Genomic DNA, 57,671 nt, shown 5'->3' with positions numbered 1-57,671 from the left:
GAAACCGGTGATCAGATCTGCCTTGGTGAACATCACATACACCGGTGCAAACACCTCCAGCCGCTCGGTCAGCTCCTGCACCCGGGCCCGCAAGCTCTTGGCCAGGTTGATGGCGATATCGGGTCGGCTGCCGGTCAGCTCGGCAATGCTGACCGCAATGATGATGCCGTTGATCGGCGCCTGTTTGCGATTTTTCTTCAGCAAACTCAAAAAGCTAAACCATTCGGCACGGTCTTCGTCGTACACCGAATAGCGCCCGGCGGTGTCCAGCAAAATGCCGTCGGTGGTAAAGAACCAGTCACAGTTGCGCGTACCGCCCACCCCTTGGATGATCTTGCCATGCTTGTCGGCCAAGGGAAACTGCAGGCCCGAGTTGGCGATGGCGGTACTTTTACCCGCTGCCGGGTTGCCAATCACCATGTACCAGGGCAATTCGTACAAGGCGGCAGCACCCGAGCTCAAACCCAGCTTGGAGGTTTTGATGGTGGCAATCGCATCCAGCATGCGTTTGCGAATGGCCTCCACCTCATCCCGCTGAAAGTTGCTGGCTTTGCCCGGAGCTTTATCGGCTTGGCGCTCCAGCATGTCACCCAACTCAGCCGATGCCTGCTTGGCGCGCCAGAACTTCCACCCACGGTAGACCAACCACAGCACGACCGCCAGCGCCAGCAGGCCCACTGCCCAGATGGCCGCCACCTGTATGGCGCTGGCACCTAGAAAAAGGAACCCCGCCAGGGCGGCAAAGCCGATCACCACCAAGGTATTTGTGTTGGTCAAAAATTGCCAAATTCGTTGCATGTTCAAACCGAAAAATCTTCGTTGTAAATGGATTGTTAAGCGCTGCCTGCCTCGGCAGCCCAGGGGCGGACCACGACGGCGGCGCGGTCAAAAGCGTCCTGGCTGCCCACGCACACCACACACGCTGCGTTGGCGGTAGCCTCGAAATGGGCAACGGCCAGCGCCGTCAGTGCCGACACGGCACCTGCACTGCCGCAATCTGCGGCAATCTTGAGGCATTGCTTTTTCATGTCCAGATCAGGAAATACCGTCTGGTCCAGAACCATCAGCTCGGGCAGACGGCGGTGGTCGCTATCGGCCACCAACCAGTTGACCTGCGCGTGCTCAACCCCGGCCGCCTGCAAGGCGTGTTGCACCAACTGCTCCAGCAGTGCACCGCCGATGCGCCCTGTGGCATCGGCAGATTTGTCGCGCCGCCCCAACGCGGCGCGGTGCAAGCTCGCCGGTGCCAAATCTGCCATGTGCTGGGCCTGCTGGGTATCACCCAAAAGCAAACAAACCGCACCCTCGCCAGGGGTTTGTCCACCATCGACTTTGTCGCGGCGCAGTTGGCCCGCCTGCTCCCACGCGTCCACACTCTCTTCACCCACAAACGACTCGCTGGCCAGGACCAGGCATAGGCAGGGAATGTCTTGGCGGTGGCTGTGCACCGACACACTGTCGATCAAGGCCAAAGGCTCCACCGTCCCACTGCTGCCCAAGGGACTGGGCAGCACTTTTTCTGCAGGCCAGCCCTGCTCTTCCAACAGGTGGGTTAACCACAGGGAAGCCACCTGGCGTTCGGCCAAGGTCCAACGGCTGGGCCATACCGCCAACAGCTGCAGCATGGGCAAGGCGATCGTGCTGCGCTGGTCTTGCGAAACGCTGGCATAAGCCGCCAGAAGCGGATGCTGCGTCAGCAAGGGGGCAACTTCCAGCAACACATCGTGTGCCATGGCCAAAGCGCGCAACTGCTCCTCCGACCACATCCCCACCGGTTTACCGGCGGCGGCTTGCCATGCATCGAGTCGCTCGGCGCAGGCCGCCCCGTCCACACCAGGCACGCGGCCGACTTTGACGGGAAAGCCGTTGGCTTTCAGCTCGCGATCCAATCCCAAACGGGCTTCCCCGGATTGCAATGCAGCAGCAAGCGCATCGGCGGAATCCCCGTGCGGCGCGCGCAGTGCGGTGGCCAGGACGGCCAGAGTCCAAGCCCGCTCGTGGGATACATCGGGCACGAGCGCAGGCGCTTCGGCCGCCAAGGGTGCCTGGGCGCGGGCCGCTTGGGCCGCCCAACTGGCAGCCAGCAACGCGCCCGCTTTACGAACCAGCCAGATGCCGAGCAAAAAGCCCGCTGGCAACAACAACATGTACAGCAAGATTTCCGACGTGGTTGGTAGACGGTGCATGCTGGTCCAGTACACCAGCATCAGCACCCACACAGCCACGAACACCAATAGCACCAGGGCGCTACGTTTCAGCCAGGCAATCATCAGCATGTGGCTTTCACAGGAGGCATGGGCATAAAAAAAGACAAAACCTCAAGAGGTGGTCGAAGCCTGGCTGGCGATCAGCGTCGCACCACAAGCCGTTTTGTCGCCGTCACGCGCCACGGCTGCGCCATCCACGACCACCGTGGCATCGCCCGTGACGATGGTGTTGGTTCCATGGCCCTTGATTGGACACGTCACTTTGTCGCCCACCCGTGCCACCCCAATGCCGCCCGTGGTGGACATGCCGGAAGCCGACACTACGCTGCCCCCGTGCGAAGTCTTGTCACCCAAAACAATAAACCCTTTACCCATTTTTTTCCCCTGTGTTGTGCCTTGTTGACGGCAAAAGTCCGCCTGCGGCATTGCAGGCCTCCAGCGCCTGGCTTGCTTTTTCATAACCCTTCAAGGTCTTTTCAGAACGCCTGGTAAACGCAGTTCGGTATGGCCGAAATCCATCATCTTCCAACGCCCACCCCAGGTCAGCCCCACCGATTCGGCCACCTCGCCATACAAACGGTAGCCTTCCATGGCCCAAGGATCCTTTTCACTGATAACCAACTTGCCGTCGCGCATGAAAGCGCAATCGGCCGCCAACCCATACTGGTGGTAGCTCTGGAAAGCCGCAGCATTCGTCACATGGGTTCCCATTGCCGCCAGCATGTTCTGCCGCTCCGGGCTGCGGTAGCCTTCCAGAATTGCCATGTCGTAACCGTGCTTTTCCTTCATGATCTTGAACACCAACAGCAGCCGCTGGCTGTAATCGCTATTGAGCAATTGCCAGTTGCGGCTAGCGGTCACCAGCATCGGCCGCACCAACTCCACCTCTTTGGACGTAAAAAACTCGGGCGGCAGCGGCGGCGGAGGCACCAATAGTTCGCCCTTAAGCAACTCTGATACCTGCAAATTGGCATCCCTCCCAGTGTCCTCAAACCCTTCCAGCATCAATTGGTTACTAAAAAGCCAAGCAGCCAAGGGTGGCAGTGCCAGCAAGGCAATTCCGCCCACCCACAACAGGTAGTGGCGTCGCATACCTTGGAACACTTCCGAGCGTCTGGCCTTTACCGACACCCTGGCCTGGGCCATATTTTGACTGTTTAATCTGCCAATGCGTTGTATGCTGGTATACATTTTTTCATTTATAAACCTAGACCAGCGCACAAACTTCTCGCGCTCGGACCTGAATAGAATCATCCAAGCTACAAAGCAAGCGAATACAAAGCAAAAGCCAAACGCGATAAAAAACACTAAAAGTCCTGCTTTTGCCATAATTTAGGAATATACATTTTGCAGCAGCCCGCCGCCCCCAAACCCAGCTCAACAAGACCCAGTCTGCTGTCGCCTACCAGCACGGGGGGTACAGACCACACCCGAATTCTGGGCAGCGTGGGAGGCAGTTCAGCGGGGGTCACGCAGCCGAAAAAAAAGCGACTGGCTTTGCTAGTGCTGGGCCTCGGTGTGATGGCTGTCGCCTGGGGACTGCTCGGCCGCCCGAACCAGACAGGCGCTGACACGGTTCAGGTCGCCACCAGCGCACCCGCCGTAGCGCCCTTGCCTTCTGCTGCCGATGCGAAACACGAGGCCCCCACGCCAACCGAAACTGCGCCAGCACCCCAGTTGGCCGCCACCATTACCGATACCAGTGCCGCGCCCATCACCCCCCAAAGCGATGCAAGCCCGTTGTCGACGGTATTGGAAGCGGGCGTTGAAGTCCCCCCGGACACCCTTAAATCCGCCCCGGTTGCGAAGCCCGCGCCCCGTCCACCCGCCAAGCCCAAGCCGGTCGTGGCGCGTGCCGAACCTGGTAAAACAGCGCTAGAACGCAGCAAGTCCAGCACACCTGCGGCGACCGCCAAAGCGTCTGCTGGCGACCACGATGTGGACTTGATCTCGGCACTGGTGGCCCACAGCGGTAGCCGGTCCGAGCCCAAAGCAACGCCCAGGTCCGCAAAGCCCGTAGCCGCGTCCGACAAAACAGACATCGTGGAACGCCGTCGCGGCGACAGTACCGCCGCCTTGCTCAAACGCTGCAAGCGCCTGGGGGGGGCCGAAGCCAAACTGTGCACTCGGCGCATCTGCACAAACCACGAAGGCGAGGCGGCTTGCAAGGCGAAATGATGCCTATCCGTACAGAAGCGGTTTACATGGCAGGCACCTGCCGTACGTAGTTCTGATGGGATCCAACGCCCAGCTGAATGCGTTCGGAAATGAAAAAAGCCTTCCAAACGCATAGGTTTGGAAGGCTTCAATTGGTGGGCGATGCAAGTTTCGAACTTGCGACCCCTGCAGTGTGAATGCAGTGCTCTACCCCTGAGCTAATCGCCCTGATATTCGTTTGACTACGACTTTGTTAATCGCTATCAGGTAAGCCTCAAATTATACAACATCTTTTTCGAGGATTCGCCAGACTGTCTTGCCGCCGCTCGATTTATCGAGTTGTTTCAACAAATCCTGGTGGGCGGTGGCCTCTTCTGCATCGGCTTGCAGCACGGGCAGCACAAAGCCGCTCAGGTCCATCTGCGGCACGGCGGCCACGGTGGTGTCTTCATCGCCCACGTCGATCAGCAGAGCATCTTGCCCGCGGGTGAGGTTGATGTAGACCTGCGACAGCAGCTCGGCATCCAGCAAGGCACCGTGCACGTCGCGGCCCGAACGGTCCACTTCCAGGCGGTCGCACAGGGCATCGAGCGAATTGCGCTTGCCGGGGTACAGCTCCTTGGCCAGGGCCAGGGTGTCAATCACGCCGCTGACAAAGTGGCTCAGCGGCGGCTTGCCCAGGCGCTCCAGCTCCTTGTTCAGAAAGCCGACGTCGAACGCGGCGTTGTGGATGACCAGCTCGGCATCCTGGCAGTAGGCCAAGAACGCGTCCACGATCTCGGCGAACTTGGGCTTGTCACGCAGAAATTCGGTGGTGATGCCGTGCACCCGCAGCGCGTCTTCGTGGCTGTCGCGCTCGGGGTTGATGTAGTGGTGGAAATGGTGGCCGGTGAGCTTGCGGTTCAGCAACTCGACACAACCGATTTCCAGCACGCGGTCGCCACCCGCCGCCGACAGGCCGGTGGTTTCGGTATCCAGAATGATTTGGCGCATAAACTATTCTTTTGATAGCTACTAACGCTTATGGGATAAGCACGGGCAGCCTTTTTTATCAGTGAAGTTCTTTGGCGTGGTTGATGGTGTACTTGGGGATTTCCACCGTCACATTTTGCTGCGCCAGGAAAGCCTGGCAGCCCAGGCGCGACTGCGGCTCCAGGCCCCAGGCGCGGTCCAGCAGGTCTTCTTCGTTCTCGTCCAGCTCGCCCAGCGACTGGAAGCCCTCGCGCACGATGACGTGGCAGGTGGTGCAGGCGCAACTCATGTCGCAGGCGTGCTCGATGTTGATGTGGTTGTCCAGCATGGCTTCGCAGATCGAGGTGCCCGCGGGCGCGCTGATCTCGGCACCTTGTGGGCAGTATTCGGGATGGGGCAGGATTTTGATGATAGGCATGTCAGATCGCTTCAATATTTTTACCGGACAGGGCGTGCTGGATGCCCCGGTTCATGCGGGCAGCGGCGAAACCTTCGGTGCCGTCGGCCAGTTGCTTGGTGGCGGCCTCGACCAGTTTGGCATCGGTGAGCAGCTTGGCCTGGACCAGTTCGGCACGCAAAGCTTCGATGGTGGATAGCTCATTTTCCGAGAGCAAATCGCCATCCGCCGCCAGCGCGCTCTGGGTGGCCAGCAGCATGCGGTCGGCATCCACGCGGGCTTCGACCAGGGCGCGGGCCTGCATGTCCTGGGCGGCGGTGTGGAAGCTGTCTTGCAGCATCTGGGCGATCTGCTCGTCGCTCAGGCCGTAGCTGGGCTTGACGGTGATTTGCGCTTCCACGCCACTACCTTGCTCTTTGGCGGCCACGCTGAGCAGGCCATCGGCATCCACCGTGAAGGTGACGCGGATGCGCGCAGCACCGGCGGCCATGGGCGGGATGCCGCGCAGCTCGAAGCGGGCCAGGCTGCGGCAGTCGGCCACCAGGTCACGCTCGCCCTGCACCACGTGCAAGGCCAGGGCCGTCTGGCCGTCCTGGTAGGTGGTGAAATCCTGCGCCATCGCGGTGGGGATGGTCTGGTTGCGCGGCACGATGCGCTCGACCAGGCCGCCCATGGTCTCGATGCCCAGCGACAGCGGAATCACGTCCAGCAGCAGCAAGTCCCCTGCCCCGCTATTCCCCGCCAACTGGTTGGCCTGGATGGCGGCACCCAGGGCGACGACTTCGTCCGGGTTCAGGTTGGTGAGCGGCGCACGGCCAAAGAAGTCGGCTACGGCGCGCTGGATTTGCGGCATGCGGGTGGAGCCGCCGACCATCACCGTGCCCTGCACCTCGTCGACGGTCAGCTTGGCATCGCGCAGGGCCTTGCGCACAGCGGCCATGGTGCGGGCTGTGAGGTGGGCGGTGGCGGCTTCAAAGTCGGATTTCTTCACATCCAATTGGATGCTTGTGCTTGCCAGATCGGCACGGATAGCTACCAAATCCGTAGCAGACAGCGCTTCCTTGCATGCGCGGGCTGCGGCGTTCAGGGCCACCTTGTCGGAGGCCGTGACGGCCTGCTGGCCGGTTTGGGCCAGCACCCAGTCGGCCAGTGCGCGGTCGTAGTCGTCGCCACCCAGGGCCGCATCGCCGCCGGTGGCAATCACCTCGAACACGCCCTGGCTCAGGCGCAGGATGCTGATGTCAAAGGTGCCGCCGCCCAGGTCGTACACCGCGTAGATGCCTTCGCTGCCGTTGTCCAGGCCGTAGGCGATGGCCGCAGCCGTGGGCTCGTTGATCAGGCGCAGCACGTTCAGCCCGGCGAGTTGCGCCGCGTCCTTGGTGGCCTGGCGCTGGGCATCGTCGAAGTAGGCGGGCACGGTGATGACCACGCCATATACGTCGTCCAGAAAGCTGTCTTCGGCGCGGAAACGCAGGGTGGCCAGTATCTCGGCGCTCACCTCTACCGGCGACTTCTCGCCATGCGCGGTCTGCAGGCCGACCATGCCGGGCTTGTCGATGAACACGTAGGGCAGTTTTTCGCGCTGGGCGATGTCGGCCAGGCCACGGCCCATGAAGCGCTTCACGGACGCAATGGTGTTTTCGGGGTCGCTGGCCTGCGCGGCGAGTGCGTCATGGCCGATCTGGCGTTTGTCGCCCGCCAGGTAGCGCACCACGCTGGGCAGGATGACGCGGCCGTGTTCGTCGGGCAGGCACACGGCTTCGCCGCTGCGCACGGTCGCTACCAGCGAGTGGGTGGTGCCGAGGTCGATGCCGACGGCATGGCGGCGCTGGTGCGGGTCGGGCGACTGGCCGGGTTCGGAGATTTGGAGAAGCGCCATGGAATTTTTCAGTTAATCAATGATTGTCACAGGCGATCAATAGCATCGTCCACATCGCGGGCAAAGCGCTCGATGAACATCATCGCCCGCACCTGCTGGGCGGCAGCGGCGTAGTCACGGGTCTCGTCCAGCAACTGGGCGCACCGGGCCAGGCCGTCACGGCGGGCTTGCAGCACTTCGGTGTTCAGCGTCTCCAGGGCGGCGGCGCCGTTGGCATCGTCCAGGGCCTCGCGCCATTCCATCTGCTGCACCAAAAAAGCACCGGGCATGGCGGTGTTGTTCTCGGCCTGGATGGGCGCGCCATGGAGTTCGCACAGGTAGGCCGCACGCTTGAGCGGGTCTTTAAGCCGCGCCCAGGCTTCGTTGATGCGCACCGACCACTGCATGGCCACGCGCTGCGCGGCACCTGCCTGGGCGGCAAAGCGGTCCGGGTGCGCCTCGCGCTGCAAGGCCTGCCAGCGGGCCTGCATGGCGGCGAGGTCTTGCGTGAACTGCGCGGGGATGTCAAACAGCTCGAAGTCGTTGGATTGGAGGTTCATACATGCCAAGAAAAAACCGCCAGCACACAAGGCACGGGCGGTTGGTGTTCGGAGCGCTGCCGTTAGATTCGGAAGCTCTCTCCGCAGCCACATTTGTCGCGCTCGTTCGGGTTTTCGAACTTGAAGCCTTCGTTCAGGCCTTCGCGCACAAAGTCGAGCTGCGTGCCATCGATGTAGGCCAGGCTCTTCGGATCGACCAGCACCTTGACGCCGTGGCCTTCGAAAATCACGTCTTCGGGGGCGAATTCGTCCACGTACTCCAGCTTGTAGGCCAGGCCCGAGCAACCCGTGGTTTTGACACCCAGGCGCACGCCCACGCCCTTGCCGCGTTTGGCCAGGTAGCGGGTGACATGCCGGGCAGCGGCCTCAGTCAGCGTGACAGCCATGTTCAGTGGACCTGGGCCGCCGCCGCAGCGTGTTTTTGCTTGTAGTCGCTGACAGCTGCCTTGATGGCATCTTCGGCCAGGATGGAGCAGTGGATCTTGACCGGGGGCAGCGCCAGTTCTTCGGCGATCTGGCTGTTTTTCAGCGCCGCCGCTTCGTCCAGGGTTTTGCCCTTGACCCATTCGGTGACCAGCGAGCTGGACGCGATGGCCGAGCCGCAGCCGTAGGTCTTGAAACGTGCGTCTTCGATCACGCCGGTCACGGGGTTGACCTTGATTTGCAGCTTCATCACGTCGCCGCAGGCGGGTGCGCCGACCATGCCGGTGCCTACGCTGTCGTCGCCTTTTTCAAACGAACCGACGTTGCGGGGGTTCTCATAGTGGTCTACCACTTTTTCGCTGTATGCCATGGTGTTTACCTCTTCAATTCAAATCAGTGGGCAGACCATTGGATGGTGCTGATGTCGATGCCATCTTGGTACATTTCCCACAAAGGGCTCAGGTCGCGCAGCTTGGCCACGTTGACCTTGATGGTATCGACCGCGTAGTCGATGTCGGCCTCGGTGGTCCAGCGGCCAATGGTCATGCGCAGGCTGCTGTGGGCCAGCTCGTCGCTGCGGCCCAGGGCGCGGAGCACGTAGCTGGGTTCCAGGCTGGCCGACGTGCAAGCCGAACCACTGGACACTGCCAAACCCTTGATGCCCATGATCAGCGACTCGCCTTCGACGTAGTTGAAGCTCATGTTCAGGTTGTGCGGCACGCGTTGCGTTTCGTGGCCGTTGATGAAGACCTGCTCCACGTCTTTCAAACCGACCAGCATGCGGTCGTGCAAGGCCTGGATGCGTACGTTTTCAACCGCCATTTCTTCCTTGGCGATACGGTAGGCCTCGCCCATGCCGACGATCTGGTGCGTGGGCAAGGTGCCGGAGCGCATACCGCGCTCGTGGCCGCCGCCGTGCATTTGCGCTTCCAGGCGGATGCGCGGCTTGCGGCGTACGAACAATGCGCCTATGCCTTTGGGGCCATAGGTTTTGTGCGATGTCAGGCTCATCAGATCGACGGGCATCTTCGACAAATCGAACTCGACACGGCCGGTGGCTTGTGCAGCGTCGGAGTGGAAAATCACACCCTTTTCGCGGCAGATGGCACCGATGGCGGCGATGTCCTGGACCACGCCGATTTCGTTGTTCACGAACATCACGCTGGCCAGAATGGTGTCGGGGCGGATGGCCGCCTTGAAGGCCTCCAGATCGACCAGGCCGTCGGCCTGCACGTCCAGGTAGGTCACTTCAAAGCCTTGGCGCTCCAGCTCGCGGCAGGTATCGAGCACGGCTTTATGCTCGGTCTTGACCGTGATGATATGTTTGCCCTTGGTCTTGTAGAAATGCGCCGCACCCTTGAGCGCCAGGTTGTTGGATTCGGTGGCACCCGAGGTCCAGACGATTTCGCGCGGGTCGGCACCGATCAGCGCGGCCACCTGTTCGCGGGCTTTCTCCACCGCTGCTTCCGCCTCCCAGCCCCATGCATGGCTGCGCGACGCGGGGTTGCCGAAGTGTTCGCGCAACCAGGGAATCATGGCATCCACCACCCGCTCGTCGCAGGGGTTGGTGGCGCTGTAGTCCATGTAGATGGGGAAGTGTGGGGTATCCATTGGCTAGCTCTCAGAAACTATGGGTGAAGGCTGGCTTTAAAAAAGCACTATGAAAAAATCAGGACTTGGCGAACACATTCCCGAGGGCAAACACCGAATTCGGTCCGGTGATGCGCATGGGCTTGACCACTGGCATGCTGGAGATGGCGCGCTTGACCATGGGCTTGCTTTCGATTTGCACGCCCTTGGCGAGCTGCTCGTCCACCAGCTTTTGCAAACTCACCGAGTCCAGGAACTCGACCATGCGGGTGTTCAGCGAGGCCCACAGGTCGTGCGTCATGCAACGACCGGCTTCGCCCAGGCAGTTTTCCTTGCCGCCGCACTGGGTTGCGTCCATCGGCTCGTCCACCGAGACGATGATGTCGGCCACGGTGATGTCGGTGGCTTTGCGGCCCAGGGTGTAGCCGCCGCCGGGGCCACGGGTGGACTCGACCAGCTCGTGGCGGCGCAGTTTGCCGAACAGTTGCTCAAGGTACGAGAGGGAGATTTGTTGCCGCTGGCTAATCGCCGCGAGCGTGACGGGGCCGTTGTTCTGGCGCAGGGCCAGATCAATCATGGCGGTGACCGCAAAACGGCCTTTAGTGGTGAGTCGCATCGCAAGCTCCTGTTTTAGTGGGCCTTGGGGCGCACGGTGGCCGCGCGCCTCTTATAGGCAGTACTGGGGTTACACATGGAACTAAAACCGGCCTGGGCCAGTCTTACCTCCGCTTCCTCCAGCGTGCTTCCGTGTTTATGTCACGGTAGCCACCCTCAACTTCTGGTTTTTATTTATTGACAGAAACGATTATAGCAGAGAAGCCTATCGAATTCGTCGGGTAAGCATACTGACCGGTCTTATTTTAGAACGATTAGTTTCCCACGGCAATGTTGTCGTGCCCCGATGCCCCAAATGCCTGGGTTTTGAGCACCGCCAACTGGTCGCGCACCCGGGCAGCTTTTTCGAATTCAAGGTTGCGGGCGTGCTCCAGCATCAGCTTTTCCAGCCGCTTGATTTCGCGGGCAATGTCTTTTTCGCCCATGTCTTCCACCTTGGCGCGCTGGATCGCGTCTTGGGCCAGCTTCTCGGCTTCGCGGCCTGACTTTTCGCTGTACACGCCGTCGATCAGGTCTTTCACCTGTTTGATGATGCTGCGCGGCGTAATGCCCTGCGCGAGGTTGTGGGCGATCTGCTTGGTGCGGCGGCGCTCGGTCTCGTCGATGGCTTTGCGCATCGAGTCGGTGACCTTGTCGGCGTACAGAATGGCCCGGCCATTCAGGTTGCGGGCGGCCCGGCCTATGGTCTGGATCAGCGAGCGCTCGGAGCGCAAAAAACCCTCCTTGTCGGCATCCAGAATCGCCACCAGCGACACCTCGGGCACGTCCAGGCCCTCGCGCAGCAGGTTGATGCCGACGAGCACGTCGAAGGTGCCCAGGCGCAGGTCGCGCAGGATTTCCACCCGCTCCACCGTGTCCACATCGCTGTGCAGGTAGCGCACTTTCACGCCGTTTTCTGTCAGGTAGTCGGTGAGTTGCTCGGCCATGCGCTTGGTCAGCGTGGTGATGAAGACGCGCTCGCTCTTGTCCACGCGGATGCGGATCTCCTGCAGCACATCGTCCACCTGGTGGGTAGCGGGGCGCACTTCCACCTGCGGATCGACCAGGCCGGTGGGGCGCACCAGTTGCTCCACCACTTGGCCGGTGTGTTCTTTTTCCCAGTTGCCGGGCGTGGCGGATACGAACACCGCCTGGCGCATCTTGGTCTCGAACTCTTCGAACTTCAGCGGGCGGTTGTCCAGCGCGCTGGGCAGGCGAAAGCCGTATTCCACCAGCGTGGTCTTGCGCGCCCGGTCGCCGTTGTACATGCCGCCAAACTGGCCGATGAGGATGTGGCTTTCGTCCAGGAACATCAGCGCGTCTTTGGGCAGGTAGTCGGTGAGCGTGGACGGCGGCATGCCGGGCAGCGCGGCGCTCAAGTGCCGGGTGTAGTTCTCGATGCCCTTGCAGTGGCCGATCTCGGTGAGCATTTCCAGGTCGAACCGGGTGCGCTGCTCCAGCCGCTGCGCCTCCACCAGTTTGCCCATGCCCACCAGCTCTTTGAGCCGGTCGCTCAGCTCCGTCTTGATGGTTTCCACGGCGGCCAGCACTTTGTCGCGCGGGGTCACGTAGTGGCTGCTGGGGTAGACGGTGAAGCGCGGAATCTTCTGGCGGATGCGGCCGGTGAGCGGGTCAAACAGCTGCAGGCTGTCGATCTCGTCGTCAAACAGCTCAATGCGGATGGCCAACTCGGAATGCTCGGCCGGAAACACATCGATGGTGTCGCCGCGCACCCGGAACATGCCGCGTGAAAACTCCATGTCGTTGCGCTGGTACTGCATGCGGATGAGCTGGGCGATCACGTCACGCTGGCCCATCTTGTCGCCATGGCGCAGCGTCATCACCATCTGGTGGTAGGCCTCGGGCTGGCCGATACCGTAGATGGCCGACACCGTGGCCACGATGACCACGTCGCGCCGCTCCAGCACGCTCTTGGTGCAGCTCAGGCGCATCTGCTCGATGTGCTCGTTGATGGCGCTGTCTTTTTCGATGAACAGGTCGCGCTGCGGCACATAGGCCTCGGGCTGGTAGTAGTCGTAGTAGCTGACGAAATACTCCACCGCGTTCTTCGGAAAGAACTCGCGGAACTCGCTGTACAGCTGCGCGGCCAGCGTCTTGTTGGGCGCAAAAATGATGGCCGGGCGGCCCAGCCGGGCGATCACATTGGCCATGGTGAAGGTCTTGCCCGAGCCGGTCACGCCCAGCAGGGTCTGGAATACCTCGCCGTCGCCTACGCCTTCCACCAGTTGGCGGATCGCCTCGGGTTGGTCGCCTGCGGGCGGGTACGGCATGAACAGCTCGAACGGCGAGCCGGGGAAGCTGACAAACTCGCCTTCGGGCTGCTCGGGCGAGGTCGACGGGTACAAAGAGACGATTTCGGTCATGGGCGCGGGCTCCGGGGCAGCACAACCACCGGCAGGATGGTTACGGCAAACCCGACACTGTATAGGACTGGGGGCGCCCCCTGGGCACCCACGGGCCTGCGTCCACAACCTCCGTGGGGTGGCTTGGCCGGGTATACACAATAAAAAATCTATAGCGATTGCAGCCAGGCATTTGACATGGATCAAATCCATGCAAGCGGCTAGCCAGCAAACTGGTGTGGTCCGGGGATTGCGTGGTGCATGTGCCCCGGGGTAACGCGTGGAGATATACCCATGGCTGGAGTGAGCCCGACATCTGGACAACCAAAATCAAAGCCTGCAACGGCTGCGCCAAAACGTGCAGCCGCTGCGCGGGGTGCCCGCTCGGTCCAGCGCAAGGTGGCGCAGGGCGACACGGTCGACTCCACCGCGCTGCTGCCGCTGGCCGACGAGGTGGCCAGCGAAGCAGTACTGGCGGCGCAGGGCAAGCAATTGGCGGCGGTGTTGTCGGTGATTGAAGGTACTGGCGGCGCAGGCGATAAAGCCGCCGCCCTGCGCGCCTTGCTGGAAGGCGCATCGGACGATGACCGCCTGGCATTGAGAAAAGCCCTCGAGAACGGCATGCCCACGTCCAGCGGGCGCCAGCACCCCGACGACATCCTGTCCGACGACTGGCGCGAAGGCGGCTACCCCTACCGCCACCTGATGCGGCGCAGCACGTACGAGAAGGAAAAGTTCCGCCTGCAGGTCGAACTGCTCAAACTGCAGGCCTGGGTGAAAGAGTCCAAGCAGCGCGTGGTGATCTTGTTTGAGGGGCGCGATGCTGCGGGCAAGGGTGGCGCGATCAAGCGTTTTATGGAGCACCTCAACCCCCGGGGTGCGCGGGTGGTGGCCCTGGAAAAGCCCACCGAACTGGAACGGGGGCAGTGGTACTTCCAGCGCTATGTGCAACACCTGCCCTCGGTGGGCGAGATCGTGATGTTCGACCGCTCCTGGTACAACCGGGCGGGGGTGGAGCGCGTGATGGGCTTTTGCTCAGACGAGGAATATGCCGAATTCATGCGCCAGGCCCCCGAGTTCGAGCGGCATCTGGTGCGCAGCGGCGTGCATCTGATCAAGTTCTGGTTTTCGGTCAGCCGCAAGGAACAGCGCCGCCGGTTCAAGGAGCGCGAATCCCATCCGCTCAAGCAGTGGAAGCTCAGCCCCATCGACCTGGCATCCCTCGACATGTGGGACGACTATACCCGGGCCAAGGAAGGCATGTTCTTTGAGACCGATACCGCCGAAGCACCCTGGACCGTCATCAAGAGCGACTGCAAGAAGCGGGCACGGCTCAACGCGATGCGTTATGTGCTCCACAAGCTGCCCTCCACCAGCAAAGACCTGGGGCGGGTGGGTAAATTGGACACCTTGATTGTGGGGCGGGCCCATGTGGTCTACGAACGGGGTGAGAAGCCCGCCGCCGTGCTGTAAAGCTGGGATCGCAAGCTTCAATCCTGAATAGGCGACAAATCAGGCTCTCGTGCTTATCCGATAAGCGCAAGCAGCTATCAAAAAAATAGTTAAAGGAAGTAAGCAAGAGTACGGGTTGCAAGGCCTCGCGCCACGGCAGCTAAAATTCGCGGCTGCCCGTAGACGCGGGCAAGCCGCTATTGACAACCCCCAAAGGATTTTTCCATGTCACTGTTTACCGCCGTCGAAATGGCACCGCGCGACCCGATTCTGGGCCTGAACGAGCAATTCAATGCCGACACCAACCCCAACAAGGTCAACCTGGGCGTGGGCGTGTACTTCGACGACAACGGCAAACTGCCCCTGCTGGCCTGCGTGCAAACCGTGGAAAAGCAAATGACCGACGCGCCCAAGCCGCGCGGCTACCTGCCCATCGACGGCGTGGCGGCCTACGACTCTGCGGTCAAGGGCCTGGTGTTTGGTGCCGAGTCCGAGCCCGTCACCTCGGGCCGTGCGGTCACCGTGCAAGGCATTGGCGGCACCGGCGGCCTGAAGATTGGCGCCGACTTCTTGAAGAAGCTCAGCCCCAACGCCAAGGTCATGATCAGCGACCCCAGCTGGGAAAACCACCGCGCCCTGTTCCAGAACGCCGGTTTTGAGGTCGAAAGTTACACCTACTACGACGCGGCCGCCCGGGGTGTGAACTTCGACGGCATGCTGGCCTCGCTGAACGCCGCCGTGGCGGGCACCATCGTGGTCCTGCACGCCTGCTGCCACAACCCCACGGGTTACGACATCACCGCCGCCCAGTGGGACCAGGTGGTCGAAGTGGTCAAGGCGCGCAAGCTGACCCCTTTCCTGGACATGGCATACCAGGGCTTTGGCTACGGTATCGAGCAAGACGGTGCGGTCATCGGCAAGTTTGTGGCCGCGGGCCTGAGCTTTTTTGTGTCCACCTCGTTCAGCAAGAGCTTCAGCCTGTACGGCGAACGCGTGGGCGCTTTGACCGTACTGTGCGAGTCCAAGGAAGAAGCCAGCCGCGTGCTGAGCCAGCTCAAGATCTGCATCCGCACCAACTACAGCAACCCGCAAATCCACGGTGCGACGGTCGTGGCCACGGTGCTCAACACCCCTGCGCTGCGTGCCCAGTGGGAAGGCGAGCTGGGCGAAATGCGCGTGCGCATCAAGGCCATGCGCCAAAAGCTGGTCGATGGCCTGAAGGCTGCCGGTGTGAAGCAAGACATGTCTTTCATCACCCAGCAGATCGGCATGTTCAGCTACTCCGGCCTGAGCAAGGACCAGATGGTGCGCCTGCGCGAAGAATTCGGCGTGTACGGCACCGACACCGGCCGCATGTGCGTGGCCGCGCTGAACAGCAAGAACATCGACTACGTCTGCGCGTCGATCGCCAAGGTGGTCTAAACCGACTTAGCCATCCGGGAGCAGAAATGCTCCCAAATCAATAGCTGCCTGTGCTTACCCGATAAGCGCAGGCAGCTTTTTTTTATGCATAAAACTAGGCCTTGGACGTGCTGCGCGCCACGGCTTGCAAGATCTCTTCCGACAGCGCCGCATCGTCCACCGCCCGCGCCAGCACCAGCGCGCCCACCATGGCGGCATAGGTGGCCAGGACCTTCTCGCGCTGGGCGGCTTTGGAGCGGCCCGGCATCCACTGGGCCAGCATCTCGGCCATGGCCTGGATGCCCTCGGTCACCGCCCGGCGCACCGGGGCCGACTGGCGCGCCACCTCGGAGCCCAAAGCCGCCACCCAGCAGCCCTGGCCGGGCTGGTCGCGGTGGGCCGTGGACAAATAGGCTGCGCTGATCGCCTGCAGCGGCTGGTCGGGCGCATCCGCCGCCATCTGGTTCCACCAGGCTGTACCGCCCTCGAACGCCCGGGTGCTGGCCTGGGCGAGTAAATCGTCTTTGGAGCTGAACTGGCCGTAAAAGCCGCCGTGGGTCAGCCCGGCGGTTTTCATGATGTCGGCCAGGCCCACACCGGCAAAACCCCGCTCGCGGAACAGCTGCGCCGCCACGCCCAGCACGCGTTCACGGTTCTCGGTGGCTTGTTCGCGGCTGACTTTCATGGTCGTCTCCTCAGAAAAATAAGAATGCTTGACATTTTATATGACGGTCAACATATAATTCAATCATGACGACCGTCATATAAAAACCAACTTCTGAAAGCACACCATGGCCTCCTCTTCTCTCGGCACCGCCCTCATCACTGGCGCATCCACCGGCATCGGCGCGGTCTATGCCGACCGCCTGGCCCAGCGCGGCTACCACCTGCTGCTGGTCGCCCGCGACCTGACACGGCTCGAAGCCCTGGCCGCCCGGCTGCGCAGCGCCCACGGCGTGCAGGTCGAGGTGTTGCCCGCCGACCTGACCGCCAAGGCCGACGTGGCCCGCATCGAGCAGCGCCTGCGCAGCGATGCCGCCATTACCCTGCTGGTGAACAACGCGGGTGTCGCCAGCAACGGCACGCTGGCCGAGTCGGACATCGACAGCGTGGACACCATGGTGCAGCTCAACGTGGTCACCCTCACCCGGCTGGCGGCAGCGGCGCTGGCCAGCTTTGTGCCGCGCGGCCAGGGCACCCTGGTGAACATTGCCTCGGTGGTGGCCCTGGCCCCCGAGACCTTCAACGCCAGCTACAGCGCCAGCAAGGCCTATGTGCTCAGCCTCACGCAAAGCCTGCACGCCGAAGCCAGCCCCCACGGCATCCAGGTGCAGGCCGTGCTGCCGGGTGCCACGCGTACCGAAATCTGGGAGCGCGCCGGTATGGACCTGGCGCACTTCCCCGCCGGGATGGTGATGGATGCCGGTGCCATGGTGGATGCCGCCCTGGTGGGCCTGGACCGGCACGAGCTGATCACCATCCCCTCCCTGCCCGATGCCGCCGACTGGGCCGCCCTGGGTGCGGCCCGCGCCAAGCTGGGGCCCAACCTGTCGCTGAGCCAACCGGCAGCGCGCTATCTAGCGTAACCTGCTGGCAGAGCTCCCGCTTTGCGACCAATGCACGCCGTGCACCAATCGATTAAAAAACTGCAATTTACTGCACGGCGTGCAGCAACAACAATCGTGCCAGTGGCCCCAGCCACACCCCTTAACACCAGGAGACACGCTTGTTCAAAACCCTCACCACCGCCGTACTGCTGGCCAGCAGCAGCCTTGCCTTCGCCGCCAACGACAAACCGCTGACCATCGTGGTGCCCACCGCCGCCGGTGGCGGCAACGATGCCATGGCCCGCACCATCGGCCAAAAGCTGGCCCTGGTGCTGAACCAGACCGTCATCATCGAGAACAAAGCCGGGGCCAACGGGGCCATTGCCGCCGAGATGGTGGCCCGCGCTGCGCCCGATGGCAACACGCTGATGTTTGGCTACGTGGCCACCCACGCCATGAACCCGGCGCTGCAAAAACTGCGCTACGACCCCATCACCAGCTTCGAGCCGGTGGGCCGCGTGGGCTACTCCCCCACACTGATGGTGATGAACACCAGCGTCAAAGCCAAGGACGTGAAGGAACTGGTGGCCCTGATGAAGGCCACGCCCGAGAAGTTCAGCATCGCCTCGGCAGGCAATGGCACGGCTCCGCACTTTGCGGCTGAGCTGTTCAAGCTGGCCACCCAGACCAACCCGCTGCACGTGCCCTACAAGGGCGCGGCCCCCGGCATCACCGACACCATTGGCGGGCAAACCCAGGTCATGTTCCCCAGCCTGTTCACCGCCCTGCCCTACGTCAAGTCCGACAAGCTCAAGGCCCTGGCGATTGCCGGCCCCAAGCGCTCGCCCCTGCTGCCCAACGTGCCCACGCTCAAAGAGCTGGGCATCGAAGGCGTGGAAGTCGACCAGTGGTATGCCTTCTTCGCCCCCGCCAAAACGCCCAAGGACGTGATCGCCAAACTCAACGCCGCCCTGAACCAGGTGCTGGCCGACAAGGAAACCATCGCCCGCATCGAAGGCCACGGGGCCGATGTCGAATCCAGCACGCCCGAGCAACTGGCCGAACTGGTGAAGTCCGACCTGGCCCGCTGGAAACGCGTGGTCCAGCAAGCCAAACTGCAAGCCGACTGATCCCCATGGTCAACCGCAACATCCCCTGCGTGCTGATGCGCTCCGGCACCTCGCGCGGCCCGTTCTTTCTGCGCGAATGGTTGCCCGAGGGCACCGAAGCGCGCGACCAGGCGCTGATCGGGGCCATAGGCGCGTCCGACCCGCTGCAGCTCGACGGCCTGGGCGGCGGCAGCACGCTCAACAGCAAGGTCGCCATCGTCTCGCGCTCGCAGCAGCCGGGCTGCGATGTGGACTATCTGTTCGCCCAGGTGGGCGTGGGCCACCAGTCGGTGGACACCCGGCCCAACTGCGGCAACATGCTGGCCGGCGTGGTGCCCTTTGCCATCGAGCAGGGCCTGATCGCCGCGCAAGACGGCCACACCACCGCCCGCGTCTACAACGTCAACACCGGTGCCTGCATCGACGTGACGGTGTGCACCCCGGGCGGCGTGGTCACCTACGAGGGCGATGCCCGCATCGACGGTGTGGCGGGTACGGCAGCGCCCATCCTGCTGAACTTTCTGGATGCCTGGGGCGCGGTCACCGGCCACTTGTTCCCCACCGGCCAGCGCATCGATACCATCGACGGCATCGAGGTCACCTGCATCGATGCCGCCATGCCGCTGATGGTCATGCGCGCTGCCGACCTGGGCCTCACGGGCCGCGAACGCCCGGCGCAGCTAGATGCCAACACCGCCTTGCTGGAGCGCATCGAGGCCATGCGCCGGGTGGCAGGCACGCGCATGGGCCTGGGCGATGTGTCCGACAGCGTGGTGCCCAAGCCGGTGCTGGTCAGCGCCGGGGACGATGCCAACAGCATCACCTCGCGCTACTTCACGCCGCGCCGCTGCCACGCCTCGCACGCCGTCACCGGCGCGATCGGCGTGGCCACCGCCTTCGCCTTGCCCGGCACCGTAGCCAGTGGTGCCAGTACACCGTCGGGCAAGCGCCCACTGGTGGTGCTGCATCCGGCGGGGCAGATCGACATCGAGGTGGAAGTGGTGGGCGTGGGCGAAGCCGCCCAGGTGGAGCGCGCCGCCCTGGTACGCACCGCCCGCAAGATTTTGCAGGGCCAGTTGCAACTTCCCAGCTATGTGTTTCCGCAGGACACCACGGCCCTGGCACCCCAGGCCGCACCCGACACCAGCATCCGCATCATCGTGCCCACCAGCGCAGGCGGCGGCAACGACACCATTGCCCGCGCCCTGGCCCGCAAGCTATCGCCCCTGCTGGGCCAGAGCGTGCACATCGACAACCGCGCCGGAGCCCACGGCAGCGTGGCCTGTGAATACGTGGCATCCGCCGCGCCCAACGGTCAGACCCTGCTGTTTGGCTACATCGCCACCCACGGCATCCACCCGGCGCTGGAAGGTTTGCGCTACGACCCGCTGGGCGGCTTTTGCCCGGTGGGCCTGATCGGCTACTCGCCCACCCTGCTGGTGGTCAACGCCGAGCTGCCGGTGCGCGACGTACCCGATCTGATCGCCCAGGCCCGCAGCCAGCCGTTTGGCTACGCCAGCGCCGGTACCGGCACCGCACCCCACTTTGCCGCCGAGCTGTTCAACCTGAATGCAGGCACCACCCTGCGCGGCCACACCTACCCCGGAGCCGCCCCGGCCATTGCCGACACGGTGCGCGGCAGCACGCAACTGATGTTCCCCAGCCTGTTCACTGCCCAGCCCTACCTGCACAGCGGCAAGTTGCGCGCCCTGGCGGTCGCCGGACCCGAGCGCCTGCCCGGCCTGCCCGACGTGCCCACCCTGGCCGAGCAAGGCGTGCCGGGCGTGGAGCTGACGCAGTGGTACGCCCTGTTTGCCCCGGCAGGCACGCCACCCGACGTAGTAGCCGCGCTGAACACCGCCCTGAACACCGTGTTGCAAGACCCCGACCTGGTCGCCCGCATGGCCGCCGACGGGGCCCGCGTGCAAACCAGCACCCCGGAGCAGCTACAGCAGCTGGTGAGCGATGAAATCGCCAAGTGGAGCCAGGTGGCCCAGCGGGCGCAGATGCGGGTGGGACTGGGGGTGGAAGAGGCTTAATTCAGCACCCAATCGGCCTCTGGCGCTTATTCTATAAGCGTGACGCGCTACTTTCTTCATAGCATACCCAACGGATTCGGGCTTTTCAGCGCGTGTCCCCACGGGCGTAAAAAAGCCCCCACGCCGCAGGTTGGGCTGTGGGGGCTGGCGCGCCGGGCGCGGAACGCCTACCTAAGGTGCGTACGTGGTCGTTACCGATTGGGGGCCATTTCCGGCCAGCACCGAGGCCGGGGTGAGCGCAGTGAGCAGGCCGCCCGTGCCTAAGCTGTACTGCGACACCGTGTTGTCACCGCTGTTCACCACATAGACATACAGCCCTTTGGGGTCGAAGGTGATGGAGGTGGGGCCAGGCCCCGCCGCCACCGTAGCCGATGTCAGCGCCGTGAGTGCGCCGCCGGTGCCGATGCTGTACTGCGACACCGTGTCGCCAAGGTTGTTCGTCACGTAGGCATAGCGCCCTGTGGGGTCCACGGTGACCGAGTGGGGGCCAACACCCGCCGCCACCAAAGCCGGGCTGAGCGGGCTGAGCGTGCCGCCCGTGCCTATGCTGTACTGCGACACCGTGTTGCTAACGTTGTTCGCCACATAGGCATAGCGCCCTGTAGGGTCGACGGTGACCACATAGGGGCTGCTGCCCGTTGCCACCGTGGCCGGGGTCAACGCCGTGAGCGTGCCGCCACTGCCTATGCTGTACTGCGACACCGTGTTACTGCCGTTGTTCGCCACGTAGGCATAGCGCCCGGTGGGGTCGATGCTGATCGCAAACGGGAAAGCTCCCGCAGGCACGGTCGCCGGGCTGAGTGGCGTGAGCCCACCGCCAGGGCCAATGCTGAACTGGGACACGGTCCCGGCAAAGTTGTTCAGCACGTAGGCATAGCGCCCAGAGGGGTCGACGGTGACCGCAGCCGGGCCGGAGCCCGTTGGCACCAACGCCGGGCTCAGCGCCGTGAGCGTGCCGTTAGCGGCTACGCTGTACTGCGACACGTTGTCGCTGTTGAGGTTGGCCACGTAGGCATAGCGCCCAGAGGGCCCCACGGTCACAGAAAAAGGATATGTGCCCGTGGCCACCGTAGCGGGGCTCAACGCCGCAAGCCCGCCGCCCGCACCCATGCTGTACTGCGACACCGTGTTGCCACTGGTGTTGGTCACATAGGCCACGCGGGCCCGGTCGACGCAGACCACGGCCACATGGGTCACATTGGCGGCCAACCCAGAGCCTGTGCCGTTGCTGACGGTGCAGGTCTGGCCCACAGGCTGGGTGCTGACGGTAACGGCATAGCTACCGTTGGCCACCACCGGGGTGGTAAAGCTGAAGCTGCCATCCGCGCTGCGCGTGGTGGGGTTGGCGGCGTTGTTCTGCAAGGTCACCGAGACACCAGATGCCAGGCCGCTGACCGTGCCGCCGATGGTGTAGCTGGCCGCCGAGCAGGTGATTTGCACGTTGACCACATTGGCCGCCAGCCCCGAGCCCGTGCCGTTGCTGACGGTGCAAACCTGCCCCGCTGGCTGGGTGCCCACGGTCACGGCGTAGCTGCCGCCGGTGGCCACCGGCGTGGCAAAGCCGAAGCTGCCGTTGGCAGTGCGCGTGGTGGGGTCGGCTGCGTTGTTCTGCAAGGTGATCGAGGTGCTCGCTGCCAGGCCGCTGACCGTGCCGCCAATGGTGTAGGTGGTGGCCGAGCAGGTGATTTGCACCGTGAGCACATTCGCCGATACCCCCGAGCCCGTGCCGTTGGACACCGTGCAGGTCTGGCCCGCAGGCTGGCTGCCGACGGTCACGGCATAGCTGCCCCCGGCGGCCACCGGCGTAGCAAAGCTGAAGCTGCCGTCGGCCGTGCGGGCAAGCGCGTCGGCACCGTTGTTCTGCAAAGTCAGCGTGGTGCCTGCCGCCAGGCCGGAGACCGTGCCGCCGATGTTGTAAGTAGTGGCCGAGCAGGTGATTTGCACATTGGCCACGTTGGCCGACACCCCAGAGCCGGTGCCGTTGGAGACCGTGCAGGTCTGGCCACTGGGCTGGGCGCTGACCGTGACTGCATAGCTGCCGTTGGCGGCCACCGGGGTGGCAAAGCTGAAGCTACCGTCCAAGGTGCGCGTAGCCGTGTCGGCACCGTTGTTCTGCACGCTGACGGAAGCCCCCGCCACCAGGCCGGAGACCGTGGCACTGATGCTGTAGCTGGCAGGGGCTGGGGCTGGGGCCACCACGGCACCATCCCCACCGCCATCGCCCCAGCACGCGCTCAAAAGCAGGGTCATGCACAGCCCCAACACACCCGTAAGACCCCGCAGCCACTGCTGCACACACCGGAATTGCATGAAGTACTCCCATGGAATGGAACAAAAGCCAACGCAAAACCCCTGCAGGGCCGCACTGGATTGCCAAGCGACAACTCCACAAATGTAACTAAATTTAACCAAAAGCAATCCAATCTGCGGAGGCCTGCGATGAATAGGCATTGAATCAGCCTCTACCGCTTATTCCATAAGCACGAGTAGCTACTTATTTCATAGCATATCCAACGGCTTAGGGCTCTTCAACGCTTCCCGCAGATGCTGGTGAAACGCCTCAGCCGCAGGCCGCAGGCTGGCCCCGTGGCGGGTCAACAGGCCCAGCTTGCGCACGATGGGCGGATCGCGCAGGGCCACGCCGACCAAGGTGGCGTGCTGGCGCGGCAGGGCCATGCGGGGCACGGCGGCCAGGCCCAGGCCGGCCTCGACCATGCCCAGCAAGGTGGCCACGTGGCTCACTTCAAACGCGAAACTGGGGTTGACCCCCGCCTTGGCCAGCGCGTCGTCCTGCAGCTGGCGGTTGCCGCTGCTGCGGGCCACCGAAATCAAGCGCTCGGCCCCCAGCTCGGCCCAGCGGATGGTCTTGCGCTCGGCCAGCGCGTGGCGGCGCGGCATGGCCAGCACAAACGGGTCGTCGTGGATGGGCTCGAACGCCACCTCGGGCACCTGGGTGCTCATGAAGCCGATGCCAAAGTCGGCCTCGCCCGAAATCACGCTCGACAGCATCTGGTTCACGCTTTCGTCCACCACGCGGATACGGATGGCCGGGTACTGCTCCAGAAAGCTGCGCAGCGCCACCGGCAAAAAATACAGCGCCGCCGACGGCACACAGGCCACCGTGACCCGCCCGCCCCGGCTGGGGGCCAGGTCGGTGATGCCCAGCAGGGCCGATTCCAGGTCGTCCAGCGCGGAGCGGGCGCGCTCCAGGAACACGCGGCCCAGGCTGGTCAGCTCCACCTCGCGGGTGGTGCGGTTGAACAGGCGGTGGCCCAGGATGGTTTCCAGCTTGTCGATGCGGCGGCTCAGCGCCGGGGGCGATAGGTGGATCTGGTCGGCGGCCGCGCGAAAGCTGCCGCGCTCGGCCACGGCCACAAAGGCCTGGAGTTGCTGTAAGTCGAAATTAATGCGTGCCATGCAGCAATGGTATTAAAAGTTGCACTTGGCGGATAGTCCCCCGGTGCGGATCATTGCGACATTCACACACAAGGATGCGCAATGGAGACACACAATCTGGCCGACTGGGTAGGCCGCAGCGAAACGGTGACCGACACCGCCACCCCCACACCGTACGCCGCTTTGTCGGCGACGCTGGACTGGCCCGCAGACCGGCCCGCACCCGGCACGCCGCTGCCCAAGCTGTGGCACTGGCTGTACTTTTTGCCGCTGCACCGCCAGTCGAACATCGGCGCCGACGGCCATGCCCAACGCGGCGGTTTCATGCCCCCGGTGCCGCTGCCCCGGCGCATGTGGGCGGGCAGCGACTTTGTGTTCCACCAGCCGCTGCTGGTGGGCGACGCGCTGGAGCGCACCTCCACCATTGCCGACGTGCAAGAGAAAACCGGCCGCACCGGCAGCCTGGTCTTCGTCAAGGTGCGCCACGAAGTACGCCGCAACGGCAGCCGCGAGGTGGCCTTGACCGAGCACCACAACATCGTCTACCGCGCCGCCGCCTCACCCGATGACGTGGCCCCGCCCCCCGTGCTGGCCCCTACGTATGCCGCCTGGAGCCGCGCCATCGTGCCCGACGACGTACTGCTGTTCCGCTACTCGGCCCTGACCTTCAACGGCCACCGCATCCACTACGACCGCCAGTACGTCACCACGGTGGAGGGCTACCCCGGCCTGGTCGTGCACGGCCCGCTGATCGCCACCCTGCTGATGGACCTGCTGCGCCGCCAGCTGCCGGATGCACGGGTGCGGCAGTTCGCCTTCAAGGCCGTGCGGCCCACCTTCGACATCCACCCGTTCTCGGTCCACGGCGAACCGTCGGCCGACGGCAAAACCATCCATCTGTGGGGGCGTGACCACGAAGGTTTTCTCACCATGGATGCCACCGCCATCCTGGAATAAATGGAGTAAGCCCACCATGCAACCCCTCAAAGGCATCACCGTCGTCACCCTGGAGCACGCCATCGCCGCGCCCTTTGCCACCCGGCAACTGGCCGACCTGGGGGCCCGTGTCATCAAGATCGAACGCCCCGGCGTGGGCGACTTCGCCCGTGGCTACGACGAGCGGGTGCGCGGCCTGGCCTCGCACTTCGTCTGGACCAACCGCTCCAAGGAGAGCCTCACCCTCGATGTGAAAGACCCCGAAGCGCAAAAAATCCTGCTGCGCCTGATCACCGAAGAAGCCGACGTGGTGGTGCAGAACCTGGCCCCTGGCGCGGCGGCCCGGCTGGGCCTGTCGTATGAAGCCCTATGCAAAGTGCGCCCCAACATCATCGTCTGCGACATCTCCGGCTACGGCGCAGACGGCCCCTACCGCGACAAAAAAGCCTACGACCTGCTGATCCAGAGCGAAGCCGGGTTTGTATCGGTCACCGGCACGCCCGACACGCCCTCCAAGGCCGGTCCGTCGATTGCCGATATCTCGGCGGGCATGTACGCCTACACCAACATCCTGGCCGCGCTGATGCAGCGCCAGCAGACCGGCCAGGGCCAGCACATCGACGTGTCCATGCTGGAATCGCTGACCGAGTGGATGGGCTACCCGCTGTACTACGCGTTTGACGGTGCCGCGCCGCCACCGCGCTCAGGGGCCAGCCACGCCACCATCTACCCCTACGGCCCATTCCCGGCGGGCGACGGTAAAACCGTGATGCTGGGCCTGCAGAACGAGCGCGAATGGAAGGGCTTTTGCGAGCAGGTACTGCTGCAGCCCAGCCTGGCGCAAGACCCACGCTTCACCAGCAATTCCAAACGCAGTGCCGCCCGCGCCGAGCTGTCAGCCCTCATCCTGCAGGCATTTTCCACCCTGACCGCCGCCCAGGTGGTGGAGCGGCTGGAGCAGGCCAGCATCGCCAACGCCCAGGTCAACAGCATGGCCGAGGTCTGGGCGCATCCGCAGCTGAAAGCCCGCCAACGCTGGACCGAGGTGGACACGTCCCAGGGCCGCGTGCCTGCGCTGCTGCCCCCCGGCTCCTGGCACACCGCCGCGCCGCGCATGGATGCAGTGCCCGCGCTAGGCCAGCACACGGCGGCGATTTTGGCAGGCCAAGGCTACAGCGCCGAGCAGGTCGCCGCGCTGCGCAGCGCAGGCACGGTGTAAGCCATGGAACAAACCTATTTGTTCGTACCCGGCAACCGCCCCGAGCGCTTTGCCAAAGCCCTGGCCAGCGGGGCCGACCGCATCATCGTGGACCTGGAAGATGCCGTGCTACCAGCAGACAGGCCCCAGGCCCGCCGCGCCTTTGCCGAATGGCATGCCACGGTGGATACGGCGCGGGTACTGCTGCGCATCAACGATGCCCTCAGCCCGTTTTACGCCGACGACATCGCCCTGCTGTATGCCTGCGCCCTGCCCTGCGTCATGCTGGCCAAGGCCGAATCACCTGCGCAGATAGCGGATGTCAAAACCGTCCACAGCGGCACGGTGCTGGCGCTGATAGAAACCGCACGCGGCCTGCTGGCAGCCCAGGCGATTGCAGCCGCACCTGGCGTGGCCCGGCTGGCCTTCGGCAGCATCGACTACGCACTCGACCTGGACCTGCCCAGCGACAGCCCGGCATTGGACATGGCCGCCGTGCACCTCGCCCTGGCCAGCCGCGCCGCCGACCTGCCCGCCCCGGTGGCCGGGGTCACGGTGGCGCTGGATGCGGCCCAGGTAACGGCGGACATGGCCCACGCCCAGCGTCTAGGTTTCAAAGCCAAGCTGTGCATCCACCCCAGCCAGGTGGCCGCCGTGCGCGCCGCCCTGGCCCCCAGCGCCGCCGACCTGGCCTGGGCCGCCCGCGTGCAAGCCGCCTACAGCGCCAACCCCACGGGCGCACTGCAGCTGGACGGAAAAATGATCGACCGCCCCGTGCTGCTCAAAGCCCAGCGCCTGCTGGCAACCACTTCCCCCACTTATTAATCAAGGAGACAACCCCATGGCATCCATCATCGACTCACGCATTTTTGGCGACATCTTCAGCGACGCAAAAATGCGCGCCGTCTGGTCCGACGAGAACCGCACCGCCAAGTACCTGGACATTGAGCGCGCCCTGGCCAAGGTGCAGGGCCAGCTCGGCATCATTCCGCAAGAGGCGGCCGACGAGATCGTCAAAAACTGCCGCCTCGACATGATCGACTGGGCGCAGCTCAAGGCCAAGACCGAGCAGATCGGCTACCCCATCATCGCCGTGGTCAACCAGATCAACGCCAACTGCCGCGACAAGCTGGGCGAGTACTGCCACTGGGGGGCCACCACCCAGGACATCACCGACACGGCCACCGTGCTGCAAATGCGCGAAGGCCTGGCACTGGTGGAGGCAGACCTGAAAGCCATTTCCGACTCGCTGGCCGACCTGTCCCGCACCTACCGCGACACGCCCATCATTGGCCGCAGCAACCTGCAGCAGGCGATTCCCATCACCTTCGGCTTCAAGACCGCCAGCATCCTGGCCGGTATCGAGCGCCACCGCGAGCGGCTGGAACAGCTCAAACCACGGGTCTTTATGGGCGAATTTGGCGGCGCGGCGGGCACGCTGGCCTCGCTGGAAAAAGGCGCGATGGAAACCCAGGCCGGGCTGATGGCCGAGCTGGGCCTGGCCTGCCCGCCCATCGCCTGGCACACGGTGCGCGACACCATCGCCGAAGTGGGGGCCTTTCTGGCCCTGGTCGGCGGCTCGCTGGGCAAGATCGCCATGGATGTGAAGCTGATGATGCAAACCGAAGTGGCCGAGGTGTTCGAGCCCTACGCGCCGGGCCGCGGCTCGTCCAGCACCATGCCGCAAAAGCGCAACCCCATCTCCTGCCTGTACATCCACGCCAACATCTCGGTGGCACGCCAGCACGCCGCCGCGCTGATGGATGCGATGGTGGCCGACCACGAGCGCTCCACCGGCCCCTGGGAGATCGAATGGGTGTCGCTGCCCGAAATCTTCTGCCTGATGTCGGGTGCGCTCAAACAAACCAAGTTTGTACTGGCCGGGCTGGAGGTAGACACCGTGCAGATGCGCCGCAACATCGACATGACCCACGGCCTGGTGATGTCCGAGGCCGTGATGATGGGCCTGGGCCCCTTCATTGGCCGCGAATACGCCCACGACCTGGTCTACGAGCTGTGCCGCGAAGCCCTGAAACAACAACGCCCGCTGGTCGAGATCCTGGCCGCCCACCCCGAGATCAACGCCCACGTGAGCCGCGCGCAGCTCGATGCCTTCTGCGACCCGGCCAACTACCTGGGCCAGGCCGGGGTGATGGTGGACCAGGTGCTGGCCCTGCGGCGCTAAGGGGCACGGGGTGGCCCCTAAAATCACCGGGTGAACGCCCCCATCCCTACCCCTCCCCAGCCCGAACGTCGCGCCATCCGCGAACTCCCCGACGAACTCATCAGCCAGATTGCCGCGGGCGAAGTGGTGGAGCGCCCCGCCTCTGTCGTGCGCGAGCTAGTGGACAACGCGCTGGATGCGGGGGCCACGCAGGTCACCCTGCGGCTGCTGGCGGGCGGCGTGCGCCTGATTGCGGTGGAAGACGACGGCGGCGGCATCCCCATGGAAGAGCTGCCCATCGCCCTGAAGCGCCACGCCACCAGCAAAATCCGCGACCTGCGCGAGCTGGAATCGGTGGGCACCATGGGTTTCCGGGGCGAAGCCCTGGCCGCTATCAACTCCATAGCTGACATGGCAATCCTGTCACGCGCCAGCGGCCAACCGAATGCATTTTTACTGGACGGCCGCAGCGGCGAACTCAAGCCCGTGGCCCGCAGTACCGGCACCACGGTGGAGGTGAAAGAGCTGTTCTTCAGCACCCCGGCGCGGCGCAAGTTTTTAAAGACCGATGCCACCGAGCTGGCCCACTGCGTGGAAGCCGTGCGCCGCCACGCCCTGGCCCGGCCCGATGTGGGCTTTGCCATCTGGCACGAGGGCAAGCTGGTCGAGCAATGGCGCGCCTGCCCGGCCCCGAGCAACATCGATGCCATCAGCGAGCGCCTGCGCGACGTGCTGGGCGACGACTTCAAGGACAAATCGGTGGCGGTGGACTACCTGAGCAGCATGCGTGACGACGGCGGGCAGCCCGTGCGCGTCTGGGGCCGCGTCGGCATTCCCGATGCCGCCCGCGCCCGGCCCGACCAGCAGTTTGCCTACGTGAATGGCCGCTTCGTGCGCGACAAGGTCATCACCCACGCCGCCCGCAGCGCCTATGAAGACGTGCTGCACGGCCAGCGCCAGCCCATCTACGCGCTGTATGTCGAGATCGACCCGACCCGGGTGGACGTGAACGTGCACCCCACCAAGATCGAGGTGCGTTTTCGCGACAGCCGCGAGGTGCACCAGGCGGTGCGCCGGGCGGTGGATGCGGCCCTGGCGGCCCCGCGTGCGGCGGCAGCGCTGGCAGCTCCGCCCACACCGGAAGTTTTTAAAGAAAATAGGCCTCCAGCGCCCATTCCACCAGCGCAAGCAGCTATGCAATTCGTAGCACCTGCCGTGCGCCATGTGTCGGACATGGAGGCGCTGTGGCCTGTGGCCCAGCTGCCCGCCGCCGCTGTGCGCCCGCCCGAGCCCGCGCCCGCCCAACCCCTGCCTGCGGCAGAGGTCTGGCCCCTGGGCCGCGCCATCGCCCAGCTGCAAGGCATCTACATCCTGGCCGAGAACGCCCAAGGGCTGGTGATTGTGGACATGCACGCCGCCCACGAGCGCATCGTCTACGAGCGCCTGAAAACCCAGCTGGTGGATGCCCGCATCACCAGCCAGCCGCTGCTGATCCCAGTGACCTTCGCCGCCACGCCGCAAGAAGTGGCCACCGCCGAGGCCCACACCGAGACCCTGGCCACGCTGGGGCTGGAGATCACCCCGTTCTCGCCCAAGACCCTGGCCGTGCGCGCCGTGCCCACCACCCTGGTGCAAGGCAACGCCACCGAGCTGGCACGCAGCGTGCTGGCCGAACTGGCGCAGCATGAAGCCAGCACCGTGGTGCAGCGCGCGCAAAACGAACTGCTGGGCACCATGGCCTGCCACGGCGCGGTGCGCGCAAACCGCCGCTTGACGGTCGATGAAATGAACGGGCTGCTACGCCAGATGGAAACCACCGACCGCTCCGATCAATGCAACCATGGGCGGCCCACCTGGCGGCAAATCACCATCAAGGAACTGGATGCTTTATTCATGCGCGGACGCTGAACTATGAAACACCTGCTACTTCTGGCCGCATTAGCCTGCAGCGCGGCCCAGGCCGACACCGTGGCCTGCCACGTCCGTTACGGCGGCGAGACGCAGGTCATCCGCGCCCAGCCCACCGCCACGCCGTACACCGTCGCACCCATTTCCATCGGCTCGTACTTCCTGTTCCGCCTGGTGTTTGAGCAAAACCACGCCATCAAGGTCTACACCTACGCCGACCGCGAACCGCCCCAGGGCGCAGTGCTGCTGCACCAGGCCGACTATCTCTACCCGCCCCCTAAAAATGGCCGCTACGGCTTCACCGGCCTGCAGCGCGTGTATGAGCCCATCCGCGACGGCGAGCTGGACTACTGGTGCGGGTGGACAAAATGATGAAACACCTACTACCGGCCCTGCTCTGCCTGCCATTGCTGGGCCACGCGGCTCCACCCACCGTCCAACTCATCTTCGGCGGCGATGTGATGCTCGACGACGGCCCAGGCCGCCTGATCGCTGCGGGTGGCGATCCGCTACTCCCCATCGCCAGCCTCCTGCAAGCCGCCGACGTGACGATTGGCAACCTGGAAACCTCCATCGCCCGCCCCACCACCGGCACGGCGCTGGACAACAAGATCTACACCTTCCGCTCGGCACCCAACACGGTCAATGTGCTCAAGGGTCGCTTCCACGCCGTATCGGTGGCCAACAACCACAGCGGCGACTTTGGCCGCGATGCCTTCATGGAAACCCTGGACCACCTACGCACAGCGGGCATCGCCGCCTTTGGCGGCGGGGCCAACCTGACCGAGGCGCACAAACCGTACTGGATAGCGAAGCACGGCATCCGCATCGCCGTGCTGGGTTACGACGAATTCAAGCCCCGCTCGTTCGAGGCCGGGGCCACCTGGGCCGGCGTGGCCTGGAGCGAAGACAGCCACGTGGTGGCCGACATCCGCGCCGCCCGCGCCGCCGGGGCCGACGTGGTGATTCCGTTCATGCACTGGGGCTGGGAGAGCGAACCCGGCCCCACCCCGCGCCAGCGCGATCTGGCCAAAATCATGGTGCAGGCCGGGGCCGATGCCGTGGTGGGCAGCCACCCGCACGTCACCCAGGGGGCCGACCTGGTGCTGGGCAAGCCGGTCATCTGGAGCCTGGGCAACCTGGTGTTCGACGGCTTCGAGCTGCCCGCCGCCAAGATCGGCTGGCTGCTGCGCATGAATGTGGACAAACGCGGCATCCGCAGCTGGAACACCGTGGCGGTGCGCATGGACGCAGACGGCACCCCCACGCCCGACCCCGCCACCCGCACGCCCTGCGGACGGCGCGGCGGCAAGATCGCCCCCGCCTGTTAAACCTGAGCACGGTGGACAATTCATCCTCAACAGCCGAGATAGCGCTGCAAGCCTAAAAAGCAAAGCAAAATGAAGGACGATACGCCACTCAAACCGGGTACTTAGCTTTCAAGGAAATCAATAAATTGGAATACAACCCAAACCGAGCACTTGAACTACTCCGGATCGGTTCGGGACGCATCGACGCCACCTTCCGAGATGGTCAAGAAGATGCGATTAGGCACATCGTAGATGGACGTGGTCGTCTGCTGGTCGTTCAGAAGACAGGGTGGGGCAAAAGCTTTGTCTACTTCATCGCGACGAAACTGCTGCGCGATGGCGGCAACGGGCCTGCGCTATTGATCTCGCCGTTGCTGGCGCTGATGCGAAATCAGATTGCCGCAGCAGAACGCATGGGGGTCCGCGCCGCAACGATCAACTCCGATAACGTCGATGACTGGACCCAAGTCGAACTCAAACTGGCTCGTGGGGAAGTCGACATCCTCTTGATCTCACCCGAGCGCCTGGCAAACGAGCGCTTTCGCACGCAGGTTCTGACCGGCATAGCCGCACAGATTTCGATGCTGGTTATTGACGAGGCACATTGCATTTCCGACTGGGGTCACGACTTCCGCCCACACTATCGCTTGTTAGAGAGGATCGTCAAAACTCTACCGCCCAACCTACGATTGCTCGCCACCACGGCAACCGCGAACAATCGCGTGATGAGAGACCTTGAAGCGGTGCTAGGTCCAAATCTGGACATATCCCGAGGTGACCTGAATCGAAGCTCGTTGTCTCTACAGACTATCCGTCTACCCAGTCAAGCCGAGCGCCTAGCCTGGCTAGCAGAACAACTGGCCTCGCTACAGGGCCACGGCATCATCTACACGCTGACAGTGCGCGACGCCAACCAAGTCGCCGACTGGCTCAAGACCCGAAACTTCAATGTTGAAGCCTACACGGGCGAAACAGGCGACCGTCGGGAAGCACTGGAACATGCGCTTCTAAATAACAAAGTTAAGGCGCTAGTTGCGACAACCGCTTTGGGCATGGGCTACGATAAGCCCGATCTGGCGTTCGTCATCCACTACCAAATGCCGGGCTCCGTCGTTGCGTACTACCAGCAGGTTGGACGTGCCGGCCGGGCACTTGAGTCAGCTTATGGCGTGTTGCTAAGCGGAGAGGAGGAAACTAGCATAACTAACTGGTTCATCAAAAATGCTTTCCCGACGCAGCAGGAAGTAGCAAAGATTCTGAACGCACTCGAAGAAGAATCAGACGGGCTATCAATTCCGGAGTTATTAGCCCGCGTCAACATTGAAGAGAAGCGCGTGAAGCATGCAATTTCTCTGCTTTCGCTAGAGGCACCTGCACCTATCGCTAAACAGGCATCCAAGTGGCAACTCGTCGCGGCGACTCTGAGCCAGGAATTCTGGATAAGAGCTGAAAGACTTACGATGCTTCGGCAGGTAGAACTTAAGCAGATGCAGGAATACGTCAACCTGCCCTTTGGGAATCATATGGGCTTCCTGATCGGAGCCCTCGATGGTGACCCTAGTCTTGTCACCAAGCCTACGCTTCCCCCGCTGCCCACTGGAGTGAACGAGGCGTTGGTTCGGGATGCCATCGCATTTCTGCGTCGGACCAGCTTGCCAATCAAACCCAGGGAAAAGTGGCCCGTCGGAGGCATGCCGCAATATGGAATTCATAAGGCTTCAACCATTTCCTACCAAGCACAACCCGGCAAGGCCCTGTGCGTATGGGGTGACGCTGGTTGGGGTAATCTAGTTCGGCAAGGCAAGTACCACGACGGTAAATTTGCTGACAACCTGGTTGGAGCTTGTGTGAACATGGTTCATGAATGGAATCCCCAGCCCGAACCAACTTGGGTGACGTGCATTCCCTCTCTACGTCATCCCAATCTTGTTCCCAATTTCGCCAAACGCTTGGCGACGGCACTAGGTTTGCCGTTCCATATGGTCATTACAAAAACAGACAACAGGCCCGAACAAAAAACGATGGCGAATAGTACGCAGCAAGCGCGCAATATCGACGGATCGCTGGCCCTAAGCGGGCAGCCAGTCCCGCAGGGGCCTGTTCTCCTGGTCGACGACATGGTGGATTCGCGCTGGACATTGACCGTAGCAGCCTGGCTGCTACGCCAGAGCGGAAGCGGTGTTGTTTGGCCGATGGCACTCTCTCAAACGGGGCACGACGAATGATGACAACCCTGTCCTCCAACACCCAAGCCATCTTGCTACTTACGGCGCCGCTCATCGCCGGGCGCAGCACGTCCCCTTCGGAGCTCCTATCACCCGGCGAATACAAGCGCCTCGCACGCCATTTGCGAGAAGTTCAGCGCCAGCCTGCTGACCTCGTCTCACCAGATGCTGCCGATCTTCTGCGGGCCTGCCAGCCTGTCATTGATGAGACCCGTCTACAGCGTTTGCTAGGACGTGGCTTCCTCTTGAGCCAAGCCATCGAGCGTTGGCAAGCGCGCGCCATCTGGGTGGTCAGCCGCGCGGATGCCGAGTACCCCCGCCGCTTAAAGTTGCGCTTACGGGAAGACGCACCGGCGGTGATCTACGGCTGCGGCAACATGGGCTTGCTGGATTCAGGTGGCCTCGCCGTGGTCGGGTCTCGTCATGTGGACGATTCGTTGATTAACTACACGATGACCGTGGGTCGTTTGGCCGCTCGAGCCGGAAAGACAATCGTATCAGGCGGTGCCAAGGGCATTGACCAGGCGGCCATGCGAGGTGCGCTTGAAGCTGGAGGCAAGGTTAGCGGTGTCCTCGCGGATAGCCTGGAAAAAACAACCATGAACCGCGAGCACCGCAACTTGCTCCTTGATGGCCAACTGGTGCTGATTTCGCCCTATGACCCGAGTGCCGGTTTTAACGTCGGTAACGCCATGCAACGAAACAAGCTGATCTATGCGCTGGCTGACGTGTCCTTGGTTGTCAACTCCGATCTCAACAAAGGCGGCACCTGGGCTGGAGCCGTTGAGCAACTCGACAAGCTCAAGTTTGTGCCGGTGTACGTTCGCAAGACGGGCGACTCGTCTTCTGGGCTCGACGCACTACGCAGCAAAGGGGCGATTATCTGGCCGAATCCGCAAGATGCCGATGACCTTAAAGCCGTATTTGATGCCGCCACACCAGCCACAACGGCACCGCCGCAATCAGATCTTGCGCGGCTCCGTATTGATGGAACGTACCAGCTTGCGCACACGTCGCCGATAGCTCCAAGCACAACACCAACGATTGAAGTACCCGTTAAACCTGTGCCGTCAACGGAATCTGCACCAAACGAAAAGCCTGTTGATCTAACACCAGATATTGCACCGACGATCGCGCAGGCTACGACTAAACCCGAGGAAGTCGGTTCTGTGCCGAAGACAGCATCAACACCCGCAGACACGCTGTTTGCGGCGATCCAAGTGGTGATTCAGCGATTGCTGAAGACTCCGATGAAGGATGCCGAGGTGGCCGCTGCGCTTGACGTATCCAACGCGCAGGCCAAAGCGTGGTTGCTGCGCCTCGTCAACGAAGGAACGATCGAAAAGCAGAAAAAGCCAGCAGGTTACATCGCCAAGCAGTCCAGTCTCTTTGAGTGATCACTATGGCGTATTGGGTGACCGCCAGGCCACCGACAGCAACAGCATGGGCATCTTTCATAGTACCGCGCTGATTTCTCGGTTTCTATTTTTGCCATGAATCGTCAAACGTCCCTGGCGCAATTGGTTATGACAAGCTTCTATTTACCTTTCTAAACCAATGCACCAACGATCCCCGCATGTATCTTTGAGCGCCCCTACTACCATGCCCCCCGGCCTGGTGGTACTGTTTTTGTCGCTGCTGCTGGGCATACAGCCCATCACCACCGACCTGTACCTGCCCGCCCTGCCCAGCCTGACCACCGGTTTTGCCGCCAGCATGGCGCAGGCCCAGCTCACGCTGACGGCGCTATTGCTGGCGTTTGGCAGCTCGCAACTGGTGTGGGGCCCGCTGTCGGACCGGTTTGGCCGCCGCCCGATCTTGCTGGCCGGGCTGGCGGTGTACACCGTGGCGGCGCTGGGCAGCGCGCTGGCCCCCAGCATGGACCTGCTGGTGCTGTGGCGCACCCTGCAAGGCGCGGCCATGGGCGCGGTGGTGATGTGCGCCCGGGCGCTGGTGCGCGACCTGTACCCACCCGAGCAGGGCGCGCGCGCCATGTCCAAGGGCTTGTCGGGGCTGGCGGTGATTGCCTGCATCTGCGCCCCGCTGGGCGGGCTGCTGTCGGAGATGTTCAACTGGCGCGCCGCACTGCTGGTGCTGGCCCTGTTCAGCGCGGCCACGCTGGCCCTGGTGGCCTGGCGCTTTGTGGAAACCGTGCCGCGCACCAATCCGCAGGCGCTGCGCCCGGCGGTGCTGTGGGCCACCTGGCGGCTGATTTTGCGCAACCCCACCTTCTGGGCGTTTTCGCTGCTGGCCACGGCCTCGTACAGCGTGCTGTTCACCGTGCTGGCATCGTCGTCGTTTGTGTTTATCCAGGTGCTGGGCCTGGCCACCACCACCTACGGGCTGGTGATGTTTTCCATCAGCTTCATCTACCTGCTGGGCACGTTTTTGTGCCGCCGCTTGCTGGCGCGTTTTGGTGTGCGCCGCACCGTAGCCATCGCCGCCGGGCTGTCGCTGGCCGGGGGCAGCACCATGGGCCTGCTGGCTTGGGGCGGCTGGCACAGCCCGGCCGCCATCGTGCTGCCGTTCTGGCTGGTGGCGCTGGCCCACGGCATCCACCAGCCGTGCAGCCAAAGCGGTGCCGTCGGCCCGTTTCCGCAGGCGGCAGGGGCCGCATCGGCGCTGAACGGCTTTTGCATGATGCTGGCCGCATTTTTTGTGGGCCGCTGGCTGGGCGTGCGCATGGACGGCACGGTGTTTCCGCTCACCAACGGCGTGTGGTTCTGGAGCGTCTGCATCGCCCTGGTGGGCTGGACGCTGGTGCAAAAGTTCGGCCCCCCCGCTCCTCTCGCGCCTCCCGCACCGCCCAAACCATGAACGCCCTGCCCCGTTGTATCGCCCTCGCAGGCCCCACCGCCTCCGGCAAAACCGCCGCCGCTTTGGCCATTGCACAGCGCTGGCCGGTAGAAATCGTCAGCGTCGATTCGGCCCTGGTCTACCGGGGCATGGACATTGGCACGGCCAAGCCCAGCGCCGCCGAACTGGCCCAGGTGCCGCACCACCTCATCAACATCCGCGACCCGCTGCAGGCCTACAGCGCGGCTGAATTTGTGCAGGACGCCGAGCGCCTGCTGCAGGAGATCACCGCCCGGGGCCGCCTGCCGCTGCTGGTGGGCGGCACCATGCTGTACTTCAAGGCGCTGTTCGACGGCATCGACCCCATGCCCGGGGCCGACCCCGCCATCCGCGCCGCCATCGAAGCCGAGGCCGCCGCTGCAGGCTGGCCCGCCATGCATGCCCAGCTGGCGCAGGTAGACCCGGTCACCGCCGCCCGACTGCAGCCCATGGACACCCAGCGCATCCAGCGCGCGCTGGAGGTCTGGCGCGCCTCGGGCCTGCCCCTGTCCAGCTTCCACGCTACAAAAGACATAGCTGCTACCGCCCACCGAATAAGCGCTACCACCCTTATTTCCTTAGAACCCGCAGACCGCGCCTGGCTGCACGAGCGCATCGCCCTGCGCTTTGAGCAGATGCTGGCCGGTGGATTTCTGGACGAAGTTAAAACCCTGCGCGCCCGCGGCGACCTGTACCCCGATTTGCCCAGCATGCGCTGCGTAGGCTACCGCCAGGCCTGGGAGGCATTGGACGGTACGCTGCCGGTGGTGGAGCTGCGCGACCGGGGCATCTTCGCCACCCGCCAGCTCGCCAAACGCCAGGTCACCTGGCTGCGCAGCATGCCGCAGCGCCAACTCGTGGCCTGCGACGCGCCGGATGCGCTGCAACAGGTGCTGGCGCGGGTGGAGGCAGCCCTATGAGCCTGCCGAGCCTGTATATCGAAAACTTGGGCAAGCGCTACGGCGACAGCACCGTGTTTGCCAATGTGTCGCTGCAGGTACAGCCCGGCGAATTCGTCGCCATCATCGGCGAATCCGGCGTGGGCAAGTCCACCCTGCTCAACTGCATGGCCGGGCTGGACAGCTGGGACAGCGGCACGGTAGCGATCGGCGGTGTGGACCTGGGTGGCCTCGGCGACGACCAGCGCGCCCTGCTGCGCCGCCAGCAGGTGGGCTTTGTGTTCCAGGCCTTCCATGTGTTGCCGCACCTGGATGTGGCGCAAAACGTGGCCCTGCCGCTGATGCTGCTGGGCCGCCCCGATGATGCCCGCGTGCAAAGCCTGCTGGCCGACGTGGGCCTGGAGGGCCTGGGCAAGCGCCTGCCGCAGCAGCTCAGCGGCGGCCAGCTCCAGCGCGTGGCGATTGCCCGCGCCCTGGTGCACCGCCCGGCCCTGCTGCTGGCCGACGAGCCCACCGGCAACCTCGACCCCACCACGGCGGCCAGGGTGATGGACGCCTTGCTGGCGCAAACCCGCGCCCAGGGTGCGGCCCTGGTGCTGGTCACGCATTCGCAGGCCGCAGCGGCGCGGGCGGATAGGGTGCTGCAGCTGCGGGTGGATGGAATTCATGCATAAAAGGCAGCTAACGCTTATCGCACAAGGTTTTATAGCTTCATTTTCAATAGCGATTTTTAAGGATTGGCAGGCGCCGGTTTCGGGCCGGTTGCCCCCCGCTGGCCCAGCAGCTTGGAGATCAGGTCAAACCAGAACGGTGCGCCAAACGACACCATGAAGGCGGTGATGAACCAGCCCAGCAGGTCCCTGGGGCCCACATCCGCCCACACCACCGGCTTTTGTAGCGACGGAATCCGCCCCAAAAAGGCCTCCGCCTGGTCCGCGTCTTTCTTGGTCACTTTGACCGCATCGGCATATTGCGCCAGCACCTCGGTCCAGGCCAGCGCCAGGGGGGTGAATTTGGTGGATTGACCCTCGGCCGAAGTAGTGCCCTCCAGGGCTGCGGCCAACTCGTCCATCTCAAACAAGGCTTTCGACAGGCCGGGGTGCCAGACCACCGCGTCCGAAGCCCACACCCCGCGCAACTCGGCCACCCGGGTTCCAGGCTCTTTTTCGGGGAGTAGCTTGCTTCCTAGCGCGCAATTCGACGTATCGGGGGCCGATGCCGCTGATGCGGGCGATGCCGCAGCCGCTATGGAGGCCGTGCAAAGCGCTTTGCGCAAGCTGTCCCGATCGGTGGGCTCCATCTTTGTGCCTTCGGGTTGGCGGGCAAACCGGGTCCCGGTCTGGTGCTGGGCCATGAACATCGCCGCCAGGTACTGGCCCGATGTCAGCAGGCGTGCCCGCACGGTGTCGCGCAGACTTTGCCAATCGACCACGGCCTCGCGCGCTGCGCCGATCTGTTGCGCCGTGGGGGCACTGGCAGTTTGCGCATTGGCGCTGGCCACCGCAGACACGGCCTGCTGGGCTGCCTGGGCGGTTTTCAGCCACTGGCCTTGTTTGTGCAGGCTCAGCAAAGCCGCCTGCTGGGCCATCACCGGGCGACCGCCTGCGAGGTAGATGTTCTCGGCAGCGGCCACCCCGGCCAGGCGCAGGTTGGGGTCGTGGGCCAGGTCCTGCACCACGCTCAGGGTGTTGACGTTCATGCTGACCGCCGCCACCAGGCCCAATACCCCAAGCATCATGGTGACGTTGCGCTTGAACCAGCCGCTGGCGCGGTCCATCACATCCTCGTACCAGTGCTCTACGCCCTTGAGCAATGTGTCCACGGTCACGGTGGCATCGGCCAGCAGAGGGCGCAGCGCCTCCTTGAGCGCAGTGGGCAGCGGGGCGGTGGCCAGCAACTTTTGGACGGCAACGGGTACGGCGGTATCCACCACCAGGTCTCGCCCTGCGATGCGCACCGCCAGCAAGCACAAGGCATCGGGGCCAATCAGCGTGTGCAAGGCCACTGGGGACAGCACCTTTTGTGCTTTCCCGAGGCGTTGGCTGATCCACGTCCGCCAGCTTGTCGGCAGCACCTCCAGCGACTTTTTTGCAGCATGCAAGATGGCTTTGAGGTGCAGGGCAACGGCGGGCGGGTTGGCCATGGAGTCCAGCTCCGCCAGCCAGGCATCCAGCGTTGCGCACGCATCTTCTGCCGTCTTTTCATCCAACGACCGCAGCAGCGCCGATGCCATGTCCAGCAAAGGTGTGGTGGAGGCTCTGTCCACGGTATTCAGTGCCGCTGCCCATAGCGGCCCAACGGCAAGCTTGCCTAGCAGCGCAAGGCCCGGCCCCTGCAAAGCCGGGTCAATGCACCAACTCAGCATCTTCAACCGGTCCAGCAGGGCCTGGGCAAACACGCGTGAGGGAATATAGGACGGAGGCGACGCGCCCCCGGTCGACAAATGCGGCGGCTTGCGCAGGGACTTGATCAGGCCATGGGAAAACATGCCTAGCGGATCGGCCAGGCTGCCCGCGTCGGAATTGCTGGCCGCCTTGCCGCCTTTTTTGGTGGCGTTCAACGTGGAACGTCGGAAGAAATTCCACCCACGCCAAACCAGCAGTTGCGGCACCCGGCCCGTGCCCAGCACCATCTCGCACACAAAGCGCTCCAGCGCCTTGGCCCGCACATTCAGCAGCATGGAGTTGATGGCCTCCACACCGTACGAACACGCCATGGACAGTAGCCAATACAAGGCAGCCAGCGAAATGATGATTTCCAGCACAGCGGTGAGGTTCATGGCAGGGCTCCAAAAGCCACACCAGTATGGTCAGGCACCAGGGGCGGCGCATCCTCAAAATGGGGGAATCGCCATCACAATGGGGGATCGCACAGGCACTTTGTGCTTATGTCTACTGCATCAGTAGCTCCTATTTTTATAACACCTATGATGCAGGCTATGCCCTTACCGTCCCCCCTGCGCGCCCTGCTTCGCACCTACTCCTGGCAAGAACTCAAACACCACCCCTGGCGCAACGCCGCTGCGGTGGTGGCGGTGATGCTGGGGGTGGCGTTGGCGTTTTCGGTGCAACTGATCAATGCCTCGGCGCTCAGCGAATTCTCCAGCGCCGTCAGCGCCGTGGGCGGCCAGCCGGACCTGGAGCTGCGGGCCACGCAGGGGCGGTTCGACGAGGCCATTTATGAACGCATTGCCACCCATCCCGACGTGGCGGTGGCCAGCCCGGTGCTGGAGGTGGCGACCTTTGCGCTGGACGCTGCCGGGCAACGCGTGCCGCTGAAGGTGCTGGGCGTGGATGCGCTGGTGGTGGCAGCGGTGGCCCCGGGCCTGATGCCGGTGCCGGGAAAAAATGCTGACCGCCTGGCCCTGTTTGCGCCCGATACGGTGTTTTTAAACCCCGCCGCCCAGCAGGCGCTGGCCCTGCCAGTGCGGCTGCTCAGCGGCGAGACACTGCAGGTGGCGGGCTCGGTGGCGGCCACCGGCCCGGCGCTGGCGGTGATGGACATTGGCGCAGCGCAAGACGCATTCAACGCGCTGGGCCAGCTCTCGCGCATTGATCTGCGGCTGCGTGCCGGGGTGGACCATGCGGCCTTTCTCACGTCGCTGGCCCTGCCGCCGGGCATCACCGCCGCCGAGCCGGGCGATGCGGCCCAGCGGGTGAGCAACCTGTCGCGGGCCTACAGGGTCAACCTGACGGTGCTGGCGCTGGTGGCGCTGTTCACCGGGGCGTTTTTGGTGTTCTCGGTGCTGTCGCTCAGCGTGGCCAAGCGGGCGCAGCAGTTTGCGCTGCTGGGCGTGCTGGGCCTGACCGGGCGCGAGCGGCTGCAGCTGGTGCTGGCCGAGTCGCTGGTGCTGGGCGGCATCGGCAGCCTGGCGGGCATTGCCCTGGGTACCGCGCTGGCAGCGCTGGCCCTGCGGGTGCTGGGCGGCGACCTGGGCGGCGGCTACTTTGCCGGGGTGGCACCGCGCTTGCAGTGGGATTCGACCGCCGCACTGGTCTACGGTGCTTTGGGCGTGGCGGCTGCGGCGGTGGGCGGCTGGTGGCCGGCGCGGGCGGCGCAGCGTTTGCCTGCGGCGCAAACGCTCAAAGGCCTGGGCGCAGATTTGGGGCGTACCTCGGCCAGCTGGATAAGTTGGGCGCTGATCGCCCTGGGCCTGCTGCTGGCGCTGGCCCCGCCAGTGTGGGGCATTCCGCTGGGCGCCTACCTGTCGGTGGCCTTGCTGCTGGTGGGTGGCATTACCGCCCTGCCCTGGCTGATTGCCGCGCTGTACGACCGGCTGGCCCCGTGGTTGAACCACCGGCTGCTGCCCATGCTGGCCATCGAGCGGGCACGCCGGGTGCGGCAGAGCGCGGCGGTGGCCGTGAGCGGCGTGGTGGCCTCGCTGAGCCTGGCGGTGGCGCTGACGGTGATGGTGGCCAGCTTTCGCGACTCCATGGTGCAGTGGCTGGACGTGGTGCTGCCCGCCGACCTGTATGTGCGCAGCCCCACTTCCAGCGCGGGCAACGATGCACTGACCCTGCCGCCCCGCTTGGTGCAGGCCGTGGCGCAGATCCCCGGCGTGCAGCGCGTGGCCACCCAGCGCAGCCGCGCCCTGCTGCTCGACCCCGGAAAACCCAGCGTGGCGCTGATCGCCCGGCAGATCGGCGACCCCACCCGCAGCCTGCCGCTGTTGGGCGATGTGCTGCCGGTGCCCCAGGGGCAGATAGGCATCTATGTGAGCGAGCCCATGGTGGACCTGTACGGGGCCCGGCCCGGCACCACCTTTACGCCACTTTCCAAGGCTTTTAGGCCTCTAGACCAAGATACATCGGCGCAGCAAGCTACTTTTTTTGTAGCGGGTGTATGGCGCGACTATGCCCGCCAGTTTGGCGCTATCAGCATGGAGCAGGCCGATTTTGTACGGCTGACGGGCGACGCGCAGGTCAACGACATGGCACTGTGGTTGGCCGACGGCGCGCAGGAGGCGGCGGTGCAAGAGGCCATCCGCGCCCTGACCGAGTTGCCGCTGGAGTTCTCGTCGGCGGGCCAGATCCGCGCCATCTCTTTGAAGATTTTTGACCGCAGCTTCGCCGTGACCTACTGGCTGCAGGCCATCGCCATTGCCATCGGCCTGTTTGGCGTGGCGGCCAGCTTCAGCGCCCAGGTGCTGGCGCGGCGCAAAGAGTTTGGCCTGCTGGCCCACCTGGGGCTGACGCGGCGGCAGATCTTGGCCGTGGTGGCCGGTGAAGGCGCGGCCTGGACGCTGATCGGCTCGGTGGCCGGGCTGGCGCTGGGGCTGGCCGTGTCCATGGTGCTGGTGTTTGTGGTGAATCCGCAAAGCTTCCACTGGACCATGGACCTGCACCTGCCCTGGCCCCGCCTGCTGTTGCTGTGCGCCGCCGTAGTGCTGGCCGGTACGGTCACGGCCTGGCTGGCCGGGCGGGCAGCGGCCGGGCAAGACGCGGTGCTGGCGGTGAAGGAAGACTGGTGATGGGCCCCAAGGCGACCAGGCTATGCCAGCGCCAGGCCCGGCAGCTGGAACTGCCCGGCCACGTCGCGTAAGTCACTGGCCTGTGCTTGCAGGCTTTGGGCGGCGGCAGCGGTTTCTTCCACCACGGCGGCGTTTTGCTGGGTCATCCGGTCCATCTGGTACACAGCCGCGCTGATGTGGGACATACCCTGGTTTTGCGAACGGCTGGCAGTGGCAATCTCGCCAATGGCCTGCGCCACCTGGCCCACAGAGCCCACCATCGTGTCCATGGTGTCGCGGGCCTGGTGTACCTTGTCGGAGCCCAACTGCACCATGCCCACCGAGGCGGCGATCAGCACCTTGATCTCGCGGGCGGCCACCGCAGAGCGGTTGGCCAGCGCGCGCACCTCTTGCGCCACGACCGCAAACCCGCGCCCGTATTCCCCGGCCCGCGCAGCCTCTACCGCCGCATTCAGCGCCAGGATGTTGGTCTGGAACGCAATGCCGTCGATCACCGCCGTGATCTCTTCGATCTTGCGCGACGAGGCGTGGATCTCGCCCATGGTCTGCATCAGGCTGGTGATGGCCACCCCGCCACGGGTCGCATGGTCCATGGCCGACTGGGCCAGGGTCTCGCCCCGGGACGATGCCGCCAGCGACTGCTGCAGGCTGCCCACAATCTGCTCCACCGCCGCTGCCGTCTGTTGCAGGCTGGCAGCGGCCTGCTCGGTGCGGTTGGACACATCCAGGTTGCCGCTGGCGATCTCGCGGGCACCGTCGGCCACATGGTGGCTGGAGCTCTGGACATGGGCCACCAGGGTGTGCAGCGACTGCTGCATCCGGCCCAGTGCCGCCAACAGGTGGCCGCCTTCGTCGCGGTCGTGGCCGGTAATGGTGTCTCGCAGGTCCAGAGCCGCCACCCGGTTGGCCGTGTCCACCGCCCGCTGGATCGGCCCGGTGATGCCGCGCACCAGCCACACCGACAGCCCACTGCCCAACACCAGCGCCACCACGCCAAACACCACCAGGCCCCATTGCGCGGTGCGGCTCACCTGGCCGATATCCACCACCGAAGCGGCAATCTTGGCGCGCTGCGCGCCCTCCAGCAGCGTCACCTCGGCCAGCAAGGACTGGGCGGCGGGCGTGTAACGGGTGGTGTAGACCTGCTGGATGGTGGCGGTGACCCCAAAGTCGCGCGCCTGCACCAGTTCCTGCAAAGCCTTTGCAAAGTCGGCATCGGCGCGCCGGATGCGGACCAGGGCGGCCTGGTCTGGCGGCGCGCGCAGCACCGGGGCCATCCGCGCCAGCAGGGCCGCCACCTCGGTGGCCGTCTTTTGCATCTCAGGCAGCAAAACCGCCCCCACCTCGGGCTCGGAGCTCAGCGCAAAACCCTTGGAGCGGGCGATGTTGATGGACACCTGTTGCAGCAAATCGCCCGCCAGGCGCTCGCTGACCAAGGCCTCGTCCACCATCTGCGCCGTCTCTTGCGACACCCGCTGTAGCGACCACACCCCCAGCGCCGAGCCCAGCAGGGCCACCGCCAGCACCAACACCAGCACCCCGCCAATGCGCCGGGAGAACCGGCCCGTACCTGGACGCAGTATTCCCACATCCGCATGGGAACCCGCCGAGAAACCTGCATCCACCATAAGCCACAACGCTTTCTACAACACCACCCCAAACACCCACCCTGACCGGATGGCAAGAAGCGGGTGATGGTGCACTGCGCCCGTGACAAGCGGATGAAACCGGTCGCGCAGCGACAATCAGCCCATGCTGCCCGCCCCACCCCGCTTGCTTTCTTCCGCCGGACTGCGCCGCCGCCTCCTGCTGCGCCTGGGCCCCGCCGCGCTGCTGTGGCCCGGCCATGCCCTGGCCTTGCCCGCCACCACGCTGCAATTTCCGCGCGACCTGGGCAGCCACCCGGACTTTGGCACCGAGTGGTGGTACATCACCGGGCGGGCCATCTCAGACAGCCGCGAGTTCGGCTTCCAGCTCACCTTCTTCCGCAGCCGCGTGGCCGCCACGCAGACGATGCAGTCGCGCTTCGCTGCCAAGCAACTGCTGTTTGCCCACGCCGCCATCACCGACGTACAGGGCAAAAAGCTCTGGCACGATCAGCGCATCGCCCGCGCCGGTTTTGGCGTGGCCCAGGCCAGCGAGTCCGACACCGCGGTGCGCCTGCGCGACTGGTCGCTGGTGCGCACAGGCACGGACTACACCGCCGAGCTGCCCGCCACCGGGTTCGGCCTGCACCTGCAGCTCCGCCCCACCCAGCCGCTGGTGTTGCAAGGCAGCCAAGGCCTGTCGCGCAAAGGCCCCCACATCGACCAGGCCAGCTACTACGTGAGCCAGCCGCAGCTGGCGGTCAGCGGCCACCTGCAACTGCAAGGCCAGCGCTTCGAGATCCAATCGGACACCAGCCGCGCCTGGCTGGACCACGAATGGAGCAACGCCTACCTGCACCCCGAGGCCGCAGGCTGGGACTGGCTGGGCATGAACCTGCAAGACGGCAGCGCCCTGATGGCCTTCCGTATTCGGCACAAGGACGGCAGCACCCTGTGGGATGGCGGCTCGCACCGCACCGCCCAGGGCACGCTGACCATCTTCCCACCCGGTGAAACCCGCTTCACCCCCGGGCGCGTGTGGACCAGCCCGGCGAACCAGGCGCGCTATCCGGTGGAATGGGCGCTTGAAACGCCCGTTGGCCGCTTTACGGTGCAAGCTTTGTTGGATAACCAGGAGCTGGACAGTCGCGGGTCCACGGGTGCCGTGTACTGGGAAGGCCTGAGCCGCCTGCTGGACGCGCAGGGGGTTTTGATCGGGCACGGGTATTTGGAAATGACGGGGTATGCGGGGGCGTTGCGGATGTAGCCAGTGGGGTCGGATCGCGATTGCGCGCTGGGATGCCTATTTCCGTAGCGGTGCTTGCCCGCATTCGTGCTCCGACCCCTCTGGCGGGTTGGGTACCACGGTGATCGTCGGCCGGGATATGCGCCCGGCGGCGCAGTCACCTTTCTTTGAACGCCAAAGAAAGGTAACCCAAAGAAAGGCGCCCCAACTGTCTGCGCCCTCCGCTGGCGCTACGGGAACCTGCGGTGCTTCGCTTTGGGCGGGGTCTGGCTAAACTCGCTGGCGCTCAGACAACGCCAGCCCTGATCCGCCCAAAGCTGCGCTCCTCGGCGCATACAGATGGGGACCCCGGGGATCGGAAGCAGGATCGGCCCGGCTGCGCCGGGCATCGCTCCGGTCGCGAACTTGGGGTGGCGTTTGGCTCTCGGCGCACCATTTGATTGGGTTTAAAATTACTGCCTATTTTCAGGTGCCAAAATGGCAGCTAGCGCTTATTACATAAGCACGAGCAGCTCCTGTTTTTTACTATCAAAAGAGAAGCAATGTGTGCCTACTGCGTAAGGGCACACCCATGGCATCGGCGCACCCATTAGCCGATGTCCTGGTGGATGCACAGGTAGTTGCCCTCGGGGTCCTTGAACCAGGCCGCCTTCTCTGCGCCCAGCACGCACACGTGGTCCACCGTCTTGAACCCTGGCAGGTCGTAATCCTCGAACACCACCCCGGCCTGCTTCAGCGCGGCAACGCTGGCACCGATGTCGGGCACCTGGAAGCTGATGGCCGTGTGCTCTGCCTTGGTACCCTCCGGCTTGGGAAACAGCGCCAGCGTGCTGCCACCCACCTGGTAGATGAACTTGCCGTCAGGCCGAAAGCCACTGGGCACCAGGCCCAGGCAGCGTTCATAAAACGCGCGCGCCCGCTCCATATCCACCACGGGCAGCATGGTCGTCACAGCAGCATGGGCCAGCATATGCAGTCCTTTCGCGTTTTCCGGCGGCACGGGTGCAAGGGCATCTACGCCTTTGCGCCGGTACGGGGATTAAGCATAGGCCGGGAAGTGGCAAAGTGCCAATCGGGCGAGGCGGGTCTTGGGTACTAGGGACCTGCTGCGTTCAGCATTGCCAGGTTTTCAGGCCAATTTCAGGTGCCAAAATGGCTGCCTGTGCTTACCAGACCAGCACGAGTAGCTCTTTTTTGATTATCAAAAGATAAGCAATCTGTGCCGACTGCGCGGGCGGTAGCCAGAGGGGTCGGATCGCGATTGCGCGCTAAGAAGTTTGTTGCCGTGCCGCCTGCTGACCCGCATTCGTGCTCCGACCCCTTTGGCGGGTTGGCGATCCTTGGGTGCGTGCCCGCATCCCTGGCCGGGATATGTCCCCCAGCGCCGTAATCTCTACTGCAAAGATTTGGCAGGCTATAGTGGCTGATCCTCTGAAATACGGGGCTTGTCTGGATTTTTATTCTTTTATAGAAACACATTGCCCGCATGAAAAACCAGTCTGCAAGCCGTTTCCAGAAGATTATGATGGATGATTTAAACCTCAGCAGCCGATTTAAATCTAAGGGTTTTCGGCCTACATCGCATCAGACGTTTCACGTCAAAAATCAGTGTAATTTTAGCGAAAAATCAAAATCGTAAGCAGAGAGCAATTATGACGAATGCCATTTCAAATCAAAACTCAAGATCACTTACAACTACAGATACGACAAAATTCGAGGAATACTTATTATATCTTGGACTTCCAACGGAAAACATTATTGCACCCTTGCCAGAGAGACAGAAAATCGAAACAAATTTGCCGGCCTTTGTACAGTCTCTGGACCCGAAGACGCGACAAGAAGCCCGCTACCTGTCTAAATTCGTTGCCGGCGCAGCAATTGGATTATTTGATGCCTCATTAAATTACATATGGAATGAAGTTGTATTAACACTGAGAAAAAAGGCCATTGTTTACGGCCTCGACATGTTTTTTGATGCAGCAACAGGCGGAGCAAGAAGGGAACTTTACCAAACAGAGGACGACCTGCAAGGTCTAAAAGACAATACCCTTATAAATACCAGTCGAAAGCTGGAGCTTATTTCAGACATCGTCTACACCAAGCTCATGCACATCTTAACGATGCGAAATGATATTGGTGCATCACACCCTAATTCATACTCAATAAATGCATTTGAGTTGTTGGGGTGGTTGCAGACTTGCGTCCAGGATGTATTAAACGACCAGCCTTCTGAGGCTGCAATTCAAATTAGAGCTTTTATTGACAATCTTAAGAAGTCAACTACTGCTTTGGAAGCGGCCGCTGTAAAGAGCATGGAGCGCCCACTTTCTGAGCTATCCCTGCAAAATACAGATAACCTACTTAATAGCATCTTTGGCGTCTATGTCTCCGACAAGACTGATGCTATCGTTAAGAAAAACATTTCTCTTGTTGCTCCGCACATTTGGGGCAAGGCCAGCGATGAGGTTAAATACAAGCTTGGCATATCAATAGACGGATACAAGAATAATTTGTATCAGGAAAAATTTGAACTTGGCAGCGAATTTTTTGAATTCTGCGGTGGAAACAAATACAGATCTCTTGAATCAAGAATCATTGTACTGGATGAGCATATCGAAAACCTTCTGGAAGCACGCTATAGCTGGGATAATTTCTACAACGAACCCCAACACATGCGCCACATCATGTCCTTCCTCACAAGCGAGAAAGACATTCCATTTGAACGTGCCCAAAAAATCATAAAAACCGTTCTGATTTGCCGAATTGGTAAAGGCATCCCTTACAACCAGGGCGTAGCGCCCTCCGGCAAGCCGCTGTACGATAAATTCTTCTCATTGCTAGGAGACGCAAACATAGTTTTGATTCTAATTGCCATGCACAGCAATGAAATCAGAGGCATGCTTGATAACAAAATTTGCCAACAGCAAATGCTGGCTATTTTGCAAATAATTGAGAAAAATGTAATTACCGAAAGAATAAAGGAAATCCTAAACTATGTTAAAGCGAATCCTCTTATCCTTCACAGACTGCACACCGACTCAAAATACAAAGACCTCACCAAAAACCACATCAAATGGAACTGACGAGATATTCTCCTAAGAGAAACTTCTAACCCCTACCCCTCCGCAAACCGCCCCGCCACCTGCTTTCTAAACTGCGTCGGCGTCATCCCCTTCACCTCCAGAAACCGCCGGTTGAAATTCGCCACGTTGTTGAACCCCACCGCATAACACACGCTGGACACATAGCTGTCGCGCTCCATCAGGAGTTGGCAGGCGCGGTTGATGCGCAGGCGGTTGACGTAGGTGGTGAAGGTCAGGCCGGTGCTCTTGCTGAAGAAGCGGGAGAACGCGCTCTCGCCCATGCCGACCAGCTCGCCCATCTCGCCCAGGGGCAGGGCTTCGGCGTAATGGGCATTGACATGGGCGACCACCTTGTTGATGGCCGACAGGGTGTCGTCGGGGCCGGTCACCGGCAGCGAGTCGCTGGAGAGCAGGCGGTAGTCGGTGCAGCGGCCCAGCAGGCACAGCAGCTGGGTGAATTCGGCAAATCGCTCCAGGCCGTGGCTTTGTTTGATGCGGTAGAAGCGTTCGCGCACGGCATCGCTCAGGCCGAAGAATTCGATGCCATGGCGGGCACGCTCCAAGAGCGGCAGGGTTTCTTCCAGCTCGCGGATCACGCGCATGCCGTCGCGCAGCGGCTCTTCGCGAAACTGGACGACCAGGCTGCGCACCGCCAGGCCGTCGGGCGGCAGGTCGGTACTGACCCAGTTGTGCGGCAGGCGCGGGCCGGTCAGCACCAGGTGGCCGGGCTCGAAGAAGCCCACGTAGTCGCCCACAAAAGCCCGGCCATGCGCGCCCACGATGAGTTGCAGCTCGTACTCGTCATGGCAGTGCCAGCGCTCCAGCGGTGTGGGGCTGCCGTGCTCGAAACAGCGCACAAAGTCATGGTCCACCGCCGCCTCGTAGCCCAGACGCGGGTCGCGCACCAGGTCGTGCTCGATCTCGGGGGCGATGTTGCGGCGCTTGGTGGAGGTGTGTGGCATGGTTTGCACTCAGTGGAATGGGGCAAGGCGTGTTGCGGGTACCGCAACGATAAACACAAGTGTCTGTGAATTTGATACCCAAATATGCGATGCAGGTACGCGTTTGCAGCGGGTAATGCAGGATTACCCCGGCCAACGGGCCAAGCACCACAGGCACTGCCCACTATGCCAACATCACCCTGCTGTGAGAAAATCCAACTATGCTTAAAACCACTCTCCAAAAGACAGTGCAATCGCTCCCCGGCGCGCAAGCGCACCTCTCGGTAGAGCAGCGTGTGCGTGCCATAGGCCGCCAAATCCAGAAGGATTACGGCGTGGTGGTGGTGCCCAAACGCGGCAAAGCGTCCAACCCCTACGACATGACGGCAGAGGAAGCTATCCAGATCATGCAAAAGGCGGGTATTCTGACCAAAGCAGGCCAGCTCAGCACTTCCTACAAGTGAACTCCGGGCAGCTGGTCGTGGCCTACCACGGCTGCGATGTCACTTTGCGCGACGCGCTGGTCAGTGGCCGCACCGACCATCTTCTGCACAGCAACAACAAATACGACTGGCTGGGCTCTGGCGCGTATTTTTTTGAGAATGACTTTGAACGGGCCCTGCTGTTCGCGCAAAACGCACACGCCCACCCCGCCAAGCGCTACACCGCCATACCGATTGCCACACCCGCCGTGGTGGGTGCCATCCTGTGTATATCGCGCTGTCTGGACATGACAACGCAAGACGGCATACGCGAATACACCCACGCGCTCAAGCCCCTGCTCCAGGGTTTTGCAGAAAAGGACACACCACCGCCCACCAACCACGCGGCCTCGTTGGACGATACCGAAGTCATCCGGCGAGAGCTGGACCGGTCGGTCTTTGAGTTCATCCACCAAGCACGGGAAAGTCGGCCCGAACTGCCCAACTTTCAAGCCGTTCGTGGCGCGTTCCAGCAAGGCAAGGCCTTGTCGGATGCCTCCGGCTTCAAGGAAAACACACACATCCAGATCGCGCTGCGTGACGATAGCTGCGTACTAGGCTGGTTTCTACCGCCGGGCTTGCAGCTTCTTACCGCAGAGCAACTGCAAGAAGCCCACAAGCGCCTGGCCCAACAAAAATCTGCAGGCAAACCCAGAGTGCGCGCGAATAGCCCGGCCCGATAATTTCCACGTCAAATCAGCCCTTAACGCCCATAAATAGGGCGCAAGAAGCTATCATTTTTAACAATCACGCGCCATCCACCCCCAACCCCGCCATGCCCAGCAGCACGGCCATGAACGCCTGCGCCGCCGGGGTGGGTGGCTCGCCCAGGCGGGTGATCAGGCCGTAGTCGGGCATGCGGTCTGGCAGGTCTACCGGGATGCGGGCCAGCAGGCCTTTTTGCACGTATTTGACGACCAGGGCGGCGGGTTGCAGCGACAGCATCTGGGTGGTTTGCAGCAGCTCCAGGGCGAACAGGAACGACGGCGTTTCGACCACGCCCGAGGTGGGTTGCTGGCCGGTACTGGCAAAGATGTCGTCCGACACCTTGCGCACAGCGGTAGACGGCGGGTACAGAATCCACGGCCAGTGAACCAGCTCGGTCAGGCCTAAATTGGCAGTGCCGCGCAGGGGATGGTCGGGCCCGGCCACCACCTGCAGCGGCTCACTCGACAGGCGGGTGTACTGGAACTGCGCCCGCTGCGCCTCATCGGTGAAGCGGCCAATCATCAGGTCGATCTTGCGCTCGGCCAGCCAGGTGATGAGCTGGTCGCTGCTTTGCTCCAGAATTTTCAGCACCAGCAGCGGGCGCAGGCGCTGGATTTCGGCCACCGAGGCAATCAGCAAATGGGCCGCCGATCCGCTGATGGCCCCAATCGCCAGGTACCCGTGGCCGCCCTGCTGCAGGGCGTTGAACTCGTCCACAAACTTGCGCTGCCCGGCCAGCGCGCTCTGGGCATAACGCAGGGTGAACAGCCCCAGCTCGTTGGGCCGCATGCCGCGCGGTAAGCGGTCGAACAGGCGGGCCTGGAAGATGTCTTCGATGTCCACCAGGATCTTGGTGGCCGCCGGTTGGGTGATGTGCATCTGCTCGCCAGTGAGGCGCAGGTTGCGGGTCTGGCCCAGGATGTCCAGAAACTGCAAATGCCGAAACCGCAGCCGCCCGCAGGCCTGGGCCATGGACAAAGGTTTCATAGACAAGGGTTTACCAGAAAGAGACGCGTGAGCCATAAGCGTTTGGAATGGGTTGCCGCAAATATTTCAGTGGACTCTAACCGCTGCCGGGCCTAACCTCCGCGCTGCACCACGACTTTCCAGCAAAGGAGAGCGCGGTGCCGATGGCACACCCATCGCGCCTTAGCCATTCCATTGGAGACACATATGAAGCTGAAATCCCTCGCCGTGGCCGCCACGGTATTCGCCATGCTGGCCGGTCCTGTGGCAGCCCAAATCAGGGAACATGCGTTCAAGGTAGGCATCGGCCTGAGCGACGACCACCCCCAGGCCCTGGCCGTCAAGTATTTTGGCGAACAGCTCATGGCCAAGAGCGGCGGCAAGATGAGCGCCAAGCTGTTTGCCAGCGGCTCGCTGGGCAACGACGTGAGCATGACCTCGGCCTTGCGCGGCGGCACCCTGGAGATGACGGTTCCCGACAGCTCCACCCTGGTGTCGCTGGTCAAACCCTTTGGCGTGCTCAACCTGCCGCTGACCTTCAACACCGAGCAAGAAGCCGATGCCGTGCTGGACGGCCCCTTCGGCCAGAAGCTGCTGGCCAAGCTGCCTGAAAAAGGCCTGGTCGGCCTGGGCTACTGGGAAAACGGCTTTCGCCACGTGACCAACTCGCGCCGCCCCATCACCAAGGCCGACGACATCGCCGGGCTGAAGCTGCGCGTGATCCAGAACCAGTTGTTCCTCGACACCTTCAGTGCCCTGGGTGCCAACGCCACGCCCATGCCATTTACCGAGCTGTATTCGGCCATGGAGAGCAGCGCAGTGGACGGCCAGGAGAACCCGCCCGCCACGATTCTGGCCAGCAAGTTCTTCGAGGTGCAAAAGCACCTGGTGCTGTCGCGCCATATGTACAGCGCCTGGGTGCTGCTGATGTCCAAAAAGACCTGGGACGGCCTGAACGCGCAAGAGCAAAAAATCGTGGCCGATGCCGCCCGCGAGGCGACGCTGTATGAGCGCAAAACCATCCGCGCCTTCAGCGAAAAGGCCGTGGGCGAGCTGAAAAAGGCGGGCATGCAGGTCACCGAACTGCCCGCCGCCGAGCAAGCCAAGATGCGCACCAAGCTGCAACCCGTGCTGGCCAAGTTCAGCAAGGAGTTTGGTGAAGACACCACCGCCGAGATGGCGGGCGAGCTGGCCAAACTGCGCAAGTAAACCCACAGGGTGGCCGTGCGCCACCCTCCGTTTTCAGAACAAAAAAAGCACCATGGAAAAAACACCCGTCCGCCCCTTCCGCTCCCGCGACTGGTTTGCCGACCCCGCCCGCTCGGACATGACCGCGCTGTACCTGGAGCGCTTCATGAACTACGGGCTCACGCCCGAAGAGCTGCGCTCGGGCCGCCCCATCATCGGCATTGCCCAGACCGGCAGCGACCTGTCGCCCTGCAACCGCATCCACGTAGACCTGGCGCGGCGGGTGCGCGAAGGCATCCGCGATGCGGGTGGCATCCCGATGGAATTTCCGGTGCACCCCATTTTTGAGAACTGCCGCCGCCCCACCGCCGCGCTGGACCGCAACCTGGCCTACCTGGGCCTAGTGGAGATTTTGTACGGCTACCCGATTGACGCGGTGGTGCTGACCACCGGCTGCGACAAGACCACCCCTGCGGGCATCATGGCCGCATCGACCGTGGACATTCCGGCAATCGTGCTCTCCGGCGGGCCGATGCTGGACGGCTGGCACAACGGCGAGCTGGTGGGTTCGGGCACGGTGATCTGGCGCAGCCGCCGCCAGCTGGCCGCGGGCGAAATCGACGAAGAAGAGTTTTTGCAGCGCGCCTGCAGCAGCGCCCCATCGGCCGGCCACTGCAACACCATGGGCACAGCGTCCACCATGAACGCGGTGGCCGAGGCCCTGGGCTTGTCGCTGCCAGGCTGCGCCGCCATTCCGGCCCCGTACCGCGAGCGCGGGCAAATGGCCTACGCCACCGGTCGGCGCATCGTGGAGATGGCCTATGAAGACCTGCGTCCCTCGCGCATCCTGACGCGACAAAGCTTTTTGAACGCCTTGTCGGTGGTGAGCTGCGCGGGCGGCTCCAGCAACGCGCAGGTGCACATCATGGCCATGGCGCGCCACGCCGGGGTGGATTTGCAGCCGCAAGACTGGACCACCCACGGCTACGACCTGCCCCTGCTGCTGAACATGCAGCCTGCAGGCAAATTTTTGGGCGAGCGCTTCTTCCGCGCGGGCGGCGTGCCCGCGCTGATGTGGGAGCTACAACAGGCAGGCCGCCTGCACGGCGATGCCTTGAGCGTCACCGGCCAGCCCATCGCCGCCAACCTGCAAGGCCGCGAGACCAACGACCGCGAGGTGATCTACCCGTTTGCCGCGCCGCTGATGGAGAAGGCGGGCTTTCTGGTGCTGAGCGGCAACCTGTTCGACTTCGGCATCATGAAGACCTCGGTGATCTCGCCCGCCTTCCGTGCGCGTTACCTGAGCAGCCCCGGTGCCGAGGGCATCTTCGAGGCGCGTGCCGTGGTGTTCGAGGGGGCCGACGACTACCACGCCCGCATCAACGACCCCACGCTCAACATCGATGAAGGCTGCATTCTGGTGATGCGCGGCGCGGGGCCGATCGGCTGGCCGGGCTCGGCCGAGGTGGTCAACATGCAGCCGCCCGATGCGCTGATCCAGCGCGGCACCATGACCCTGCCGACCTTGGGGGATGGCCGCCAGTCGGGCACGGCAGACAGCCCGTCCATCCTCAACGCCTCGCCCGAGAGCGCGGTGGGCGGCGGCCTGAGCTGGCTGCTGAGCGGTGACACGATACGCATCGACCTCAACGCAGGCCGCTGCGATGCCCTGGTGCCGCCGGAAGAAATTGCCCGCCGTTTGCGAGAACTGCCCGCCCCGCCCATCCCGCCCAGCCACTCCCCCTGGGAAGCGCTGTACCGCGAGAAAACCGGCCAACTGGCCGACGGGGCCACGATGGACTTTGCGCTGGACTACCAGCGCATTTCCGAAAAAACACCGCGACACAATCACTGAAAGAACAACATGAGCGACACCCACAATATCCTCCCCCAAGACGGTCTGGCTGGCACCCTGGTGGGCCGCGTCTGGCTGGGCGGCACCCTGCCCGGCCCGGCGGTCGTAGCCCTGCGGCCCGACGGCGTATTCGACCTGAGCGCGCACTACCCCACCATGAGCACCCTGCTCGACACTGCCCAGCCCGCGGAGGCGGTACGCAAGGCCCCCGGCCAGCGCCTATGCAGCGTCGATGAGCTGCTGGCCAACAGCCTGCCCGGCAGTCGCAAAGACAGCCTGCCCCACCTGCTGGCCCCCTGCGACCTGCAGGTGGTGAAGGCCGCGGGCGTGACCTTTGCCGCCAGCCTGATCGAGCGCGTGATCGAAGAGCAGGCGCGCGGCGATGCCAGCCGCGCCCAGGGCCTGCGCAGCCAGGTCACCGGCCTGATCGGGGCCAGCCTGGCGGATATGCGGCCCGGTTCGCCCCAGGCCATGGCACTCAAGACGCTGCTGCAGGAAAAAGGCCTGTGGTCGCAGTACCTGGAGGTGGGCATTGGCCCCGATGCCGAGGTGTTCACCAAGGCCCCAGTGCTGGCCTCGGTGGGCTGCGGCGAAGACATCGGCATCCGCTCGGACTCGGCCTGGAACAACCCCGAGCCCGAGGTGGTGCTGGCCGTCAACAGCCGCGGCGACATCGTCGGTGCCGCCCTGGGCAACGATGTGAACCTGCGCGACATCGAAGGCCGCAGCGCCCTGCTGCTGGGCAAGGCCAAGGACAACAATGCCTCCTGCGCCATCGGCCCGTTCATCCGCCTGTTCGACGCGGGCTTTGGGCTGGACGCAGTGCGCAATGAAACCGTGCACCTGCATGTGGCCGGGGCCGACGGCTACCAGCTGCGCGGCATCAACACCATGGCCAGCATCAGCCGCGACCCGGTGGACCTGGTGGCCCAAACCCTGTCGGCCCACCAGTACCCCGACGGCTTCATGCTCTTCCTCGGCACGCTGTTCGCCCCCATCGAAGACCGCGACCAGCCCGGCGGCGGCTTCACCCACAAACTGGGCGACGTGGTCACCATCCACAGCGCCTGGCTGGGCGGCCTGCACAACCGCGTCACCCACTGCGAAACCGCCCCGCCCTGGCGCTTTGGCCTGCGCGCCTTCATGGGCAACCTGGCGGCACGTGGGCTGCTGCAAGGCGGGGCCTTGTAAGCAGGGTGGGTGAAGGCAAAATTTAGGCATGTTTTATACCTCTAGCGCTTATTCCATAAGCGTGACAAGCTACGATTAAAATAGCACACAGATGCCACACCCCAGCCCGCCTGCGCAAGGAGCCGCAGGCCTGGGCCACCGGCAGGCGCTACATTCGTCGCTGGACCACTTTCCCTGATTGCCCCCGACGGCGGCCAGGCCCCTCTTGCACGTGTCGCCCGCAACCTCCGCCCTTCCCGCCGATCCATCCCATGCTCCGTGGCAGCCACCCCACACGGACCCGGCACGCGAGCGCTTACCCCTGGGGCTGCTGCTCTCGCTGCTGGCCCACGCGCTGCTGTTCAGCCTGACCTTTGGCGGCCAGGGCACCGGGCTGCCGGGCTTTGGCTTCCCCTGGGAGGAACGCCGGGGCGAGGCACCCGAACGCACGCCAGCACCGCCGCTGCAGGCCGTGCTGGCCCCCACGCCGTCTGATACCCCAGCTGGCGACTCCCCGCCCGCAGTGGCCCCAGTGGCCGAACTGGTGTGGATCGCGCCCCCGCCCGCCGTCCAGGAACCTGCCCCACCCGCTGCCCCTCCCGCCCCCGCAACACCTCGCGCCCGAACCGCCGAGCAGCAAGAAGCCGCGCGCCAGGCCGCAGAACGCCGGGCGGCGGCCCGGGCCGAAGCCGCCCGCCAAAAGGCCGAGCGGGCAGCCGAACGTCTGGAGGCCCAACGTCTGGCTGCCGCGCTGCGCCAGGAGCAAAAAGAACAGCGGATGGCGCAGCAAGAGGCACTGCGGCAAGAGAAGGCCGAGCGTGCAGCAGAGCAAGTCGCGCAAGTGGCGCTGGCCAAAGCCGCGCGGGCCGAGGCCCTGGCATTGGAGCGCCAGGAAACCCAGCGGCAAGCGGCCGTGCAGGAAACCGCCCGGCAAGAGGCACAGCGACTCCAGGCCAACCGGTTGGAGGCCGAACGGATACAAGCCGCACAGGCAGAGGCAGCCAGGGCAGAAGCCGAACAGGCTATCCGCCAGTTGACCGCCCGCCAAGCCGCCGCAACCGCAGTGGCCATGGCACGCCAGATCGAGTCCGAACGCCAGGCCAGCGCCCAGCAGGAAACCCAGCGCCAAGACGAAGAACGCAAAGCGACCGAACGTCTGACAGCGGAGCGCCTGGAAGCCGAACGCAAAGACGCAGAACGCGCCGATGCCGCCCGCAAAGAGGCTGCGCGCCTGGAAGCCGAACGCCAGGAGGCCACACGGGTAGCCAGCGCCCGGCAAGAGGCAGCACAGCGCGATGCCACCCGCAAGGAAGAAGCCGCGCGGAGTGAGGCGGCACGGGCCGAGGCCGACCGCAAGGAGGCCGAGCGGGTGCAGGCCGCCCAGCAAGAAGCCGCCCGCCAGGAGCAAGAACGGGCACAAGCCGCGCAGCAGGAAG

General features: G+C 63.6%; 48 protein-coding genes and 1 tRNA gene (2 of these 49 cut by a window edge). 27 read left to right on the top strand and 22 right to left on the bottom strand.

Going from position 1 to position 57,671, the window contains the following annotated elements; genetic code table 11:
* The 4 genes from tssM to AC097O_RS09655 form a co-directional block, all read right to left on the bottom strand.
* Positions 1–798: the 5' end (the start) of a type VI secretion system membrane subunit TssM gene (tssM, locus tag AC097O_RS09670; RefSeq protein WP_479592584.1), read on the bottom strand. Its footprint begins 3,033 nt before the window's first position; the window shows 798 of its 3,831 coding nt (coding positions 1–798); the start codon lies at positions 796–798; the stop codon falls past the left edge of the window.
* 35 nt (positions 799–833) lie between these two features.
* Complete coding sequence (locus tag AC097O_RS09665; protein ID WP_479592583.1) at positions 834–2,276, bottom strand: hypothetical protein; 1,443 nt, start codon at positions 2,274–2,276, stop codon at positions 834–836.
* A 42-nt stretch (positions 2,277–2,318) separates the two neighbouring features.
* The gene (locus AC097O_RS09660; RefSeq protein ID WP_315184050.1) at positions 2,319–2,582 is read right to left on the bottom strand and encodes a PAAR domain-containing protein; all 264 of its coding nucleotides are present in this window, start codon (positions 2,580–2,582) and stop codon (positions 2,319–2,321) included.
* A 90-nt stretch (positions 2,583–2,672) separates the two neighbouring features.
* Positions 2,673–3,536: a M15 family metallopeptidase gene (locus AC097O_RS09655; RefSeq protein ID WP_479592582.1), complete on the bottom strand. Its 864-nt coding sequence runs from the start codon at positions 3,534–3,536 to the stop codon at positions 2,673–2,675.
* Between the two features lie 192 nt (positions 3,537–3,728).
* On the opposite strand from AC097O_RS09655, the gene AC097O_RS09650 reads away from it, so the two are divergent.
* Positions 3,729–4,385: a hypothetical protein gene (locus AC097O_RS09650; RefSeq protein WP_479592581.1), complete on the top strand. Its 657-nt coding sequence runs from the start codon at positions 3,729–3,731 to the stop codon at positions 4,383–4,385.
* Positions 4,386–4,517: 132 nt separating this feature from the next.
* Here the strand turns inward: AC097O_RS09650 and AC097O_RS09645 are convergent.
* From AC097O_RS09645 to uvrB, 10 genes are all read right to left on the bottom strand, one after another.
* Positions 4,518–4,592, bottom strand: a tRNA-Val gene (locus tag AC097O_RS09645).
* A gap of 51 nt (positions 4,593–4,643) precedes the next feature.
* On the bottom strand, positions 4,644–5,357 hold the full coding sequence (gene dnaQ, locus AC097O_RS09640) for a DNA polymerase III subunit epsilon (protein ID WP_479592580.1): 714 nt from the start codon (positions 5,355–5,357) through the stop codon (positions 4,644–4,646).
* A 58-nt stretch (positions 5,358–5,415) separates the two neighbouring features.
* Positions 5,416–5,754: an ISC system 2Fe-2S type ferredoxin gene (gene fdx, locus AC097O_RS09635; RefSeq protein WP_315240108.1), complete on the bottom strand. Its 339-nt coding sequence runs from the start codon at positions 5,752–5,754 to the stop codon at positions 5,416–5,418.
* A 1-nt stretch (position 5,755) separates the two neighbouring features.
* A complete protein-coding gene (hscA, locus tag AC097O_RS09630) occupies positions 5,756–7,612 on the bottom strand; it encodes a Fe-S protein assembly chaperone HscA (RefSeq protein ID WP_479592579.1) in 1,857 nt (618 codons plus the stop codon).
* A 26-nt stretch (positions 7,613–7,638) separates the two neighbouring features.
* A complete protein-coding gene (hscB, locus tag AC097O_RS09625; RefSeq protein ID WP_479592578.1) occupies positions 7,639–8,151 on the bottom strand; it encodes a Fe-S protein assembly co-chaperone HscB in 513 nt (170 codons plus the stop codon).
* A gap of 62 nt (positions 8,152–8,213) precedes the next feature.
* On the bottom strand, positions 8,214–8,537 hold the full coding sequence (gene iscA, locus AC097O_RS09620; protein ID WP_315184032.1) for an iron-sulfur cluster assembly protein IscA: 324 nt from the start codon (positions 8,535–8,537) through the stop codon (positions 8,214–8,216).
* Between the two features lie 2 nt (positions 8,538–8,539).
* Positions 8,540–8,944 (bottom strand): Fe-S cluster assembly scaffold IscU, encoded by a 405-nt coding sequence (gene iscU, locus AC097O_RS09615; RefSeq protein WP_315184031.1) that lies wholly within the window; start codon positions 8,942–8,944, stop codon positions 8,540–8,542.
* Positions 8,945–8,967: 23 nt separating this feature from the next.
* Complete coding sequence (locus AC097O_RS09610; protein ID WP_479592577.1) at positions 8,968–10,185, bottom strand: IscS subfamily cysteine desulfurase; 1,218 nt, start codon at positions 10,183–10,185, stop codon at positions 8,968–8,970.
* Between the two features lie 58 nt (positions 10,186–10,243).
* Positions 10,244–10,780 (bottom strand): Fe-S cluster assembly transcriptional regulator IscR, encoded by a 537-nt coding sequence (iscR, locus tag AC097O_RS09605; protein ID WP_295955184.1) that lies wholly within the window; start codon positions 10,778–10,780, stop codon positions 10,244–10,246.
* Between the two features lie 253 nt (positions 10,781–11,033).
* Entirely contained in the window at positions 11,034–13,142 is a 2,109-nt protein-coding gene (uvrB, locus tag AC097O_RS09600) for an excinuclease ABC subunit UvrB (RefSeq protein WP_479592576.1), read from the bottom strand.
* A 273-nt stretch (positions 13,143–13,415) separates the two neighbouring features.
* Between uvrB and ppk2 the strand changes: the two genes are divergently transcribed.
* Positions 13,416–14,594 (top strand): polyphosphate kinase 2, encoded by a 1,179-nt coding sequence (gene ppk2 / locus AC097O_RS09595; protein ID WP_479592575.1) that lies wholly within the window; start codon positions 13,416–13,418, stop codon positions 14,592–14,594.
* A gap of 204 nt (positions 14,595–14,798) precedes the next feature.
* Positions 14,799–15,995 (top strand): amino acid aminotransferase, encoded by a 1,197-nt coding sequence (locus AC097O_RS09590; RefSeq protein ID WP_479592574.1) that lies wholly within the window; start codon positions 14,799–14,801, stop codon positions 15,993–15,995.
* A 94-nt stretch (positions 15,996–16,089) separates the two neighbouring features.
* Here AC097O_RS09590 and AC097O_RS09585 read toward each other — a convergent pair whose 3' ends face one another.
* The gene (locus tag AC097O_RS09585) at positions 16,090–16,659 is read right to left on the bottom strand and encodes a TetR/AcrR family transcriptional regulator (RefSeq protein WP_479592573.1); all 570 of its coding nucleotides are present in this window, start codon (positions 16,657–16,659) and stop codon (positions 16,090–16,092) included.
* Between the two features lie 106 nt (positions 16,660–16,765).
* Here AC097O_RS09585 and AC097O_RS09580 point away from each other — a divergent pair, with 106 nt between their 5' ends.
* The 3 genes from AC097O_RS09580 to AC097O_RS09570 all read left to right on the top strand — a co-directional run bounded on the left by AC097O_RS09580 (position 16,766) and on the right by AC097O_RS09570 (position 20,669).
* Positions 16,766–17,560 carry an SDR family NAD(P)-dependent oxidoreductase gene (locus tag AC097O_RS09580; RefSeq protein WP_479592572.1) on the top strand — a complete coding sequence of 265 codons (795 nt, stop codon included), beginning with the start codon at positions 16,766–16,768 and terminating at the stop codon, positions 17,558–17,560.
* A 140-nt stretch (positions 17,561–17,700) separates the two neighbouring features.
* On the top strand, positions 17,701–18,651 hold the full coding sequence (locus AC097O_RS09575) for a Bug family tripartite tricarboxylate transporter substrate binding protein (protein ID WP_479592571.1): 951 nt from the start codon (positions 17,701–17,703) through the stop codon (positions 18,649–18,651).
* A 5-nt stretch (positions 18,652–18,656) separates the two neighbouring features.
* Entirely contained in the window at positions 18,657–20,669 is a 2,013-nt protein-coding gene (locus AC097O_RS09570) for a 4-oxalomesaconate tautomerase (protein ID WP_479592570.1), read from the top strand.
* Positions 20,670–20,840: 171 nt separating this feature from the next.
* Here AC097O_RS09570 and AC097O_RS09565 read toward each other — a convergent pair whose 3' ends face one another.
* Positions 20,841–22,919: a beta-propeller fold lactonase family protein gene (locus AC097O_RS09565; RefSeq protein ID WP_479592569.1), complete on the bottom strand. Its 2,079-nt coding sequence runs from the start codon at positions 22,917–22,919 to the stop codon at positions 20,841–20,843.
* 249 nt (positions 22,920–23,168) lie between these two features.
* Positions 23,169–24,086, bottom strand: a complete 918-nt coding sequence (locus AC097O_RS09560; protein WP_479592568.1) for a LysR substrate-binding domain-containing protein — start codon at positions 24,084–24,086, stop codon at positions 23,169–23,171.
* An 81-nt stretch (positions 24,087–24,167) separates the two neighbouring features.
* On the opposite strand from AC097O_RS09560, the gene AC097O_RS09555 reads away from it, so the two are divergent.
* The 12 genes from AC097O_RS09555 (at position 24,168) to AC097O_RS09500 (ending at position 38,214) form a co-directional block, all read left to right on the top strand.
* Complete coding sequence (locus tag AC097O_RS09555; RefSeq protein WP_479592567.1) at positions 24,168–25,022, top strand: HTD2 family dehydratase; 855 nt, start codon at positions 24,168–24,170, stop codon at positions 25,020–25,022.
* A 16-nt stretch (positions 25,023–25,038) separates the two neighbouring features.
* Positions 25,039–26,220, top strand: coding sequence for a CaiB/BaiF CoA transferase family protein (locus AC097O_RS09550; RefSeq protein WP_479592566.1), 1,182 nt, complete (start codon positions 25,039–25,041; stop codon positions 26,218–26,220).
* Between the two features lie 3 nt (positions 26,221–26,223).
* Positions 26,224–27,024, top strand: a complete 801-nt coding sequence (locus AC097O_RS09545) for an HpcH/HpaI aldolase/citrate lyase family protein (protein WP_479592565.1) — start codon at positions 26,224–26,226, stop codon at positions 27,022–27,024.
* A gap of 16 nt (positions 27,025–27,040) precedes the next feature.
* Positions 27,041–28,384, top strand: coding sequence for a 3-carboxy-cis,cis-muconate cycloisomerase (gene pcaB, locus AC097O_RS09540; RefSeq protein ID WP_315230402.1), 1,344 nt, complete (start codon positions 27,041–27,043; stop codon positions 28,382–28,384).
* 30 nt (positions 28,385–28,414) lie between these two features.
* Positions 28,415–30,271 (top strand): DNA mismatch repair endonuclease MutL, encoded by a 1,857-nt coding sequence (mutL, locus tag AC097O_RS09535; RefSeq protein ID WP_479592564.1) that lies wholly within the window; start codon positions 28,415–28,417, stop codon positions 30,269–30,271.
* Positions 30,272–30,274: 3 nt separating this feature from the next.
* Complete coding sequence (locus AC097O_RS09530) at positions 30,275–30,643, top strand: hypothetical protein (protein ID WP_479592563.1); 369 nt, start codon at positions 30,275–30,277, stop codon at positions 30,641–30,643.
* Entirely contained in the window at positions 30,643–31,602 is a 960-nt protein-coding gene (locus AC097O_RS09525) for a CapA family protein (RefSeq protein WP_479592562.1), read from the top strand. Before AC097O_RS09530 ends, AC097O_RS09525 begins: the two co-directional genes overlap by 1 nt.
* 125 nt (positions 31,603–31,727) lie before the next feature.
* On the top strand, positions 31,728–33,806 hold the full coding sequence (locus tag AC097O_RS09520) for a RecQ family ATP-dependent DNA helicase (protein ID WP_479592561.1): 2,079 nt from the start codon (positions 31,728–31,730) through the stop codon (positions 33,804–33,806).
* Complete coding sequence (locus tag AC097O_RS09515; RefSeq protein ID WP_479592560.1) at positions 33,806–35,203, top strand: DNA-processing protein DprA; 1,398 nt, start codon at positions 33,806–33,808, stop codon at positions 35,201–35,203. The genes AC097O_RS09520 and AC097O_RS09515 overlap by 1 nt, the downstream gene beginning before the upstream one ends.
* Before the next feature lie 160 nt (positions 35,204–35,363).
* Complete coding sequence (locus tag AC097O_RS09510) at positions 35,364–36,623, top strand: multidrug effflux MFS transporter (RefSeq protein ID WP_479592559.1); 1,260 nt, start codon at positions 35,364–35,366, stop codon at positions 36,621–36,623.
* Positions 36,620–37,561 carry a tRNA (adenosine(37)-N6)-dimethylallyltransferase MiaA gene (gene miaA / locus AC097O_RS09505; RefSeq protein ID WP_479592558.1) on the top strand — a complete coding sequence of 314 codons (942 nt, stop codon included), beginning with the start codon at positions 36,620–36,622 and terminating at the stop codon, positions 37,559–37,561. Before AC097O_RS09510 ends, miaA begins: the two co-directional genes overlap by 4 nt.
* Positions 37,558–38,214 carry an ABC transporter ATP-binding protein gene (locus tag AC097O_RS09500; RefSeq protein ID WP_479589373.1) on the top strand — a complete coding sequence of 219 codons (657 nt, stop codon included), beginning with the start codon at positions 37,558–37,560 and terminating at the stop codon, positions 38,212–38,214. The genes miaA and AC097O_RS09500 overlap by 4 nt, the downstream gene beginning before the upstream one ends.
* 56 nt (positions 38,215–38,270) lie before the next feature.
* Here the strand turns inward: AC097O_RS09500 and AC097O_RS09495 are convergent, their stop codons facing one another.
* Positions 38,271–40,319 (bottom strand): hypothetical protein, encoded by a 2,049-nt coding sequence (locus AC097O_RS09495; protein ID WP_479592557.1) that lies wholly within the window; start codon positions 40,317–40,319, stop codon positions 38,271–38,273.
* 159 nt (positions 40,320–40,478) lie between these two features.
* Here AC097O_RS09495 and AC097O_RS09490 point away from each other — a divergent pair, with 159 nt between their 5' ends.
* Positions 40,479–43,010, top strand: coding sequence for an FtsX-like permease family protein (locus tag AC097O_RS09490; RefSeq protein WP_479592556.1), 2,532 nt, complete (start codon positions 40,479–40,481; stop codon positions 43,008–43,010).
* A gap of 20 nt (positions 43,011–43,030) precedes the next feature.
* Here the strand turns inward: AC097O_RS09490 and AC097O_RS09485 are convergent, their stop codons facing one another.
* Entirely contained in the window at positions 43,031–44,638 is a 1,608-nt protein-coding gene (locus tag AC097O_RS09485; RefSeq protein WP_479592555.1) for a methyl-accepting chemotaxis protein, read from the bottom strand.
* Between the two features lie 124 nt (positions 44,639–44,762).
* Here AC097O_RS09485 and AC097O_RS09480 point away from each other — a divergent pair, with 124 nt between their 5' ends.
* Positions 44,763–45,863 carry a lipocalin-like domain-containing protein gene (locus tag AC097O_RS09480; protein ID WP_479592554.1) on the top strand — a complete coding sequence of 367 codons (1,101 nt, stop codon included), beginning with the start codon at positions 44,763–44,765 and terminating at the stop codon, positions 45,861–45,863.
* Between the two features lie 568 nt (positions 45,864–46,431).
* Here AC097O_RS09480 and AC097O_RS09475 read toward each other — a convergent pair.
* Positions 46,432–46,812 (bottom strand): VOC family protein, encoded by a 381-nt coding sequence (locus tag AC097O_RS09475; protein WP_479592553.1) that lies wholly within the window; start codon positions 46,810–46,812, stop codon positions 46,432–46,434.
* A 682-nt stretch (positions 46,813–47,494) separates the two neighbouring features.
* Here AC097O_RS09475 and AC097O_RS09470 point away from each other — a divergent pair.
* Positions 47,495–48,925: a hypothetical protein gene (locus AC097O_RS09470; protein WP_479592552.1), complete on the top strand. Its 1,431-nt coding sequence runs from the start codon at positions 47,495–47,497 to the stop codon at positions 48,923–48,925.
* Positions 48,926–48,957: 32 nt separating this feature from the next.
* Here the strand turns inward: AC097O_RS09470 and AC097O_RS09465 are convergent, their stop codons facing one another.
* Complete coding sequence (locus AC097O_RS09465; RefSeq protein ID WP_479592551.1) at positions 48,958–49,887, bottom strand: AraC family transcriptional regulator; 930 nt, start codon at positions 49,885–49,887, stop codon at positions 48,958–48,960.
* A gap of 227 nt (positions 49,888–50,114) precedes the next feature.
* Here AC097O_RS09465 and AC097O_RS09460 point away from each other — a divergent pair, with 227 nt between their 5' ends.
* Together AC097O_RS09460 and AC097O_RS09455 are read left to right on the top strand one after the other, a co-directional pair.
* Positions 50,115–50,330: a hypothetical protein gene (locus AC097O_RS09460; RefSeq protein WP_479592550.1), complete on the top strand. Its 216-nt coding sequence runs from the start codon at positions 50,115–50,117 to the stop codon at positions 50,328–50,330.
* Positions 50,327–51,031: a hypothetical protein gene (locus tag AC097O_RS09455; RefSeq protein ID WP_479592549.1), complete on the top strand. Its 705-nt coding sequence runs from the start codon at positions 50,327–50,329 to the stop codon at positions 51,029–51,031. Before AC097O_RS09460 ends, AC097O_RS09455 begins: the two co-directional genes overlap by 4 nt.
* A gap of 64 nt (positions 51,032–51,095) precedes the next feature.
* Here the strand turns inward: AC097O_RS09455 and AC097O_RS09450 are convergent, their stop codons facing one another.
* Positions 51,096–52,043, bottom strand: coding sequence for a LysR family transcriptional regulator (locus tag AC097O_RS09450; protein ID WP_479592548.1), 948 nt, complete (start codon positions 52,041–52,043; stop codon positions 51,096–51,098).
* Positions 52,044–52,229: 186 nt separating this feature from the next.
* Between AC097O_RS09450 and AC097O_RS09445 the strand changes: the two genes are divergently transcribed.
* The 4 genes from AC097O_RS09445 to AC097O_RS09430 all read left to right on the top strand — a co-directional run.
* On the top strand, positions 52,230–53,231 hold the full coding sequence (locus AC097O_RS09445; RefSeq protein WP_479592547.1) for a TRAP transporter substrate-binding protein: 1,002 nt from the start codon (positions 52,230–52,232) through the stop codon (positions 53,229–53,231).
* A 52-nt stretch (positions 53,232–53,283) separates the two neighbouring features.
* Positions 53,284–55,065, top strand: a complete 1,782-nt coding sequence (locus AC097O_RS09440) for an IlvD/Edd family dehydratase (protein WP_479592546.1) — start codon at positions 53,284–53,286, stop codon at positions 55,063–55,065.
* A 9-nt stretch (positions 55,066–55,074) separates the two neighbouring features.
* Positions 55,075–56,256: a fumarylacetoacetate hydrolase family protein gene (locus AC097O_RS09435; RefSeq protein WP_479592545.1), complete on the top strand. Its 1,182-nt coding sequence runs from the start codon at positions 55,075–55,077 to the stop codon at positions 56,254–56,256.
* Positions 56,257–56,467: 211 nt separating this feature from the next.
* Positions 56,468–57,671, top strand: partial view of a TonB C-terminal domain-containing protein gene (locus AC097O_RS09430; protein ID WP_479592544.1) — the 5' portion only. 737 nt of this gene lie beyond the right edge of the window; 1,204 of the gene's 1,941 nt are visible here — the first part of the coding sequence; it begins with the start codon at positions 56,468–56,470; the stop codon falls past the right edge of the window.

It is taken from the genome of Rhodoferax sp. LS1P39 (assembly GCF_056521425.1).
This window is presented reverse-complemented; position numbering and strand designations above follow the sequence as displayed.

What these genes read in the sequence shown, in the direction of transcription:
- AC097O_RS09665 (WP_479592583.1), bottom strand. Translation starts at nt 2,276, where the DNA reads ATGCTGATGATTGCCTGGCTGAAACGTAGCGCCCTGGTGCTATTGGTG.
- AC097O_RS09660 (WP_315184050.1), bottom strand. Translation starts at nt 2,582, where the DNA reads ATGGGTAAAGGGTTTATTGTTTTGGGTGACAAGACTTCGCACGGGGGC.
- AC097O_RS09655 (WP_479592582.1), bottom strand. Translation starts at nt 3,536, where the DNA reads ATGGCAAAAGCAGGACTTTTAGTGTTTTTTATCGCGTTTGGCTTTTGC.
- AC097O_RS09650 (WP_479592581.1), top strand. Translation starts at nt 3,729, where the DNA reads ATGGCTGTCGCCTGGGGACTGCTCGGCCGCCCGAACCAGACAGGCGCT.
- dnaQ (WP_479592580.1), bottom strand. Translation starts at nt 5,357, where the DNA reads ATGCGCCAAATCATTCTGGATACCGAAACCACCGGCCTGTCGGCGGCG.
- fdx (WP_315240108.1), bottom strand. Translation starts at nt 5,754, where the DNA reads ATGCCTATCATCAAAATCCTGCCCCATCCCGAATACTGCCCACAAGGT.
- hscA (WP_479592579.1), bottom strand. Translation starts at nt 7,612, where the DNA reads ATGGCGCTTCTCCAAATCTCCGAACCCGGCCAGTCGCCCGACCCGCAC.
- hscB (WP_479592578.1), bottom strand. Translation starts at nt 8,151, where the DNA reads ATGAACCTCCAATCCAACGACTTCGAGCTGTTTGACATCCCCGCGCAG.
- iscA (WP_315184032.1), bottom strand. Translation starts at nt 8,537, where the DNA reads ATGGCTGTCACGCTGACTGAGGCCGCTGCCCGGCATGTCACCCGCTAC.
- iscU (WP_315184031.1), bottom strand. Translation starts at nt 8,944, where the DNA reads ATGGCATACAGCGAAAAAGTGGTAGACCACTATGAGAACCCCCGCAAC.
- AC097O_RS09610 (WP_479592577.1), bottom strand. Translation starts at nt 10,185, where the DNA reads ATGGATACCCCACACTTCCCCATCTACATGGACTACAGCGCCACCAAC.
- iscR (WP_295955184.1), bottom strand. Translation starts at nt 10,780, where the DNA reads ATGCGACTCACCACTAAAGGCCGTTTTGCGGTCACCGCCATGATTGAT.
- uvrB (WP_479592576.1), bottom strand. Translation starts at nt 13,142, where the DNA reads ATGACCGAAATCGTCTCTTTGTACCCGTCGACCTCGCCCGAGCAGCCC.
- ppk2 (WP_479592575.1), top strand. Translation starts at nt 13,416, where the DNA reads ATGGCTGGAGTGAGCCCGACATCTGGACAACCAAAATCAAAGCCTGCA.
- AC097O_RS09590 (WP_479592574.1), top strand. Translation starts at nt 14,799, where the DNA reads ATGTCACTGTTTACCGCCGTCGAAATGGCACCGCGCGACCCGATTCTG.
- AC097O_RS09585 (WP_479592573.1), bottom strand. Translation starts at nt 16,659, where the DNA reads ATGAAAGTCAGCCGCGAACAAGCCACCGAGAACCGTGAACGCGTGCTG.
- AC097O_RS09580 (WP_479592572.1), top strand. Translation starts at nt 16,766, where the DNA reads ATGGCCTCCTCTTCTCTCGGCACCGCCCTCATCACTGGCGCATCCACC.
- AC097O_RS09570 (WP_479592570.1), top strand. Translation starts at nt 18,657, where the DNA reads ATGGTCAACCGCAACATCCCCTGCGTGCTGATGCGCTCCGGCACCTCG.
- AC097O_RS09565 (WP_479592569.1), bottom strand. Translation starts at nt 22,919, where the DNA reads ATGACCCTGCTTTTGAGCGCGTGCTGGGGCGATGGCGGTGGGGATGGT.
- AC097O_RS09560 (WP_479592568.1), bottom strand. Translation starts at nt 24,086, where the DNA reads ATGGCACGCATTAATTTCGACTTACAGCAACTCCAGGCCTTTGTGGCC.
- AC097O_RS09555 (WP_479592567.1), top strand. Translation starts at nt 24,168, where the DNA reads ATGGAGACACACAATCTGGCCGACTGGGTAGGCCGCAGCGAAACGGTG.
- AC097O_RS09550 (WP_479592566.1), top strand. Translation starts at nt 25,039, where the DNA reads ATGCAACCCCTCAAAGGCATCACCGTCGTCACCCTGGAGCACGCCATC.
- AC097O_RS09545 (WP_479592565.1), top strand. Translation starts at nt 26,224, where the DNA reads ATGGAACAAACCTATTTGTTCGTACCCGGCAACCGCCCCGAGCGCTTT.
- pcaB (WP_315230402.1), top strand. Translation starts at nt 27,041, where the DNA reads ATGGCATCCATCATCGACTCACGCATTTTTGGCGACATCTTCAGCGAC.
- AC097O_RS09530 (WP_479592563.1), top strand. Translation starts at nt 30,275, where the DNA reads ATGAAACACCTGCTACTTCTGGCCGCATTAGCCTGCAGCGCGGCCCAG.
- AC097O_RS09525 (WP_479592562.1), top strand. Translation starts at nt 30,643, where the DNA reads ATGAAACACCTACTACCGGCCCTGCTCTGCCTGCCATTGCTGGGCCAC.
- AC097O_RS09515 (WP_479592560.1), top strand. Translation starts at nt 33,806, where the DNA reads ATGACAACCCTGTCCTCCAACACCCAAGCCATCTTGCTACTTACGGCG.
- AC097O_RS09510 (WP_479592559.1), top strand. Translation starts at nt 35,364, where the DNA reads ATGCACCAACGATCCCCGCATGTATCTTTGAGCGCCCCTACTACCATG.
- miaA (WP_479592558.1), top strand. Translation starts at nt 36,620, where the DNA reads ATGAACGCCCTGCCCCGTTGTATCGCCCTCGCAGGCCCCACCGCCTCC.
- AC097O_RS09500 (WP_479589373.1), top strand. Translation starts at nt 37,558, where the DNA reads ATGAGCCTGCCGAGCCTGTATATCGAAAACTTGGGCAAGCGCTACGGC.
- AC097O_RS09495 (WP_479592557.1), bottom strand. Translation starts at nt 40,319, where the DNA reads ATGAACCTCACCGCTGTGCTGGAAATCATCATTTCGCTGGCTGCCTTG.
- AC097O_RS09490 (WP_479592556.1), top strand. Translation starts at nt 40,479, where the DNA reads ATGCCCTTACCGTCCCCCCTGCGCGCCCTGCTTCGCACCTACTCCTGG.
- AC097O_RS09485 (WP_479592555.1), bottom strand. Translation starts at nt 44,638, where the DNA reads ATGGTGGATGCAGGTTTCTCGGCGGGTTCCCATGCGGATGTGGGAATA.
- AC097O_RS09480 (WP_479592554.1), top strand. Translation starts at nt 44,763, where the DNA reads ATGCTGCCCGCCCCACCCCGCTTGCTTTCTTCCGCCGGACTGCGCCGC.
- AC097O_RS09475 (WP_479592553.1), bottom strand. Translation starts at nt 46,812, where the DNA reads ATGCTGGCCCATGCTGCTGTGACGACCATGCTGCCCGTGGTGGATATG.
- AC097O_RS09470 (WP_479592552.1), top strand. Translation starts at nt 47,495, where the DNA reads ATGACGAATGCCATTTCAAATCAAAACTCAAGATCACTTACAACTACA.
- AC097O_RS09465 (WP_479592551.1), bottom strand. Translation starts at nt 49,887, where the DNA reads ATGCCACACACCTCCACCAAGCGCCGCAACATCGCCCCCGAGATCGAG.
- AC097O_RS09450 (WP_479592548.1), bottom strand. Translation starts at nt 52,043, where the DNA reads ATGAAACCTTTGTCCATGGCCCAGGCCTGCGGGCGGCTGCGGTTTCGG.
- AC097O_RS09445 (WP_479592547.1), top strand. Translation starts at nt 52,230, where the DNA reads ATGAAGCTGAAATCCCTCGCCGTGGCCGCCACGGTATTCGCCATGCTG.
- AC097O_RS09440 (WP_479592546.1), top strand. Translation starts at nt 53,284, where the DNA reads ATGGAAAAAACACCCGTCCGCCCCTTCCGCTCCCGCGACTGGTTTGCC.
- AC097O_RS09435 (WP_479592545.1), top strand. Translation starts at nt 55,075, where the DNA reads ATGAGCGACACCCACAATATCCTCCCCCAAGACGGTCTGGCTGGCACC.